We start from the raw sequence: 57,671 nt of genomic DNA, 5'->3' as shown, positions 1-57,671 counted from the left end.
AAAAACTAGCAGTTAGCTTTTCACCAACCAGGGACTCCAGGTTATCGCGTTCCACCAAGTGCGATCGCGGAATAAACCCCCGCAACCCTTGCACTTCTACCGTAACGCCCCCCTTATTGATGCCAGTGACACGGGCTTGCACTGTTTGATTCGCTTCCTGCATATCAGCCAGGTTATCCCATGCCTGCTTGATCTCCATCTGCCGCACTGAAAGCGTCACCTGACCATCTGCATCTTGCTCTCGGATAATCAGGAAATCCCGTTCTTCCTGCAACGGCAGCACAATGGATAAATCTGTTACCCGTCTCAACGACGCCTCATCAACAGGTAAAAAAGCCAAAGACTTGCCGCCAATGTCTACATAGGCACCATCACTTTCGTGGGTTTCCACTTTACCGCGCACGACTTGCCCCTTGTGAAATTGGTAGTCGTGTTGTTCGAGAGCTTTGGCAAAATCGTCCATAGAAAATGACGATTTTGCATCTTGAGAAGAGGTCGATTTGGAATTCATGACAACTTAGTTGATTGAAAAAAAGTAATTCCCAACTCGCTGATTGCTAGTGTGGGAAAAAATTATGCCGCTTGAAGTTCTTGTTCAAACAGCTGTTTTACCTGCTTCCAGGCATCGGCGGCTGTGGTGTCATTGTAACTGGCGCGATGGTCACAGAAAAACCCGTGGTCAGCTCCATCGTAGCGGAAGACACGATGGGGAATGTGGTGTTTCTCTAGCTCCACTTCAATTTGATCTACCTGTTCGGCGGGGATGCTGGCGTCCTCCATGCCGAAAAAGGCGTAAAGCGTGCCTTTGATGTCTTTTGTCCGCGTTACTGTCGGTTCGCCGCCGCCGGGAGTGTTCGTAGCAACGCCAGCACCGTAGAATGAGGCTGTGGCTTTGATATCGGGTAAAGTCGCGGCGAGGTAAGCAACGTGACCCCCAAAGCAGAAGCCGATGCAGCCAAAGATAGGTTTGACTTCGGGCAGGGTTTTGAGGTAATTAATTGCCGCCTGGATATCGCCGAGTAGTTCTGAGGCTTGGGTTTGATCCTTGTACTGTCTGCCAATTTGAATGTCTTCCGGAGTGTAGCCGGTTTCAAAACCCGGTGCTTGGCGTTGAAAGATTGCTGGCGCGATCGCTACATAGCCTTCTTTGGCAATTCGTTCTGTTACCTCCCGGATGTGGGCATTCACTCCAAAAATTTCCTGCAACACCACCATGCCTGGAAAAGGCCCCTCCCCTTCCGGCATTGCCAGGTAAGCCGCAATTTCTAGATCGCCATTGGCAATTTTGAGGTTTTTTGCCCGAATCTTGCTATCTGTCATGATAATTCTTCTCTGTCCTCTGCTGTTTTTTTAGCAGATAGTGCTACTATTTTGTCTACCAGCAAATTACCCTATTTTTTACAGGAATAAAGTATTTAAAAGTTCATGACAGTGCTGCACAAATTATCGCATTTTTTTATGAAGAAAATTTATATGAATCAAACCATAACTTTTTTATTTAAAATATTCCAATTTTTAAATAATTTGTAATACCAGCTAGTTTTATTGTGTAGTTTTGTGCGGTTATTGAAGAGTTGCTGACTGTCGAGAAAAGGGATTTTTGGTTAAATGAGTCAAGAATGATAGCTGTTTTTTGTAATCATTAAAAACTCAAAAATTATCTAAGGACTAAGGGAAGGAGTTCAACCTTGGCAGACTGGAGAGAAAAAGAAAAACCGACCGCATTATTCACTCGGCAACTTACCTTCATCGCTATCGTTACCTTAACGGCCCTCATCGTCAATAAAATCATCGAGCCGTCACCTCAAACTTCCCCTCAGCATCAGTTTGCGATAGAGGTTCGTCAGGACAAGCCGGAAGCTCAACAACTCCCCAGTGTCAAACCCGAAAATTCGCCACCGAGGGAAATAATACCGCCAGCGAGTAGCGCGATCGCTGACACGGCAGAGGCTTCTCCATCGCCAAGTGTATGGGCGATCACACCATCTATCCCAGTCCAGCAGACACTCCCCATTGTCGAACCGGAAAATCTACCGAGTGAAACAACACCTTCAGCGATCGCTCTCTCACCCGCAGCCGAAAAAACCTTCCCAGTGCCTACCGAGTATCGGGGAAAAACCATTTATCAGGTAAAGCTGAAGAATCAGAGAAAAGTCATCGCCCTCACCTTTGATGATGGCCCTTGGGGGGAAACGACATTGCAAGTGCTGGACATCCTCCAGAAAAACGGCATCAAAGCCACATTTTTTTGGGTAGGAGAGCAACTGCAAAGTTATCCAGCCGTAGCGCGACGAGTGGTTGCTGAAGGTCACGCCATTGGCAACCATACCTGGCATCACTTGTATCGTCAGATGGACGAGGCTACGGCGGCAAAGGAAATAGATGATACAGCCGCACTCATCTACAAGACAACCGGAGTCACAACCGCTTACTTCCGCCCTCCCGGCGGCAACTTGCAAAATGGGTTAGCGGCTTACGCCCAAAAGAACAACTACGCCGTGATGATGTGGTCGATTAACTCAGCGGACAGTCGCCGCCACCGCCTCACCGCGCCCAAATTGGTCAAAAACATTCTCAAGAGTGCCTTCCCCGGCTCTATTGTGCTGATGCATGATGGTGGCGGTAACCATTCGACAACCGTTCAAGCTTTACCCCAGATCGTAGAAAAACTCAAAAAGCAGGGATATCAGTTTGTCACCTTGCCGGAACTACTAAAGAGGCAAGAGACAACAGACCCTACTGATTCCGTCTCTAGCGGGGAAGCAGAAACACAGATTCCCCTTGGATTGGAGGAAATTCCGCATTCACCCGGAGAACAACCCGAAAATTATTTCCCTGGCTGAGAGCGTTTTAGACTTTTTTTGGAGTTTAGATGCTGGCTTGTAGAAGACTTGCAGCAAGTAGCGCTAAGAGCGTATGTGCTGATGCGATCGCGTCTCTACTAGATAGATCAAGTGAGAAGGAGGCAGAATCTTGAAAAACCAGGGCGATAACTCAGCTTCTGTAGCGCATTATGCTATTAAAGAATTGCCCTTCTCACGGCTTCATGAGAATCAGAGTCCTTGGAGGCTCGTAAATGGTTCAGTTTCATATTCAACCAGACAGTGAAATTCCAGCGTCAAAACAGCTATTTGACCAAATGCAGTTTGCGATCGCCTCGCGACAGTTTCCCCCAGGTCATCGATTGCCCAGCACTCGGCAGCTAGCAATGCAGACAGGTCTGCACCGGAATACCATTAGCAAGGTGTACCGGCAGCTAGAAGACACTGGATTAGTAGAATCCCAAGCTGGATCGGGAATTTATGTCAAAGCCCAAGGAAACGAGGGCGGCACTGGACATAGCGGCCCCATACACGAACAATATCCCCATGCCTACAAGCTGGTGCAGCACAGCCTGGATGAACTGCTCAACCAAGGTTGCACCCTCAACCAAGCCAGAGAACTATTTCTAGCAGAAGTTGACTGGCGCTTACGCTGTAGTGCGCGGGTGCTGGTTACGGTTCCGTCACGAGACATCGGTGCTGGGGAATTGATGGTTCAGGAACTGGAAAAATCTTTAGGGATACCCGTACAGTTGGTGCCGATGGAGGAACTCAGTAAAATACTCGATCAAACCCACTCCGGCACCGTGGTGACTAGCCGCTATTTTATTGGGGATGCGGAAGCGATCGCTGCCCCACGAGCGGTGCGCGTCATCCCCGTCGATATTTACGACTACGCTCAAGAACTCCAGCTGGTTCAACGCCTGCCTAAAGACAGCTGTATGGGTCTGGTGAGTCTCAGCTCAGGCATTCTCGGAGTTGCAGAAATTCTTATCCACAGCCTGCGCGGGGATGATTTGCTGGTGATGACAGCCCAGGTAAAAGACACCTACAAACTCAACGCGATCGTTCGCAGTGCCCAAACGATTGTTAGCGATCGCGCCAGTTTTGCCACCGTCAAAGCGGCAGTCGCCGCCGCCCGTGAAGACATTATTCGTCCTCCGGAGCTATTATGTAGCGAAAATTATATTGGCACCAAGTCAATTAACTTGCTCAAACGCGAACTCGGTTTAGGTTAACAATTTTGGATTTTAGATTTCAATGATTAGATTTCAACGATCAGACAGTCTAGCTCATCCCATTTGGCAGCATAAAGTGCCGATTCAGGTGGGATTACCCACATGCACCCTTCGGTTCAGGCTGAACTTTTGGACGATCCAGATGCTGTAGGGTCGTCATCAGAGATTCAATTTTTTCAGTGAGAAGCCCCTTCTAAAATTGGCAATTCTCTGCTGAAAAATCAGCAAGAAGCAATCGGACCAAAGATGACGATTCACACGAAACCTTCGATGGGTTTAAAAGATGCCATTGAGAAACACCTTGCTACTAAAGCTTTCCGAACCGATCCCATTCCAGACTTTCTTTTGGAAGAAATCTTTACTTTAGGGATACACACGCCATCCGGTTAAAATTTACAGTCTTGGCTTGTAAAATCACTCCACAAGCATATGTATTGCTGTCTGCTACTCTTAGGCGATGCCGTCGATGAACCAATCAAACATAATAAGGGGCGCTTTGGTATAGATCGGGTTTACTATAGCGACAGTTATGGTGATTTCCGTCTATAGACTTATGCAGAAGTTTTCAAAAAGCCCCTCCGGGTGATTGGCAGAACCTGCAATTAAGGGTATATTTACACCTCAAGAACAGCCAAGTCGGCTCCTTTTGTTTAGCGATCGCGTCCGGACGGCTAGCTGCAACTGGCAACTGTTGCGATAGTAATCGGGAACAATTTTGCTCTAACGCCTTCTTAATTTTTTTTAAATCAAAGGCGTTTTCCCCAAACCGTTGCCAAAACTGACAATTCTTAAGCCAGAATCTGTAAAGATATCCTGACAGCTAAAACAAACTTTTGTGCGGAACCGTAACTCCTGATGCTATGACTGCTGTGCCCCTTCCTCGCCAGCCATCTCCCTTACCTGACGGCGGTACCACCGCCGAAACGACGCCTGTTTTCGCGCTCAAAGAACTGGTGGCGCGTTTGCATCGAGAACAGCGCAAGATTCAAGACTTGCTCTCGTCGTTAGGGTTTGCCCTGCGTAGCTTCAATAACTTGAATCAGTTTTTGGAGTTGATTCCGTTGATGGCAACGCGGGTCACAGATGCCGATGGCGGCATTCTCATCCGGTTTTTACCGAATGGTCAGGTGCGGCTAGAACGCCTGCACTGTCAGGAAGGTCAATCTTGTCAGGATATTCGCAAGGCGCTTAACGCCGCAACCCGTCAGGCGAGTAATCCCTCGACAACAGCAGAGGGGGTCGCCACACCGCCATCATTGGATGCTCAACTGAGCCGATTTTTGGGGCCAGACATTCAGGTATTTGGCACTCCGATTCTGGTGAAAAATACAGAGCGGGGACGTCTTTATGTGTTCAGCCGCGATCCCAAATATATTTGGACAGACACCCGGCAGAAGTTGGTGCGCTTAGTTGCCGATCAAACAGCAGTTGCGATCGCAAACGATGAACTTACCGTCGAACTACGCCAAAAAGAACGCCTAGATAAAGAATTAGAAATTGGTGCCGATATCCAGCTGCGCCTACTACCGCGACAATGTCCGAATATTTATGGAGTCGAACTAGCGGCAAAGTGCCAAACGGCTAGTCGCGTCGGCGGAGATTACTATGATTTTATTCCTGCCAATTATGACCAGCTGCGCCCCCAAACAGACAGTGATTCGGAAGTGGAAACTGCCCGAAGAGGATCGGTTCCGTGGAGCCTGGTAATCGGGGATGTCATGGGCAAAGGCGTCCCAGCGGGTCTAATCATGACGATGACGCGGGGGATGCTGCGAGCCGAAGTGCTAAACAGGCACTCACCGGCGAAGATCCTGCAACATTTAAACCGGGTAATGTATGCCGATTTGGAAAACTCCCATCGGTTTGTCACCCTGTTTTATTCTGAATACGATCCGCAAACCCGGATTCTGTCTTACAGTAATGCCGCCCACCATCCTCCCTTGTTATGGCAGGCATCAACCCGTTCCATCAAGCGCTTGGATACCTGGGGAATGCTGATTGGTCTGGATGCCGATTCCCAGTATGAAGATGCCCAAGTCCAGCTGTATCCTGGGGACACGATTATTTATTACACCGATGGTTTTACCGATGCGGCAAATCAAAATGGCGATCGCTTTGACGAAGAAAAGCTGAGCCGCACCTTCCAGTGGGCTTGCCAGCATTGCAACGGCACCCAAGCGATTTTAGATTACCTATTTGAGCAGGTACAGCAATTTATCGGCCCAGCCAGCCGTAACGGAGATGATATGACGCTAGTAGTGATGCAGGTCAAAAGTTAATTGGTAATAAGTCAGGGGTCATTTCCGATACCCATGACTCATTACCCATCACTGACTCCCCCACTAGCAAAGACATCAGCTTTGTGTTAATACAATCTGAACGGATGCACGAGCAACCTTTGCCAACATCTCTATTTGTTGTGAGGAAATCAGAGTCATGGTGCTTAATGAAATGCACGAAATAATCGGTTGGTTGCCCAACTTGACCCACGGTTACGATACGGTATCGCTGTGGTTTTCGCACTCGCCGGTCAATTGGCCCGTGTTGGCGCAGCAAATCAGAGACCCAAAAGTGTTAGACCAAATACAAAATGCCTTTAACTACTTCATTAAATCAGGGCAAGTCTGGGCGCTGTTAATCGGACTGTTTTTTGGCTACCTGATTCGAGGAGTTACCGCTTAGTGGATGGCGTTTGAAGGTCTAAAAAGTTAAAGGTTGAAGGTTGAAAGTTGAATGTTTGGATACAGCTTGCTCGTCCTGCAATTTGTTAAAGAGTAAGATGCTTGCAAAGGCAAGCTAAAACCTGCTCGCCGAGCCAACTTTCAACCGGCTCGCCTTTGAATCTGTCAACTTTCCAACGTTACCAAGAAGCTCGTGACTCAACAAAAAACTTGGAGCCAACGGTTTGAATCGGCGTTGCATCCTGCGATCGCTCGCTTCAACGCTAGTATCGGCTTCGACATCGAACTCATCGAATACGACCTCACCGGCTCGATTGCCCATGCCAAAATGCTCGCTCACACCGGCATTATTTCAGAGTCGGAGGCACAACAGCTAGTCGCAGGCTTAGAACAAATCCGCCAAGAATACCGAGAAGGAAACTTCAATCCAGGGATAGATGCAGAAGACGTTCATTTTGCAGTGGAGCGTAGGCTGACAGAAATTACCGGAGATGTCGGCAAAAAACTGCACACGGCGCGATCGCGCAACGATCAAGTAGGCACTGACACCCGCCTCTACTTGCGAGATCAAATTTCCCAAATTCGCAGCCAGTTGCGCGAATTTCAGGGAGTTCTCCTCGACCTTGCCCAAAATTACATCGAAACCCTAATTCCCGGCTATACGCACCTACAACGCGCCCAACCAGTCTCTTTAGCTCACCACCTCCTCGCCTACTTTCAAATGCTAGAACGGGACTGGGAGCGGCTAGGAGAAGTCTATGGGCGCGTCAATATCTCGCCTTTGGGGAGTGGCGCACTTGCCGGAACCACTTTCCCCATCGATCGACACTACACCGCCAAACTGCTCAACTTTGATGGGGTCTATGCCAACAGTATGGATGGCGTGAGCGATCGCGATTTTGCGATTGAATTTCTCTCTAGCGCCAGCCTGATCATGGTTCACCTCAGCCGTTTATCGGAGGAAGTCATCCTTTGGTCATCTCACGAATTCGGCTTTGTCACCCTCAAAGATAGCTGCGCCACCGGCTCCAGCATCATGCCCCAAAAGAAAAACCCCGACGTGCCTGAACTCGTGCGGGGTAAAACAGGTCGTGTTTTTGGGCATCTGCAAGGAATGCTAGTGCTGATGAAAGGGCTACCTTTGGCTTACAACAAAGACTTACAAGACGACAAAGAAAGCCTATTTGACAGTGTAAAGACCGTTAAAGGCTGCCTAGAAGCAATGACCATTTTGTTTCGCGAGGGGCTAGAATTTCGTACCGCTCGCCTTGCAGAAGCCGTCGCGGAAGATTTCTCCAACGCGACCGATGTTGCTGATTACCTAGCAGCGCGGGGTGTCCCCTTCCGGGAAGCTTACAATCTCGTGGGCAAGGTTGTAAAAACTTCCCTCGCTGCCGGTAAACTTCTCAAGGATTTGAGCTTGGAAGAATGGAAGGAATTGCACCCAGCTTTTGAGCCAGACATCTATGAAGCCATCTCTCCAAGACAAGTAGTTGCCGCTCGTAACAGCTACGGCGGTACCGGATTTGAGCAAGTGAGACAAGCGATTCAAGCTGCCCAGTCTCGGCTGAGTAGTTAGGACTAAGTAATCAGGACTGAGGACCGAGTAATTAGGACTGAGTAATCAAGACTGAGGGCTGAATAGGGGATTTCTCAATTTCGCAAGAGAGTTAGTAGCTGAAGAAAAATATTTTTTTTCCTCAGTCCTCAGCCCTCAGCCCTCAGCCCTCAGCCCTCAGCACCGAGCAATGGCTAACCCATCGCGCCGCCCATTGCTCCCATTCCTCCTCCCATCTTGTCTTCATCCTCCTCGCTGGTTCTCTCTCCGGGCGATCTTTGACGCCGGAATTTAGAGAACCGACCCGTAGTTTGACGTTTACGAAACTTGCGGGCGTATGCTTGATTACGCTGCGCCTTTTCTTTCTTAGGGTTACGGCGCTTCGCCATGTTCACCTCTTTGATATACGACTAAAAAATGGTGCCTTTGGGTTTTCCCCTGCACCTGATGCTTGTTGGTGTTGCCAGTCACGCCCAAGGCTTGGAAAAGCAGGTGCTAGAATCTGCCAATCTGGCAATCTACCGCGATCGCCCTCTTTTCGAGGGTTCTCCTTCGGTCTGGCTTGGTTGATCTGCATCTGACGCCCCATCCATTTTGCACCATCCAGCACCGAAATAGCTGTCTTTTTTTGCGGAGCTTCCACCCTCTCTACGAAAGCAAAGCCCCGCACTTTGCCTGTCTTCCGGTCGCTTGGTATCGCCACACTTTTGGCTGAACCAGATGCAGAGACTTGTTTAAAGTCTTCTGGAGTAACCTGCGAAGACAGACTTTCGATGTAAATAGTCATCCAACAATATCCATCCGAACAGTTGATTCAGATGAAAGTCGAGAGAGAGAAGAGCGACCTAGAAGCGCAAAATTAAAGCGTCTCTAGCAACTTCTCAGAACCTACTCTTGTCCAAGTGAATCTAGACAGAGAGTGTGTTGCTCTTCCAGAGCATTTTTTTGGCTCTGGAAGCCTCTGCCTTCAAACCTGTGGAAGAAACACCGAAACAGGCTAGCCTAAAAACGGCGGGTCGCAGACTGACGTGACCGAACTTGCATCTGTAACGTATATCATAACAGCCTGTCAGCAGCCTACTAAAAAGCGCTGACTTGCTGCGGTTGAAAACATCCCCATGTCCCTAAAACTCAGCGATACTGCTTCTTGGCTGGGTAAAATTGCCAGCCGTAACCGCAGCAAAAAGCTAAAAAATTCCGCACCAAGCAGTTGATACGCCTTCAGCGCCGCACATGAATGCGATCGGCTCGGATGGTAACATTGAGAAGATTTATCTTCAGGTGACTGAATCTCAAAAAGCGGAAATTCTCGCAGATTTAAAATTTTAATTTGTAGAGGTGGATGAATAAGCAATTCTGGCATCCCCAGAACTATGCGGATTCAGCCCTTGGGGAAACCCTCCTTTTGCAAAGTTTTAAATTTTATCTGTCATCGGAGAACTTCCTGCTCATAAATTGACTCTAAAAGTAAAAGTTCCTTTCTGCGTTGAAGTAAAGCTTCTTTTGCCTATGCGTCGGTCATGGCGATTTATACAAACAGTGCTAGGGATTATTTTCCGCCATCCCATTATCGGCACAACTATCATCCCGATTTTGCCAGATGGTCGAATTGTGTTCATTCGACGCGGAGACACAGGTGAATGGGGTTTTCCTGGCGGTATTGTTGATTGGGGTGAGGACATTCCGACATCAGCGCGGCGGGAGTTGGCGGAAGAAACTGGACTGGAGTTAGTAAAAATTCGCCGGTTAGTGGGAGTTTATTCTTCGCCAGACCGCGATCCCAGAATTCATTCGATTTGTGTAGCGCTAGAAGCGGAAGTGCAGGGAGAAATGCAGGTTCGGGATACGCTGGAAATTATGGAAGTCAAAGCTTTCTCTGTGGCATCCTTGCCTCAAGGGAAACTCTGCCATGACCACGACCAGCAGTTGCAGGACTACTTGAACGGCTTGACAACCCTCGCATAAGCAGGATTTTCGATTTTGGATGAGTCAATCCATCGTCAATCTAAAATCTAAAATCTAAAAATCTAAAATCTAGGATGACTCTACCGTTACGCAATTCTCGAATTAAGCTGTCTCAAGGACAAATCTTCTGGCGCGAAGTTGGTCAAGGGCCAGTTTTGGTTTTTTTACACGGATCGGCTCACGATAGCAGTCAATGGCTAGCTGTCATCGATTGTTTGAGTCGGGATTACCACTGCTTTGCCCCGGATTTACTCGGCTTTGGTGACTCCGAACGCCCGGATGTTCACTACTCAATTGAGTTGGAGATGGAATGTCTTGCTGAATTGTTAGAAGCATTGAATCAGCGAGAAGTTTTTTTAATTGGTCACTCGCTGGGAGGGTGGATTGGGGCAAGTTTCGCGCTGAAATATTTGGAACAGGTGCGCGGATTAGTGCTGTTAGCTCCAATTGGGGTGGAAGCGGAGGGATTAAGAACCGAGCGATCGCGCCCCTCTCTATTTACATCTCTATTTAAGCGGCTGTCTAAGGTGGTATCCTCCGGGTGGCGATCGCTCATAGATGCGATCGCTCGTGTCTCCAACAATCGCCTGTTTCCCCGCAAGCAGACTGGGCAAAAGAAGCGGCGACAAGAACAGCCGGTGCAGTTTCCCACTACCGACAAGCTATTATTTCAACGCCGCCGCGCCGAAATTCAAGCAGAATTATTGAAAGAAAGACTGGAGTGGCTGAAAGTCCCCGTTATGATTTTGCAAGGCGATCGCGACAGTCGTTCTAGAATTGCCGAAAGTCAAGCCTACGCGGACTTAACTCCATCAGCTCAGTTGGAAATTATTAGCTTTGCGGGAAACGATCTACCCGAAGCGTTGCCAGATGTCGTGGCTCAGTATATTCGAGATTTCGTGAGTAAGCATTAGGGGCGCATAGGCTGTGCGCTTGTAGTGGAGTTAATAAAAGAACCTCACCCCCCAACCCCTCTCCGCTTGCGGAGAGGGGAGCCGGAGCCGCAGGTGGAGGCGGGGTAAGGTTTTTCTCAATTGTGGAGAATCAAGCGGATTTGATGTGAATCGCTTTATTAAGGACTAAGAACTAAGGACGACTGACCGCATTCCCATAAATATCAGATTCGGGTCGCTAATTATCTGACTGGCTATTTCAGGAAACTGGATTTGGAGATAAGCAAATAAAGTAGCGCGATCGCCTCCCGTCAAAACCACCCGACTACCTGGAAATTTCTGCCACCAAGCCTGGATAAAGTCTTTGATTCCAGCCAAGACAGTGTAGATAACGCCACTCTGAATCGCCTCCGGTGTGTTTACAGCAAAACGCGGCGGCATTTCCTGGGGCAATTCTATCGGTGGTAACGCAGCAGTTCTTTGGGTTAGAGACTGTAGCTGTAACCTTAACCCAGGCAAAATCGCCCCACCCACTAGCCGATGGTTGACATCTGCACTCGTAAATGTTATGGCAGTTCCAGCGTCAATCACTAAAGAAGGCAAGCCCCAAACTTCGCCAGCACCCAACACCGCTAAAGCCCGGTCAATACCAAGAGTGGGATAAAGTCCTTCAAGGGGCAATTGGTCTAAAGTCATGACACGGATATCTGGGTAACTTTGCCAAAGTGCTGTTTGCTCTGGAACCACCGAAGCCAGATAAATCGGCAACTTTAATTGCTGATTGTGGATTTTGGATAGTGAATTGGTCGGACTGGGTGGCAAAATTTCCCGTGGAAATTTACCCGCTGCTAAGCGCTGCGCCAGACGATTTACAGTTGCCGCTGGCAGATAGTTGCTATCCCAGGCATCCTGAAGAATTTCTTCCACAAAGTACGCCCAGTGCAGCCGCGAATTCCCGATCGTCAAAGCTAGCCAATTCATCGTTCTCTGAGCCTGGAGCTGTTCGACACTTTTAGAACTCTTAACTCACTCATAGGTTTTTTAATAAATCTTTACAAGAGACTCGTGGCAGAATGAAAGAAGAAAAAATACCTAATGGGTTGCAACAGAAGGAGACCAGAGATGGTAGCGCTCACCGACCGAACCCAAAAACGCCTCACCATGCAGACCGGCGAAATCGCCCCTGACACGACAACGATTCGCTCGCTTGACTGGGATCGCGATCGCTTCGACATTGAATTTGGGCTGCAAAACGGCACCACCTATAATTCCTTCATCATTCGGGGTGAGCAGACGGCTTTAGTGGATACCTCCCATGAAAAGTTCCGCCAGCTATATCTGGATGCATTACATGGACTCATCGACCCAAAAGAAATTGATTACCTGATTATCAGCCACACCGAGCCAGACCATAGCGGATTAGTCAAAGACATCTTGAAACTGGCTCCCCAGGTAACGGTGGTTGGGTCAAAAGTCGCAATCCAGTTTATCGAAGATTTTGTGCATCAGCCGTTTGAGCGGCGAATCGTCAAAAATGGCGACAAGTTGGATTTAGGCAACGGACACGAATTGGAATTCGTGATTGCTCCCAACTTGCACTGGCCCGACACGATTTTCACCTTCGACCACAAAACCCAAATCCTGTATACTTGCGACGCCTTTGGCTTGCACTATTGCTCGGATAGCACCTTCGATGAAGATTTAGCCGCCATCGAAGCCGATTATCGCTTTTACTACGAATGTCTGATGGCTCCGAATGCCCGTTCCGTGCTATCTGCACTGAAACGGATGGGAGAACTCCCAGAAGTTAGTACCATCGCCACTGGACACGGCCCGCTGCTACGCCACAACGTCGTGGAACTGACAGGACGTTATCGCCAGTGGAGTCAAGCTCAAACCAAGGGCGAGACGACAGTAGCGGTATTTTACGTCTCCGATTACGGGTATAGCGATCGCCTTTCCCAATCTCTCGCCAAAGGCATCACCAAAACAGGCGTCGCCGTCGAGACACTCGACCTGAAATCCGCCGATCCTCAGGAGGTGCAAGAACTGGTAGGGCGTTCATCTGGGTTAGTCATTGCCACACCCCCAGCCGCCTCTGCCGCCGCCCAAGCTGCGATTGGCACCGTTTTAGCCGCTGCTAAGGAAAAACAAGTAGTCGGGATTCTGGAGTCCTACGGAGGAGATGACGAACCCGTCGATCCGCTGGTGAGTAAATTTAGAGAGTTAGGGCTGACAGTCGCATTTCCAGCAATTCGGATTAAAGATACACCCGGAGAAGCCACCTATCAGTTGTGTGAAGAAGCGGGTACAGACTTAGGACAATTGCTCACCCGCGATCGCAACATCAAACAGATTAAATCTCTTGATGCCGATTTAGAAAAAGCGCTGGGACGCATCAGTGGTGGACTCTACATCATCACTGCCAAAAAAGGCGAAGTCAACGGTGCCATGTTAGCCTCCTGGGTGGCACAAGCCAGCTTCCAACCACTAGGATTCACAATCGCTGTCGCAAAAGACCGGGCAATTGAGTCCATGATGCAAGTAGGCGATCGCTTTGTCCTCAACGTCTTAGAAGAAGGAAATTATCAAAATTTGATGCGGCATTTTTTAAAACGATTCCCCCCTGGCGCGGATCGATTTGCCGGGATCAAATCTCAGCCTGCGGAGAATGGTTCCCCAATTCTGACGGAAGCCCTCGCATACATGGAGTGTGAAGTCTCTAGCCGCATGGAATGCAGCGATCATTGGATAGTTTACAGCACCGTTCAATCCGGTCGCGTCTCCAAACCCGACGCCCTCACAGCGGTTCACCATCGCAAGATCGGAAATTATTATTAACGCTCTTGATGCGCCAAGGTTAGCGCTCTCGGTACGCAAAGAAGCAGCTTTAACTTTGCGTATGAGAGTGTACCTTTGCGTTTAAAAAATTACCGTTTTAACTTATGATGACAGCCACAAAACCCCGCGATGTTCAGGTTCTCCCGATTGGTGCAGATACAACTGTGTTGCGATCGCGCACTTGGGACAGACTTAAGTTTGAAATCGAATATGCTCTACAACGGGGCACAACGGCGAATTCTTATGTGATTCAAGCGGATAAAACAGCGCTCATCGATCCGCCGGGAGAATCATTTACAGGCATTTTTCTGTCCGCTTTACAGCAGCGATTTGACTTAAAAAAGCTGGATTACGTGATTTTAGGACACGTCAACCCCAACCGAGTTTTTACGCTGAATGCTTTACTAAAACTGGCTCCTCAAATTACTTTTGTTTGCTCGAATCCAGGGTCAATTCTGCTGCGAAATCTTTTTGAAAACACTTTCCCAGAGACTTTACAAGAACACAATCTACAAATTGCCATAATGCGAGGGGAAGAAACCCTCGATTTAGGCAAAGGTCATCACTTACAATTTATCCCCACGCCTAGTCCCCGTTGGCCTGACGCCCTTTGCACCCACGACTCCCTAACCGAAATTTTGTATACGGATAAGCTTTTCGGGGCGCACGTCTGTGGCGATCAGGTGTTTGATGAAGGGTGGACGGTGTTTAGCGAAGATCGGCGCTACTATTACGATTGCCTGATGGCTCCCCACGCTCGGCAAGTCGAAACAGCGCTAGACAAACTGACACAGGATTTGCCAGCCAGACTCTATGCGACGGGTCATGGCCCCTTGGTGCGCTACAGTCTGATCCCGCTGACTCAAGCTTATCGGCAATGGAACCAGCAGCAAAGGGCAACTGAAACAAGCGTGGCGCTGCTCTATGCTTCAGCTTATGGGAATACGGCAACCTTGGCGCAAGCGATCGCTAGTGGTATTACCAAAGCAGGCGTTGCTGTCGAATCAATTAACTGCGAATTTGCCGAACCCTCGGAAATTCAAGAAGCTGTAGAAAAATCAGATGGGTTTATCATGGGTTCTCCTACCCTCGGCGGTCATGCTCCCACGCCGATTCAAACTGCCTTGGGCATTGTCCTATCCAACGCGAGCAAAGGCAAGCTGGCGGGTGTTTTTGGTTCTTATGGCTGGAGTGGGGAAGCGATCGATCTACTAGAAGGCAAGTTAAAAGATGCTGGATATCGCTTTGGCTTCGACCCGATTCGAGTCAAATTTAAACCCACCGAGGTGACGCTGAAATATTGCGAAGAAGCCGGGACAGACTTCGCCCAAGCGTTGAAAAAAGCTAAAAAAGCAAAAATGGCTCGACAACAGTTAAGCGTGCAACCGATTTCACCTTCGCAATCTGCCAGGATCGAACAAGCGGTGGGGCATCTGGTTGGCTCTCTTTCCGTTGTAACAACGAAACAAGGCGAACTCAGCGGGGCGATGTTGGCTTCTTGGGTGTCTCAGGCAACTTTTAATCCCCCCGGTTTAACCATTGCTGTCGCCAAGGATCGAGCGATTGAATCGCTGATGCATTCTGGCGGAAAATTTGTTTTAAATATTTTGGGAGAAGGCAAGCACATCGGCTTGATGAAGCATTTTCTCAAACCTTTTGGTCCCGGTGAAGACCGATTTGCGGGTGTCGCTACGCAAGACGCCCAAAATGGTTGTCCGATTCTCACCGATGCCCTTGCTTATCTGGAATGTACTGCCCGCAACCGGATGGAATGTGGCGATCACTGGTTGGTCTACGCTGTGGTGGAAAATGGCAAGGTGTTACAGCAGGAAGGCGTCACCGCCGTTCATCACCGAAAATCGGGTAGCCATTATTAAATAACGCCCAGTGCATAACGCCCAGTGCAACTTTTTCTGAGCAACCGATTTATCAGAAGTTTGGAGAGGGAAATCTCACTCGAATGAGTGGGGAAGACATCCCGAAAGTTGCACAACGTTTTAACTAATAATTAATTGGGCATTGCTATTGTGCTGTAAGTTGTTAGCGTGGAAGATAGCGATCGCTATCTTTGGATCTGCTGGCTCAGTATTTTTTCAAAGTAAAGGAGACAACATAGCGGGCGCTGACGGCTTCCGCCAAGTGCGATCGCTAAAGCTTACTGCTAGAGCCGAAAGGCTTGAAGGGTTGAAATGGCGCTATTTGAGACTGCTCAAAACAACTTTCGACACAGGCTAACTCGTGCGATCGCGTTGCCGTTGATTTTGATGCTAGTGCTCTCCGGCATCTTATTTTTGCAGCTCAACCACCTACTTTCGGTGACGCGGTGGGTTGACCACACCGATCGAGTCATTGCCCAAGCAAACTATACTCAGAGACTGCTGTTAGATATGGAAAGCGGGATACGCGGGTATCTCGTCACCGGCAATCCGAGTTTTCTAGCGCCTTACCAAGCGTCAAGTTTGTTAATCGATCCTGCCTTTAATGACTTGCGTTCTTTAATTTCGGACAACCCGCGTCAAATTCAGCGCCTCAAAGAGTTGCGGGCAATTTATGAACAGTGGAATCGATATGCCCCCTCCCAGATCGCTCGCAAGCAGCGCAATAGCAATTATGAATTCTCTGTGTTTAACACTCGTAGACAGCTGATGGATGCGATGCGGGTTCAGCTTGCCTCGTTCATCAGAACCGAGGAGGTGCTGCGGGATGTTCGCACTGACAACGCTCAAAAAACAACCTATCTGACGATTGGTAGCACTCTCGGCTTAACGGTTGGGTTGGGAAGCCTGCTGGCATTGTTCACCAGCCGTCAGTTGATGGGAGTGGCAAAAACCTACAAACACGCCCTCGCGATCGCCCAAGAGCAAACAAACGCGCTGCGTCGATCTGCTCAGCGGTTGGAAGCATTGCATGAGATCGACCAGGCGATTCTGGCAGCACATTCACGGGCAGCACTTGTTCGCGCGGCATTGTCGCGGATGCGGCGCTTAGTGCCCTGCCAGCAATCTTTTGTGGTGTTGTTTAACTTTGAAACTGGCGTTGCCCAGGTGATAGCCGGAAGTGTCAACGGAGATTTGTGGTTCAAAGAAGGCGCTACGCTTCCCATTGACGATTTTGTGCCTGGATTTGTCTTAGGGCAACAGAGAATTTATTCTCTAGAGAACGCGGCACTCAATCGTTGTCCGCCTGCCATGAAGCGAATGGGGGAAGGGCAAAGCAGCTGCATGACTGTACCCCTGCGGGTCGAAGAAAATCTGCTCGGCGAACTGATTCTAAGTGCCACGGAACCGGCAACGTTTAATCCGGAACACCAAGAGATTGCCACTGAGGTTGCCAACCAACTTGCGATCGCAATGCAGCAAGCTGAGTTACGAGAACAGCTCGAACAGAACAATGCACAACTAGAGCAGCGCGTTAGCGATCGCACTGTCCAATTGCAGGAAGCAAATGCTGAATTAGAAGCGTTTGCCTATTCCGTTTCCCACGACCTCCGTGCGCCATTGCGTGCTATGCAGGGTTTCAGTCACGCTTTGTTAGAAGACTATAGCGACTCCTTAGATACCATCGGGCAAGATTATGCCCAGCGCATTATTACGGCTTCTCAGCGCATGGATACCTTAATCCAGGATCTGCTCGACTATAGTCGCCTCAGCCGCACGGAGATCCGTCTCCAGCCGATTTCCCTAGAAACGTTGGTGCTGGAAGTTCTTGCTCAACTAGAGCCAGAAGTGCGGCAAAAACAAGTCCAAGTGACAGTAGAACCACCGCTGCCTCAAATCGTTGGGCATCGCACCACCTTGATTCAAGTCTTGACAAATTTGCTAAATAATGCAATAAAATTTATCGCTCCTGGAGTCCAACCGCAGGTGCGAGTATGGGCAGAAGTTAGGGAGAGAGGGGAAGCCGAGGAACAGGGTATTGTAGAGACAAGGGTAGAGACCAGAGCGATCGCGTCTACAGCCGAAGAGCCAGAGAGTAATCAACCTTCAGCAACTTCCCAATTTTGGGTACGCTTGTGGATAGAAGACAACGGCATCGGCATTGCTCCAGAACATCAACAACGCATTTTTCGCGTCTTCGAGCGCCTACACGGAATTGAAAGTTACCCCGGCACTGGCATTGGGTTGGCAATTGTGCGGAAAGGGTTAGAACGCATGGGAGGTCATGCCGGAGTCGAGTCGCAAGCTGGTGAGGGAAGCAGATTTTGGATAGACCTGCCCAAGGCTAGAGACGAATGTTGAACGCGTCTAACTATACTATTTTGCTGGTGGAAGACGACTCCAATGACATTTTCCTGATCCAGCGAGCTTTTCGGAAAGCTAACCTGCTTAACCCATTGCAAGTGGTGGAAAATGGGGAGGCAGCCGTGTTTTACCTTGCGGGCGAACCGCCTTACACCGATCGCGATCGCTACCCCCTACCCGTTTTGATCCTGCTAGACCTGAAACTCCCTCGCAAGTCGGGTCTTGAGGTGCTGGAATGGTTACGGCAGCAGCCAGACCTGAAGCGCCTGCCGGTTGTTGTTCTAACTTCCTCCGAGGAAAATCGCGACATCAACCAAGCCTATGACCTGGGAGCCAACTCTTACTTGGTTAAACCAGTTGCTTTTGAAGCGTTGCTGGATATGGTGAAAACACTGAATTCATATTGGCTCATTTTCAACCAGAAGCCAAAATTAGAGGAGAGTTGAAAGTTGGAAAGACTTTGAAAGCTGAAAGCTTAAATCTTCAACCCTTTCAACCTTCCAACTAAATAGCGGATATGAGCCAGACCTTACGTATTTTACTGATCGATGACAACCCTGATGATCGCCTCCTAGCAGCTCGTCAGCTCAGCCGAGCCTTTTCCGATCTCCAAATTCAGGAGATAGCAGAAATCAATGCCTTGAACCAGGCACTTGCGGCAGATGGCTTCGATGCCGTTGTCACTGACTATCAACTGCGCTGGAGTGATGGTCTAACGGTTCTGCGTGCCGTTAAAGATCGGTATCCCGACTGCCCCGTGGTGATGTTTACCAATACAGGCAGCGAAGAGATTGCTGTAGAAGCGATGAAGGCGGGGCTGTCCGACTACGTTCTGAAGTTGCCCAAATATTACAACCGTCTGCCTGCTGCGGTGCAGTTAGCCTTAGAACGAGCCGAAACTCAGCGAAGAGCCGCTCGTCTGGAAGCGCATCGGCAAGCTTTGAGCGAGGTATCGCGAGCTTTTGCTGAGAAAATTCCGGAATTTCAAGCAGTTCTAGAACTGGTCAGTCAGCAAATAGCGCAGCGACTGGGAAATCTGTGCGTAGTTCGCATCCTATCAGATGATGGAAAGTACCTCAACCCGGTAGCAATTTATCATCCAAACCCAGAAGCCCTCGCCTGTTTGCAAGAAACCCTCGCCACGGAGGCACACCGCGTTGATGAGGGTTTGACGGGTCGGGTCTTTAAAACAGGCGAGACGCTACTGATTCCAGTCGTGTCGCCAGAGGAGATACAACCTTTGAGCGAGTCCAAGTATTTGCCCTACCTAGAGCGCTTTGGGATGTACAGCATTTTGATCGCACCCTTAGAGGTACGAGGTCGGCGGATTGGGACTTTATTCGTTTCGCGCGATCGCCCCGGATACTCCTATACTCGTGATGACCAATTCTTTCTGCAAGACCTCGCGGATCGGGCTGCTTTGGCAATTGACAATGCCCGACTCTACCGGGAAGCTCAGGAAGCCAACCACCTCAAGGACGAGTTCCTGGCAACCCTGTCTCACGAACTCCGCACCCCCCTGAACTCTATCCTCGGATGGGCAACGCTACTCCGCAATCAGAAGCTAACTCCCACTGTTATCAGTCGTGCCCTTGAGAGTATCGAACGCAACGCCAAGGCGCAGGTAAAACTCACCGATGAAATTCTAGATGTCTCGCGGATTATTCGGGGCAAGCTACACCTGAATATTCGCTCGATCGAGCTGATACCTATCATTGATGAAGCGATTAATATCTTGCGTCCGGCAGCGGATGCCAAGGGGATTCGAGTCAAGGCGGTACTAGACCGCTCAGTCGGCTTGGTCGCTGCCGATCCAGATCGCTTGCAGCAAGTCGTTTGGAATCTACTCTCCAACGCCATCAAGTTCACATCAGAAGGCGGGCAAATTGAGGTGCGGCTGGAGAGGGTTGAGGGAAAACTCGAAGAAAAAGTTGAAGTGCAACCCACGAACTCTCCACCTAATAACCCGCAACCTTCAACTTTCTTTGCCCAAATCCAAATTAGCGACACAGGCATGGGCATTAGCCCCGACTTTCTGCCCTATGCGTTTGACCGCTTTCGTCAAGCTGACGCGAGTACCACGCGATCGCATGGAGGATTAGGACTTGGATTAGCGATTGTGCGTCACTTGGTGGAATTGCACGGTGGCACCGTTCATGCTGCTAGTCTCGGAATCGGGCAGGGAGCAACGTTTACAGTGCTTCTACCACTTTTTGATAAAAGTCGAGAAACCGAGGGGCAGGAGCGCCGGGGGGCAGAGGAGCCGGGGAGCGGGGAAGCTAAGGAGAAGGTAGCACAAGCACCTCAACTCCTGAGCGGATTGCAGGTTCTAGTTGTGGATGATGATACGGATACACGCGAATTGATCGCCCTCGTGCTTGAAGAGTCTGGGGCAAAAGTGAAAGCGATCGCATCCGTAGCCGAGGCGTTAGAAGTCCTTCGTAGCTGGCAGCCCGATTTGCTGGTGAGTGATATTGGAATGCCAGAGGAAGATGGCTACGCCCTCATCGGCAAGATGAGAACTCTGGAAGAAAAAACCGGAAAACAAATTCCAGCCCTAGCGCTGACCGCCTACGCTAGGGAGGAAGATAAAAACCGCGCCCTGAAGGCAGGGTTTCAAATGTATCAGTCTAAGCCCGTCGAGCCTGATGATTTAGTGGCGGCGGTGGCACTTCTGGCTGGGTGTGCAGGTTAAGTCTAGCTAAGGCGCTTTTCTAGATATTGACCGATCATTTGCTGTTCTCCGGCACGGGAGATGATCGTTTGCCGGGTGCGGTAGCTTCGACCAATCAGTTTTAATTCTTCTTCAAATGAAGAATCTCTGTACTCTGTCCGCAAGCACAAAGTTTTGGGATTGGGGAAATAATACTCAGCCGTGACGGGTTTCGGAGTGGCAAAGCCGCGATCGCGATAGAGTGTGGTTCCTAATGCGCCAAATAGTGTCGAACCTTTCGACTCTTTGCGGTTTGTGACTGAGTTTGTGCTGTTCCACTCTACATAGGAACCACAAATCAGCGCTGCTGGATCTTCCAGCTGGTGTAACTCTGCCAAATGTAGCAATTCCGAGCTTCCCTGTTCCAGAAACCGGACGGTAATCAGACTCACCATCTCCTTGGTTTCTCCATCCGGCAGCGTATAGTAGCGTCTTTCAGAGTGCCATTTGCCCTCTGATTCCTGAAAAAACGCTGCAATTAAAGATTCTTCATTGGTTTGGGCAAGTTGTCTTAGTGTTGTCACCAGTACCAGTCCTCATATGAATTGAAAATAAAGTTCTTGCAAGCGTCAATTTTTGCTTGGTAGCTATGGGACTTATCACCCTTTTATTTGACCTTTATGCAAGCAATCTGATGAACGGTTGTGCAAGTCGCGGTTTCTAGTGACACCCGATCTGGGTACAGTTGAGCGCCACTATATCGGGTCAGCTATCTGGCACTTAGCTGACGTACCACCTTGGCTAGAGTGGTAAGCCTGCCAAAATGCAAGTTACTGTTAACAATCTTAATAATAATAGATGATAGCTAAAAATACTTACTAGCGGCTCTGTCATCCGGAAGAATCTTAGAACCGTCTATCCCATAAGGGCACGACGAAAGGTGGAAAAGCTTTCGAGAGAGATGATCGCGGTTTTCAGTTGAGTGTAATACTTGGAACCTCACCCCCAAATCCTCTCCGTGAACGGAGAGGGGCGAAGAGGGAACCCCTCCTCGTGAACGGGGAGGGGCTGGGGTGGGGTTAAAATGTACGGCATCCAATCGAGAATAGCTATCTAGCAATCTATATTTGAGTTGTGAGCCAAGCGATCGCGGACATTCGCCTCAGATGTCGCCCACTGGACGATCGCTTGGGTTAAGCCGTCTAACGTGTATTCCGGGGCTTCTACATCCACTCGCCCCAGTAGAGAAAGACAGGTTTTAGAAGTTTGAGGGCCAATCGAGGCGATACAAACACCTTGTAAGGGCAATTTATCGATTTCACCCACTAATTGACCAAAAAATTGCACGGTTTTAGAACTTGCAAAAGTAATCACATCTACTGCTTGTCGTTGGAGGGCATCTAAGGCGGCGGGTGCGATCGCTTTCGGACACTGAGATTGATAAGCCGCCACTTCGATTACTTCTGCACCTTGGGCGGTTAATTCCTTAACTAAGACTTCTCTTCCACCCGTTTCCACTCTAGGAAAGAGAATTTTCTTGCCTCCTAACGATTCTGGAAAGTATTCAACTAGCGAATCTGCAACAAAATCTGGGGGAATAAAATCAGGTTGTAAGCCTTGCTGCCTGAGACTCTGGGCGGTTTTCTTCCCGACAACGGCAATTTTGACCCCGGCTAAGGCACGGGCATCTTGATTTTGCGCTTCCAGCCGTTCAAAAAAGTAATCAACCCCGTTGCTGGAAGTGAGAATTAACCAGCCGAAATCGGATAAATGCGCGATCGCATTATCCAATTCTTCCCAACTGGAAGGAGGAGTAATTTCCAGCGTCGGCATCTCAATCACCGTTGCGCCTTCTTCTTGGAGACGCACGCAAAACTCACCCGATTGTCCTGCGGCGCGTGTCACCAGGATAGTTTTCCCAGCTAGCGGTTGGGAAGAGTTTTGAGTCGTTAGAGACGAGGTTTTCTGAGAACTGTGGCTTCCCATAGGTATGTCTGATAAACTCACCCCTGCGGATTGGGTTGAAGATGCTGATGATTGTACGGGCGGATTTAGGCGTCGATCTGAGACGACTGGTGCATCTGGCGATCGCAAGTATTCTCTCAAACCGACGACTTCCCCGATGGTAATGACGCTGGGAGAGAGAGATTCACCCCTAGTTTGCTCAACGATAGTGCCCAGCGTAGCTGTCCAGACTTGTTGTTGAGGCGTTCCCGCCCAACGAATCGCAGCGACGGGAGTAGAAAGCGATCGCCCATATCGATGCAACTGATAGACAATTTCACCGAGATTGCGCCCACCCATCAAGATTACCAGCGTTTCCATCCGCGCCAGCGCTTCCCAGTCCAAAACCTCTGGCTCATGGGCAGTAATCACCGTAAAACCTCGGCTCATCACCGGATCTGTTAGCGGAATCCCCGCCAGCAACGGTGCTGCCAGTGCTGAAGAAATCCCCGGTACGACTTCAAAAGGACAGCCAGCGGCAATTAATGCCTGAATTTCGGAAGTAGAACGCCCGAAAATAAACGGATCGCCACTTTTTAGCCGCACGACTTGCTTTCCCTGCTGACAGTGTTCTACCAGCAGTTGGTTAATTTCAGCTTGCGGTGTGCTGGGTTGTCCACCGCGTTTGCCCACATCCAACTTCAGGCAACTGTCTGGCACCAACTCCAACAACTGGGCATCTACGAGGGCATCGTAGACTAACACCTGTACCTCAACGAGTAGATGTTGCGCCCTGACGGTGAGGTAAGCAACATCTCCCGGCCCTGCCCCCACCAGATATACTTTTCCGGTACGCTCAGTCATGATTTGGCTGCGCTCAAATGAATTTGAAGCTTATTTCGGGGTGTCCATTTCCTGGATGAGTTGATCGAGTTGTTGTTGCTCGGTTGTACCCGCTTTATATAAGTTTCTAGCTTTTTGAAGAATTGCGATCGCTTCCTCGATTTTGTCTTGTTTAATCAGCGTGTCTCCCAACCTTAAATAAGCATCGACATTTTTGGGCGATCGCTCAATCAATTCCCGATATATCGGCGTTGCCTCGTCAATCTTATCTTGCGCCATTAGCGCATTTCCCAACAGCAATCGCGCCATGTCATTGGTGCGGTGCCGCTCAATCACTTGGCGAAAAGCTGCCTCTGCACCCGCATAATCTTTTTCTTTATAAAGTGTCACTCCTTTTTTAAAAAAGTTTGAAGCGACGAATGTCTTCCCCAAGAAAAAACCCAGGAGAGTCAGACTAATCCCGACAACAGCGACAGCCAGAAAATAAGTTAGTTGAGATGTTTCTGTTTCCACCCTTGGTAGCCCTCCGGCACTTGTGGCACCCCTTTACTTAAGCTTACCCTGACGAGGGTTTTAACCTTTCTTATGCTAAAAGACAGGCAGCGGGGAAAATCAGATATTCTAAGAAAAAGAGTTTCCAAATAAATTGGTAAAAAGATGCGATCGCGCTCTTATCCTGCAAATCTACACTTCTACTTCGCCACCACAGCAACAAGAGTGCGAATACATGAGTAATTATCAAAAATGTGGAATTAACCGCACTTAGGGATAATATCCCAGCCACAATCATGCCCAGGTAGCAGGCCGTAATCACCCAAAGAGAGAGATTAAAGACGGCTGGCTTACCGAGTTGAATCGTAAATGTGTTGATGTTGTACTGCTTATCGCCCTCCATGTCGGGGATGTCTTTAAAGATAGCGATCGCAAACGTAAATACCAACACAAACATCGTCAGCGCCCAGACTGATGCCGGAATCGCTTGACTTTTTTGCAATACCCAATTGAAGTGCAAAAACAGCCCTAAATTGACAATGACTCCGCGCACGGTGAAAATGCACAGCGCTGCCCAAAAGGGAAATCGTTTTAACCGAATTGGTGGCAGAGAATAGGCTGTACCAATGGCTAAACTAACCCCCACCGTGAACAGTAAATATCGTCCCAGAAGCAGCGCCAACAGCAACGCCACACTTCCACTAATGGCGACTATAATTTGAGCTTGCGCCCTAGAAAATTCACCAGCAGCGATGGGCAAATGGGGTTTGTTAATTTTGTCAATTTCCACATCTTCGAGCTGATTTAGCCCGACAATGTAGACATTTCCGCCCAGACAGGCAATCCATGCACCCAAAAACTGTTCGACGCTGGTGACGCCCCCGGAAGCTGTTGCAAGCGCGATCGCGTACAACGCCGTCACGCTCAGGCTGGTGCCAATAATCGTATGAGGGCGGGAGAACTTCCATAAGGCGTAGAGCCAGGAACCAGTACGCCGCACCGGGTGGGACTCAGAAGGACTGGTTTTGGGAAGGGAAGACTTTTCAGGAGAAATCTGGCTCATGCGTGCCTGAATGAATACTCAGGCTTGATTTTAAGCAATTTTTGTTCCCAAACGTTATTTCTTAGTCCCACAGAGCAATCCGAATCGAATCAATCCTTGCTCATAGCCCCGGCTCATTAATCCCAGTGAAAGCGCAGCTTGAATCGTTGTCCAGCCGGAGAAAAGCAAACCCAGAACGGCTCTGGGATCGAGCGTCGAATCAATCACAATATCCCAAAATGGTGCAACAGCTTTTGACCAATCTGCCGTGCGAATATTCTCGAAGGAAACTTTGCGAGCTAGCGTTTCATATTCTGGCAGCGAAATCACGTAAGGCAAAGCATACACGCGGTAAATTTCCGCCAGATGTTTCCGCTCATCATCTGTCAGTTGCCCATCTGCGCCCCCAACAGGACGATGACACCACGTTGCCATGAGAAAAGTTCCCCCCGGCTTTAGTACCCGGTAGCACTCCTGCAAGAACTTCTGCTTATTGGGCATATGTTCGCCACTTTCGAGCGACCATACAAAGTCAAAGGAATCGTCAGCGAAGGGCATATTCAGGGCGTCTGCCACCTGGAACGATGTGCGATCGCTTAATCCAGCAATGGCTGCCCGTTCTTTGGCTCTAGTCGCCTGGACGGGACTCAGGGTGATTCCCGTTGCTGCTGCGTTAAATTTTTGCGCCAAGTAAAGAGAACTGCCGCCAATCCCGCAGCCGACATCGAGGATATTGGCGGGGGAGGGTTTTAAACCCCCCTCTAGCGGCACCTCAGCCCACTTGAGCAATTCTTCAATTAAGTCAATTTGCGCTTGCCGCCGGTCTTTTTTCAGAGTACCATCAGCGCCATAGTATCCGTGGTGCATATGTTCGCCCCAAATCCGTTCCCACAGACCGGAGGAAGCGTCGTAGAACTGCTGAATTTGCTGATAAAGAGTTGAAGTCATGAAATTTTCAGGCGGTGTTGCTGAAAATTAGCCTACCAGAACTCGGAAAGCAGTAAGCTCTAAAAAGACTTTTCCTGATAGACCCCTAGACCATGACTGTTGCCCGAACTATTTGCTTGGGATTTCTTGCCCTCGTCACTTTGGGAACGATTTTACTGATGCTGCCGTTTTCAACCAGTGACGGCAGTTGGAGCAATCCGATAATCGCGCTATTTACTGCCACGTCTGCGGTCTGCGTAACTGGTTTATCGGTGGTCGATGTGGGGAAATTTTATTCGTTTTGGGGACAATTGTTCCTTGTCTTGCTGGTTCAGGTAGGCGGATTGGGCTACATGACGGCAACGACGTGCCTGTTGCTGTTGCTAGGACGCAAGTTTGGACTACGAGACAAGATAGCGATTCAACAATCGCTCGACAAGCCAGGATTAGCTGGTGTGGTGGACTTGGTACGCTCAATCATTGCCACGACGCTGATTATTGAAATTACTGGCATCTTTTTACTGATGCTGGTGTTTGTACCCGACTACGGGTTGGATCGCGGTCTTTGGCTATCGATTTTTCATAGTGTGAATGCTTTTAATAATGCAGGCTTTGGCTTGTTTTCAGATAATTTGATGCAATATGTGCGATCGCCTTTGCTCAACCTGATTGTCACTGCCTTGATTATTTTGGGTGGGATTGGCTATGAAGTGATTATGGAAGCGTATTTATGGACGCGCGATCGCTTATCCAAAAGTCAAGCTTGTGTAGTCTTTTCTCTCAATTTTAAGATTGCTACCACGACCACTCTCTTTCTCCTCATCCTGGGAACAATTCTCTTTTTGTTTACAGAATTCAACAATCCACAAACCTTTGGCCCACTTAGTTTCCCCGAGAAGCTTATGGCGGCTTGGTTTCAATCGGTAACACCTCGAACGGCTGGTTTTAATACCATTGATATCGGGAAATTGACCGAAGCGTCTCTTTTTATTACCGTTGCCTTAATGTTTATTGGGACAAATCCTGGCAGTACCGGCGGCGGAATTAAAACCACGACAACAAGGGTCTTACTGAGTTCTACTTTTTCAGCATTACAAGGGAAGGAAGAAGTAGTTTCTTACCAGCGCCAAATCCCGAAGGCGCTAATTGTGAAAGCGACTGGGGTGACAGTTGGTTCGCTTCTGGTGGTCATTGGTTCCACCACTTTAATTGCGATAAGCGATCCACAATTGGCGTTTATCCAAATTTTATTGGAGGTTGTTTCAGCCTTCGCTACTGTTGGACTTTCTACTGGGATTACAGCGAGCATTTCAGTTTTCGCCAAACTGGTATTGATTGCCACCATGTACATCGGTCGGGTGGGAGTTTTGCTCCTGATGTCAGCGATTCTGGGAAATCCCAGTCCCAGCATTATCCGCTATCCGGAGGAGAATTTGTTGGTCGGATAGCGATCGCATTCCCGATGCTTGATAAGCTAGAACCTGAGTAATCTTTAAGCTTTTTGTCAGTTGTTTGTGACCCAATTGCAGCTTGTAGATTAAAAGGTTGAAAGTTAAAAGGTCGGTTTAAACCGACAATTGTTTTCGACGAATGATCCCTAACTCAATGAGTCAGTTCGGAGTTTATTTGTGAACTTATCATCTTTAAACTTTTTTCGCAGTCTCAGCACTAATACCAAGAATCAATTCGCAGTCATTGGGTTAGGTCGTTTTGGTCGTGGCGTCTGCTCGACCTTACACCATCTGGGCTACGAAGTGCTGGGTATTGACGCCGAGGAAAAGAGAGTCGCCCAAGTTTTGACCGATCAAATCGCTTCCCATGCCTTGCAGCTGGACTCGACTGAACCCGCTGCGCTTAAAGAGGGAGGAATTTTTGATTTTGATACGGTCATTGTGGCGATTGGGAATTATCTCGAAGCTAGCGTGGTAACGACCCTGAATCTGAAGGAAGGCGGGGTGACTCATGTGGTAGCAAAAGCATCCTCGGAAATCCATATGAAACTCCTGACAAAAGTCGGGGCAGATCATGTGGTATTTCCAGAGCATGAAATGGGGTGTACGTTAGCGCGATCGCTGACTAAACCAGCTATTTTAGATCGATTCGATCTGGACGTTGATAACAGTATTGTAGAAATTATTATTCCAGACGATTTTCACGGCAAAACCATCTCTGAACTACAACTTCGCAGCCGCTATGGTTTAAATCTGCTAGCAGTCAGTCACAATGGCAAGTTTGAAATTAATCCCAATCCCAACCATCGACTCTATAAGGGAGCCGCAATGGTTGTGATTGGTTCAAACAAGGACATTAATCGCCTACCCATTTAAAAATTCAAAATTCAAAAGCTCGTTTTTGAATTTTGAATTTTCATTCACGAAGCCCCTAACTGCTGTAGATACTGGTTGATCTGGTCAATTTTGTCTGCATTCCCCTGCTGATTGAATAGCGTTTTAGCTTGGAAAAGAAAGGGGATTGCCTCTTCGCGTCGTCCAGTTTGTTGCAGCGTTACTCCCAAGTTAAAAAAGGCATCTGCTAGGGTGGAATTGAGGACAATCGCTTCTTGGTAATTGGCGATCGCTTCCGCTAGCAGACCTTGCCGTTGCAAAGCTACGCCCAGATTATAGAGAGTCACGGCATCATTTGGGTTGAGGCGCTTGGCTTCCCTCAATGCCGCAGCTGCATCTTTGACCTGGTTCTCCTTTAACAGCATTGCTCCCAATTGTTGATAAGCGTCGCCATCATTGGGATTGAGACGCACCGCCTGCTTGAATCGATTAGCTGCCGCTTTGGAGTTGCCTTGCTGGACAAAAATTAAACCCATCTGGTACTGAGCCTCTGCCAAGTTCGGATTCTTAGAAGCCGCTGCATTCAGGGCGTTAATTGCTTGTGTCGGCTGATTTTGCTGCGCGTAAAGTAACCCCAGTTGATATTGAGCATCGGCAAGCGTTGGGTCAAGTTCAACTGCTTTTTGAAACTGAGCCATCGCGGCTTCATTTTGATTTTGGTTGACTAACAGCAGTCCCAGATTATAGTAAGCGACTGCATATTTCGGGTCATTCTGAATCGCCTGCTGATAGGCAGCGATCGCTTCTTGTGTTTGACCTTTTGCCTCCATCGCCAAGCCCACATTATAGTAAGCATCTGCCAACTTGGGATTTAAACTTAGCGCTCGTTCATACGCAGTCAGTGCGGCGTCGGGTTGCCCTTGCTTATATAAAGCAACTCCCAAATTGTAGTAAGCTTCTCCCAAATTGGGGTCGAGACGAAGCGCTTGCAGGTACTCATTCGTTGCCTTCTCAAGCTGTCCTTGCTCGGCTAGAGAATTCCCCAACAGATAATAAGCCATCGCAATGCTGGAATCGAATTCAAGCGCTTTGCGAAGAGCTAGCTCTGCCCCCCGATAGTCTCCGCGATTATACCGCGTCACCCCTTGTTGGAAGTAAGTCGCTGCCTCAAAATCTTGAGTGTATAGACCTTCGACCATCTGCTTAGTGAGTACGGGCGACTCAAAAGAGGTTGTCTTTTGTCGCCCAGTCCGCGATTCACCGGCAAAGGCAGTACTGGCAGTCGTCAAACCAAGACCGATCAAAGCAGCCGCAAGGAGATAAATTCGTTTGTGGTTTTTAAGCATATCTAGAACCCCGCACCACTCGCTATTTAGGAAAAAGGTAATTGGGAAGGTAATTAGTTGTCAGTTGCAATTTACCACTGACCAGCGATGATTGACATTCCTCATTACCTTAACTTGTCCCATCGTCATCTGATTGTGGCTTCCGGCAAGATTAGCATCGCGTCCCCAAAAGAATAGAAGCGATACCGATGCTTTGTTGCCACTTGGTACAATTCCAGCAACCGCTGACGCCCGATTAAAGCACCCACTAACATCAGCAAACTCGAACGGGGTAAGTGGAAATTGGTAATTAACCCCTCCACTACCCGCCACTGGTAGCCGGGATAGATAAATAACTCCGTCTTGCCCCTAAAGGGGTGTAATTCCCCATTCATAGCAGCTGACTCAAGCGATCGCACCACCGTTGTCCCCACGGCAATAATCCGACCCCCCCTCGCCTTGGTTTCCCGAATTTGTTCCACCGTAGACTGGGGGACTTCTACCCACTCCCCATGCATTTTGTGGGTGGTAATATCCTCTACTTCCACTGGGCGAAACGTCCCGACCCCGACGTGCAGCGTCACCGAAGCCTGCTGAATGCCTCGTTCTTGCAAGCGCTGGAGTAACTCTGGGGTAAAGTGTAGCCCAGCCGTGGGAGCAGCGATCGCTCCTTGAGCCTGGGCATACACAGTTTGGTACTGTTCCGCCTGGGATTGGGAATCTGTAATGTAAGGAGGTAGCGGCACTTGACCGTATTCCTCCAACAAATCTTCAAACCGACTCCCGGCTGGAACATCAAACTGCAACACCCGCCCCCCCGTCGCCTCATCCCTAGACAAAATCGTCGCACTCAATTGATTCGGGCTTGAGGCTGGGTTCAATTTTTCCTCAGCCCCTAGTTTCTGTGGTTCAAAGAATATCTGCGCCCCCGGTTGCAGACGTCGCCCTGGTTTCACCAAAGCTAGCCAGCAGTTGTTCTGCTGTTCCTCCAGCAGCAACACCTCCACGGGGGCACCCGTAGATTTACGACCCCGGAGGCGGGCAGGGATGACACGAGTATTATTTAATACCAGTAAATCTCCGGACTGGAGGAAGTCGGGTAAATCCCGAAAAATGGCGTGGCTGGGATGATCTGGGGATACCACCAGCAAACGCGCACTATCCCTTGGCACAGATGGATTCTGGGCAATCAGTTCTGCCGGGAGTTCATAGTCATAACTGGCGATTAACCGATCGATATCTATATCATCCCCGCTGGGTGCTTCAGCTTGAAACCGTAAGGATTCGGGGCTGTCTATCTTTAATCTTCTTGCCCCACTAACGGCTTTTGACTCTCCCAACCGGGGATCGCTGATGTGACTGTCTTCGTTAAATTCTGTCATGCCGTTAGTTTACTGATAAGGAATCGATCAATTTAACTTTGCAGATTGGGTAAATACCCCCAGATAAGAACGGGGGCTTCTCCCCTATCGCAGACTATCTTACTCATGGAGAATGAGAGTTATAGAACCAGCACGACCTAGACACTAAGAACTTCTCATGGAATACGTCTACTTTCTGGCCAATGCCAGCCTGACACTACGGGTGGTTGAGTATTTACACACAATGCCCCAGTTGCCCGTTCGTTTAATGACGGTGATTCATCAGATTGATGGCTGGGTGATCAAGGTCAAAATGAGTAACCATCTAAACGCGCAGCAAGATGGTGACTTCCGGGCGTTCATGAACGAACTGGGTATTCCCTACGAACCGGCTATTCGCCTCCAGATGGCGCTTTGGAGTCTGGAAACTGGACAGTCCCCCATCGATGTGATGCGTCGCTACCAAGTCGCTGTGGTTTCTCATGGTAGTCCCGATCGGAGCGATATTGAAGCCTTTCGCCAGCAGTTCACAAAAGGGCTGGGATATTGCCCGGAAACTCTAGCTTAATTAACTTAACGGCTCATCGAAAGCGGACTGAATATAGTCTTGTAGACTCAACTGATATTCTCCCACAGCTAAATTTCTAGGTTCTGGTAAAGAAATCAAAGGGAGCTTTTCAGGTTCTGGTAGCAGAACAGTATTGGTCTTAGGACGCTGACATCTGACCAAAGCGACATCAAACCGGCAAGGAAGATTTACTAAATCTGGGCGCTCTGCCAAAAAAATCTCTGCTGTGCGCCAGAGTTTAGCTTGCTTTTGCGGTGTAATCGCTAGCATTCCATCCGCATCCCAATTTCCCCGGCTGCGAGTTTTGACCTCGACAAAGATTAAGCAAGAGGACAGGGTAATGGGGCAATGGGGAACGGGTGATGGGTAATGGGTAGTGGGAAACTCTTCCTCCCGCTGTCTTCCTGTCTTTCTGTCTCCCCCTCCCTTACCTTCATCTGGGCGTTGTCGCGCAATTATATCAATTTCTCCCCAGCGGCAACGCCACCGGCGCTCAAGAATTTCCCAGGCTTGGGAAATCAACCATTGAGCAACTAGGTCTTCTCCTAAAACACCGATATCGGGATAATGAGATAGACGACGGTTTTCCATCAAATGGAACCAGCATGAAGTGTAGGCTAGATAATCGGATTTCGACAATTTTACTCGGTTTATTGCTTGTGGCGATCGCCATTGCCTCTTTTGGCGCGATCGCATCTCCCGCCTGGGCGAACGACTACAACAAAGAATTTTTGATTGGTGTAGATTTCTCCGGCAAAGAGCTGACCGACTCCAGCTTTACTAAAGCCAATCTCCGCAGTAGTAACCTGAGTCATACGAATTTGCGGGGTGTCAGTTTTTTTGGGGCTAATCTGGAAAGCGTCAATTTAGAAGGAGCCGATCTCAGAAACGCAACTCTGGACACAGCCCGCTTGACCAAAGCGAACTTAAAGAACGCGGTTTTGGAAGGGGCGTTTGCCTTTAACACTAAGTTTGAAGGTGCGATTATTGATGGAGCTGATTTTACAGATGTGCTGCTTCGTCGGGATGTGCAACAACAGTTGTGTAAAATAGCGTCCGGTACCAATCCCACTACTGGGCGCGAAACCCGCGAAACTTTGTTTTGCCCCTAATCCTTTTTGAGCGCTCTGAGGAGGTTCTCGATGAGCGTGCAATACAAATCCTCTCCGGGGCATTACCATGCCCCGGAGAGTGTTATCTATACAACTGAGAATTGCGATATTTCTCAATGAATTGAGAACGGCAATATAAGGATTCTGTCTTAACTGCCAGAAAAAACAGAATCCTTATCTGGTAAGGTTTCCAGATTTGCCTCTAACCAAAAGGGCTAATTAACCGTAGTGTTGATGGGTGCATCAGCGATTGTAGCCGCAGATTGGCGTAAACGATCGCCGTAAAGAGCTAGCGCATTGCCGCTAAGCAATAGTTCAAGATGCTCCCGGTCATAATCGGTAACAGTCGCAGCATCCTTGACACAGTCATGGAGTACCCCATCCCAGTGCCCATAATCCCCAGAGAAGCAAGCCAGATGTTTGCCAATTTCTCCCATCGCAATGTGAAGATAAGCAGGGCCTGGATCGTCTGATTCAAAGGAAGTAAAGATTTGACCCCGCTCAAAGTATTCCAACGGATCTCGATGGCGGAGATCGTAATGCTCATAAAGACTTGCATCCTCAATCTGAGATGGGTCATGCTGAGCATTCCACAGGAGATCGAAGAGATTTTTTGCCTGACTAATCAGATTGATATTGTTGTGAGTGCCTCTTTCCTGAATCATCAGCTTGGTGAATTCCATCAGGGAAGGACGATAGGGATGCTTGGGGTCAAAGTCACGGATGCGTTTTTCCCAATGCTCGTGGAAAGCATGGGCAAGATCCGGCACCCAACCACAACCGCCTTCTAAAAAGCCAACCCGCAGGGAGGGGAATTGCTCAAACGCCCCATCAAAAACCATTCTGGCTAAAGCCAATTGTTGCTGGTTCCGCTGCACAAAAATGTGCGTCAAGACAAAGGTTTCCACATGATCGGAAATCCCCCCCACCATGTAAGATCCCGGCCCTCCGTGAATGCCCAGACCAATATCCAAATCGGCGGCTGCTTGCAAGATCGGGCGGAAGTCAGGATGGCTAATCGCTTTACAGGTACGGATATCGGGGAAAGCTTGGGGCGCTTTCGGATGGGGAATCGGGAGGTTTGGGGCAACGGCGACGCTAATCATGCCCAGTTCGTTGACGCAACGGTGCATTTCCGCAACCGCAGCATCTACATCCTGTAGAGGCAATACACCAATCGGTTTGAGCCGGTTATCGTAACCCCGACAGTCGTCGGCAATGTAGTTGTTGTAGGCACGGCACAGCGCGATCGCAAAGTCCTTATCCAATAAGCTGGAAAAAACTAAGTTGAGCGTGCCGTAAATTACCTGGATATCAATGCCTTCTTTATCCATGTGTTCAATCCGCACGCGATTGAACATTGCCCCCAAGGTTGTATCTGGATGCAGGTTGCGAAAGCCACCTTTCCCCAGTCCCTGAGGCTGCGGGAACATCCGCATAAAGTCGTTTTTACCCGTTGCCGGATTAAAGTCTACGATTCTCGCCCGTTGGTCGCCCAGACTATCAATCGCTAAACCGATGCGATCGCGATACTCTGGCTCTAGATAATCCCGCATTACTAAAGGATTTTCTATTTTATGGGCATCTGCATCAATTACCAGTAGACCTTGATACATGAACACTCCTTAATAATTTGCTCAATCGTTACCTGCAAATAAATTCCAGGTTTTCAGGGCGTCGGATAGAAGCCTGCCCCGATGAAGACACAATGTTTTTAATTGAATACTCGCCTTGCGGCTGAAATTTAATTCAACGCTTTCTGCTTGCGATGCAAGTATGTCCAAACTTGGCGCAGTCCAAACCAGTTCTCAAAAGACCACATGAGGGAAACCAGGATGGTAATGCCGGGGTACTTGACAAAAGCCGGGTGATTCTTCTCGAAGACAGCATGACCGCCCAAAGCGAATACTTGGGTGAGGACTAAACACACGAGCGTTAACCGCCAATCATAAAACAGAAAGACCACAGCGGCGATCGCTAGCATATTAGTCAAGTGGTGCAGAAACTGGTTGATGGGATGCTGATGACTCGCAACAAAGTGGGCTTTAGCCTCCTGGAAGTAGCTCAAAGTAATTCTCCTGCGGTTGAAACCCGAATTTGTCAAACTCAAAGCGTTGTAGGAACGATATCACTAAGTCTCTTGCGAAAGGGAGAGAAATTAGAATTTTTTTAGGTTGCTTTAACCCAGTTTGGACATTTTACCCTTGGGATGGCAGCGAGGAGAATGTCACCGAGTCAGCCTTAAACCAAAGCCCTAAACTAAAGTTTGGACTAAAAGCTGAAACCCGTTTTAACGGGTTCAACGGCTTACCCAGTAAGCTTTAGCTTACTTTAGCTTTAAGCCGGAAATTTATTTCCCGGCTACCTGCGTCAATCCCATTCCAGCTAGGACACGCCTACCGCCACCGGAGTTGCAAATAACCCCGTGATTGACTCAGTTCCTCTTCGCCCAGCCATTCTACCGGCTTGTAAGTGCCAAAAACCCGATCCCACCAATCCACCCCCAAACCAAAATTGTGATGCCACATTCCATATTTGTGATGCACGTAGTGAACTGGCATTTTCATCCAGAAGCACTTGGTTGGGTTTTCGTGCTGTAGCTGATGGGCATAGGCTGAAAATGCAGCATAGAATAAGCCACCAAGGAACCAACCGATTCCAGCCTCCCACGAGTAGAAAAACATCAAACACATTACTAGCAAACTGCCTCTAACATAGTCTCGAAACTCCCACAACACCCCCTGTCCTTCGTTACGACGGTGATGATCTCGATGACGTTCGCCAATCCGAGGCGAGACGTGCATCAAGCGATGTAGCCAATATTCCACTAGACTTGCCAAGACAAACGCCACACAAAAAAAAGCCATTCCTACAGAAAGTTTTGCTAATAAGGTCATAAACTCCCATTCCTCACACTTTTTCTGTATATCAACACACCTGAAGCCTTGTTTATTCGATTTGATTAGCTAGGACGGTTATATCCTATGGGAAATCTTACTAATTTTTTGTTTTCTATTGCTGCTGCCGAGAGCGATCGCGAAATTCAAAAAAGTATAAGGTAAGGCAAATATAATTCCACAAGCTGCACGCCATCGACTCCAAGAGAACACGGCTCGTGATGTAGGATATATCCTCCAGAAACGATTGACTGCACACACCATTTCATCGCCCAATCCGATGACTTCATGCCACCAACCGGCAGGAATATAAAGTGTTTCACCTTGCTCAAGGATTACTTCGCATTTATGCTGGAGTGCCTGCTTGAATTTTGGCATTGTTTTAAAGTCAGGGTTTTCCAGATCCACCTGACTAAACCAAGAACGCAATTTCAAGCCGTGTCGCAAATGAATATACACCGGAAATGGATAGAGATTGTAGGTCTCTGAGGGTGGAAAAAACACTATTTTTTTGGCACCATGCAGTTGCATCAGCGTGCCGTCCACTGAGTCATAATGTAAGCCTGAGCGATGACCTCCCGGAGCTACATAAATGTTCAGTTCGCTCGCAGGTTTCGTTAAACCTAGCCGAGAGCCAATGATTTTCAAAGACTGGGTATCAGCAAGCGGGGTATTTTTGAGGGGACATTTTCCTAGGTTAATGTCATTTTCATGAGCCTTATGGTTACGCAACATCTCTGCATATTCTGTGAATTGCATACTTTGCAGATTTACGCCACTGCCGATGCTTTTCCATTTGCGCTTTTCCTGCTTTTCCCTTTCCCGCCCTGGATTTCGGAAGATTAACTCTTGGCTGCCAAACTTTTCACATAAATAGTCTAAATTCCAGTCACCTTCACTTTCCAATAAGCCCGTAATGATAACAGGAGTTCCGGTTTTTTGATATTTTTCAAAAAATGTTTCTGGCGTTATCGATGAAATATCCACTCGTTCGATTGGCTTGACCCGCTTTTCCAAGTCTAATTTTATGACATTTTCCGATTTGGTTTCCATACCCATCTCCTCACCTATTTTGAGTCAATAATAGTTGGATATATAATCCTAATCCATTTATGAAAGCTTAGATATCTCTTTTCTCTCTTCCTTAGCGCTCTTGGCGTCTAAGCGCTATCGCTAACGCGAGGCTAACGCCAACGCGCAGGCTTCGCCAACGCAGTTCATAAAATTTACAACTCCTATAGAACTGCTATAACTGTCCCCAAAAAGCTTCGTTTTCATCGCTCATCAGTCCTTAATAAAGACATTATGAATAATAACTACTAGCGAAGTTTAGCATTTAGTTTGGAGAAAAAGAAAAAATCTGCTTTAATCGACATCTAGTTATTCTTGCTAATGGATCTAATGCACTAATGGCAAATCTATTGCTACCAGTTTTGACAACGATTGCTGAACGTGCCAGGGCGAATTTTGTGAAAAAAACTCGCCGGACTTCTGCTGTACAGGAGCAGTTATTAAAGGAGCTATTGCAGACTCATAAACATACCGAATTAGGTCGCAAATATGGACTGAGAGATATCAGAACAATCGAGCAATTTCAACAACAGATTCCGATTCTGCCTTACAGCAGCTATGAACCCTATACTGAACGCATTGCCCAAGGTGAAAAAAATATTTTAACGCCAGATCCGGTCGTTTATCTCAATACGACCAGTGGCTCGACGGGAAATCAGAAATTAATCCCGGTGACTCAGCGATTTCAGAACTCGTTGGGATGGGCGAATCTGACTTGCATCGGCTTTTTAGGTGAGGCGCTGCGTTCGCAAGATCGAAAATTTGGCAAACTGTTAGTCACCAACACCGCCCAAATAACGGGACGCACCAGTGGCGGGATTGAATATGGGCCGGGAGGTACAGGCGTCCTCCGCATGGGCAAATTTCTCTACGAACAACTCTTTGCCCATCCTTACGAAACCCTACAAGCAGCGGATAGTATCACCCGCCATTATCTTTGCTTCTTATTTGCCCTGCGCGATCGCTCGATGCGCGGAATCGGAGCCAATTTTCCCATGCTCATCCTGCGAATCTGCAACTATTTAGAGCGCTACGCGGAAGATTTGATCCGAGACATCGAAACCGGAACCATTGCCAGTTGGTTAACACTCGAACCAGAACTTCGAGCCAAATTGGAACGGCAATGGTCAGCAAATCCAAGTCGCGCCGCTCAATTGCGGGAAATCTTAAAATCAGAGGGACGGCTTACCCCGAAACTAGCATGGCCTGAGCTATCTTTTACCGCCACCGCGCGGGGAGGAACCTCAGATTTTTACTTTGAGCGATTTCCCAGCTACTTTGACGACATCCCTAGCTTTGGGGCTGTTTTCGCCTCCGCTGAAGGCACCTTTAGTATTTACCACGACCTCAACAACGATGGCAGCATCTTAGCCATTGAAGCAGGCTTTTTTGAATTTATCCCGCAAGACCAGTGGGAAGTAGAGCATCCCAAAACCTTACTCGCCACGGAAGTGAAGGCGGGAGAACTTTACCGGATTCTGATGACCAACTATAGCGGCTTCTACCGTTACGATATTGGTGATGTTGTCGAAGTTCTAGGCTTTTACGAGCAGGCTCCTCTGATTGTATTCCGTCACCGTCGAGGCGGGATTTTGTCTTCCACGACGGAGAAGACGACCGAATTTCATGCCACTCAGGTGATGCAAAGCCTGCAACAAGAATTTGGCTTGCCATTAGAGGATTTTTGTATCACTTTGTCCGAAAATGAGTTCCCCGCCCATTATCTCGTGAATATTGAACTCGTTAGCGGTCCTATTTTGAGCGATAGCCTTGCTTTTTTAGCCAGCTTTGACCGTAAACTCAAGGAAACTAACGTTTACTATCAATCCAAACGCAAGGATCAGGTGCCTCCTCCCCGACTGCGAATTCTGGCTCCTGGCAGCTTTGCCAAAGTTCGCCAACGTCAAGTAGAAAGGGGAATTCCGGATTCTCAACTAAAATTTCCCCATATTAGCGAAGATCGGAATTTTCTAGCTGGACTGGAAGTGGAGCAAGAGGTTAGACTTCCAGAGGATCGCGATTAAATTTGTCTTTGCTACCAAAGAAAAGCAGCAATCCTGCCACCATCGAGACACTCGCTGCCCCATAAAAGACCCCTGGCAAGCCGCCATAATTGATCGCTGGCCCTAGGAGAATCGGGGAGAGGAACTGTCCGAGGAAACCGGCACCCGTTCCGATTGCCAGCACGCTAGACCGGAGTTGTGAGGGGGCGAGATCGGCTAAAGCGCTATAGAGGTTGGGTAGCACAATCCCAAATCCCACCCCGAAGAGTACCGCTGTTATCAAAATCCAGAGGAGTTGGGACAGCAGTGGGATGGTTGCCAAGGTTAATGCCATCAGGGCAAATCCGGTTGCGGTGGCTCGATTTAAACCCAGTCGCTTGGCGAGTCCCTTCGCAGCAAAAGCGGAGACAGCAGCTGCCCCAACTGCCCGCGATGCCAGGACAATCCCATTGAGAGATGCTCCTGCCCCTATCGTTGCCTTGAGGTAAAGGGGTGCGTAAATAACGACGGCATACATTGCCACTGAGGCTAAGCAAAGGGTCAGTAACAACTGCAAGGCGTGGGGCTGTCCGATGATTTTACCCAGCTTTTGGTTTGAATCCGTGGCGCGTTCTTTAACCCGAAGCTTCGGTGGCTTTTCTTTCAAAATTAAAGCAACCAAAAACGCTAGCGGCAACCCTAGCCCATACAGATAAAAAGCATATTGCCAGTGAGTGGCACCAACCCAGCCCCCTAAAAGCGGAAAAGCAATACCAGTCAGAGTTAGGGTACTGGTTGCGTAACCTAAAGCTTGCGATCGCGCTTCGCCTTCATACATATTTCCCAGCAAGCCCAGACTTGCCGCTGCAATCCCCCCACTGGCGACACCCAGCAACCCCCGCATCACTAACAGCGGTGTCAGCGTTTGGATGAAAGCTCCTGCTGTACCTAACACTGCGTAGAGAATTAGGGAAGGAATTAGCACCCGCAACCGACCAACTCGATCTGCCAAAATCCCTAGCAGTGGGCTAAATAGGGCAATTGTCAGGCAGTGTAGGCTCACCAAGTTACCGGCAAACGCAGGATCGAGGTGAAGTTGTTGTACCATTTCTGGCAAAATTGGCGCAATGACTCCCCCCGTCATGGTCGTCAGGGAGCCTGCTGCCAGCAGCACTAACAGTCTGCGATCGCCCAACATAAGCCAGAAACCTGCAATTTTTGGTCATCATAACCTAGATAGGTGGAAATCAACTTATTTTGGGCTGTTCTGGGTGATGGGTGATTCATCATTTGAAAAATCCCAAAAGACAAAACAAATTGATATTGACTTATCGGCGACTAGGAAGCTAAATATTGTCACAGAAACAGGCAACAGAGGCACAATTCATGGAACTGGCTACAACGCTAACCAGCCAGACCGTTCAGAATGCTGTTCGAGAGGTGGGCATCAATGGGAATCACTGGTATCCGGTGGGGTGGGCAGACCAACTGAAGCCCGGTGATATCATGCCTGTCGTCATTTGGCAGCAAGCGATCGCAATTTTTCGCGATACTCAAGGGAATCTCCATGCCTTAGAGGATGCTTGCCCTCACAAAGGCATCGCACTGCACAAGGGCACCGTCCAAGGGTGTAACTTGGCGTGTGCTTATCATGGCTGGGAATTTGACGGTGAAGGTCATTGTGTCAGCATTCCCTATCTTCCCGACACCCAAAAACTTCCCCGCGCCCAAGCCCGCAGTTATCCAGTGCAAGAAAAATATAATCTTATCTGGATCTTCCCTGGCGATCGCGCTCTCGCCACCACCTGTCAGCCGCCGGATATCCCTGAATTTGACGAGCCAGATTGGTTAATGGTGCCAGTGAGTGCCCACTTCCAGGCACATTTTTCCATCTGCAATGAGAACACGATGGATGTTTTTCATGGGTTTCTGCACCAAAAATTGCAGGGTTGGTTCGATCCGGTACTAACAAGTCTGCGGGAGACAGACGCAGCAGTCTGCGCCGAATACAATGTTTCCTACAAAGGTCGCATGGCTCAGTTTCTCGGATTGAGCGATCGCGCTGACCAAGTCACCACCTTACCGATCTCGATTCAGTATCGATACCCTCATTTTTATACCGTTCTCCAAGGAGTTTCCGCCCTATACTTGATGCGATTGCCCGTTGGCTTAACTGAGAGCCGCTCTTTTGCCTTTTTCTTTTTCAAAGTCCGCTTGCCAAAATGGGTACTCAACCCGCTCAAGCCTTTGTTGCAAATCCTGCTCCCGCGCTTTGTGTTGTTGAAATTTCTCGCTCAAGACATCGAGATGATCGAAAGCGAGCAGCGAACCTATTTAGCCAATCCCCAGCGACGTTATGTAGAAATAAATCCAGCGATTATTGCTATCCAGCGGCTAATTGTCCGGCAACATGAGAAATTTGTGCAAAAATCTAGTCAATCGCAAAATCATCAGGGGAATTCAGAAAAGTCTATTTCTCTCTCGTGAGGCGATTGCAAGAGAGCCATCTGAACTAACCCAAGAAAATTCACTCGGATGAAGGCAATCTTAGCAGCGGCGTATCCTCTAGCCCTTTCTCAGTCCTGCGGTCAAGTGAGCTGGAGCAATATATTCATAAACACTATGAGGTCTTATTCCTTTGGGCGTTTCGTCAGACCTGGATAGCAGAAACCGAGTCTGGCAAATATTACTGTTGAGCCAGAGGCGATCGCCGATCTGGTAAAAGCTGAGAGGAGTCAACTTGTGCAAATTGTCAAAGAATATGTCCAGCATTGGTACGAGAGCGGACTTGACCCCGATGAATATATCTGTCATCAGAAGCAGGGGAATACAGTCGAGATTGAAGACGCGGCGACGGGTGAGCGTCAAACCGTTCTCAGCTTCTGCACCAATGATGTTTTAGGGTTAGTTCACGAAGAAGCCGTTAAGCAAGGTGCCATTGATGCCATCCTGAAATACGGAACGTCAAACAGCTCCTGCTCCGTCTTGAGCGGTCGAATCGATCTGCATCGACAGCTAGAGGACGAGATTTCAGCCTTTAAGCATCTGCCCCATACCCAGCTATTTCTGAATGCTTGGATGGCGATGCAAGCCTTAATGGATGCCTTCTGCCACTTGGCAATTCCCGTGCCGGGATTTCAGAACACTCGCGAAACTTTAATTCTCACCGATGTCCTCAATCATGGCTGCATTGTCTCAGCCGTGGTCAATGCCGGGACTCGTTCCGGAAAAGTGTTTGGCAATAGCCCCCGCACCCGTGTAAAAGCTTACCGCCATTGTAATGTGGAGGATTTAGCGCGAAAACTGCATCGATATGCCCGACCTGGCGATCGCATTCTGGTTGTATCCGATGCCGTATTCTCAATGGATGGGGATATCGCGCCGCTGCTCGACATGATCGGTGTCCTGCAAAAATACGAGGGCAGTGTGCTGGTAATGGATGAAGCTCATGCCAGCGGTGCCATTGGAGCCACGGGAAGAGGGATCTACGAGCATTTTGGCATTTTGCCCAGTTATGCGATTGAGCGGGGCGTCGTGCCGCTGATTATGACGACTTTCTCTAAGTTTGCCGCCTCAGCCGGAGCCGCCATTAGCAGCCACGTCGCAGAGTTAAAACCGCTGTTGAATGTTTCTCCCACCTCAATTGGAACCATTTCTTTACCGCCCCCAACCACGGCGGCTGCCTTAGAAAGCATCCGTATCGTTCGCCAACAGCCAGAACGAGTCCAAAAGCTACAGGAAAATACCCGATACTTGCGATCGCGCTTAGCTGAAAATGATTTTGCCGCAATTGGCGAGACCAACGTTGTCCCAGTCATTTTACCGTCGGAGATTAATCCCAAGGTCTTTGGCAGACAACTTTTGCAAGAGCGCGGTCTTTGGGTCTCTCCGATTTGGTTTATTGCCAAACCCCGCCTCCGCATTACCGTCAACGCTCTCCACACTCACGAGGAAATGGATCGTTTGGTGGCAGGAATGGTAGCCGTTCGGGACTTATTGTATAAACCAACGATTAGTGCATAGCAATACCAGGCTTAACCTGAGATTGCCCTATGACTAGCCGTTTGCTTAACCCCTTTTTTGGAGTGCGTGATGCGTGTACTGCTCCTCTATCCACAATTTCCCAAATCGTTCTGGTCTTTTGACAAAGCGCTAGAACTAATCGGACGGAAGGTATCGCTTCCTCCGCTGGGAATGATTACAGTCGCAGCGATTCTGCCCCAAACTTGGGAGTTCCGCTTAATAGACCGCAATGTTCGATGTGAGACTGAAGCAGACTGGGCTTGGGCAGACCTCGTCATCATCTCCGGGATGATTGTCCAGAAACCCGATATGCTACACCTGATCCGCGAAGCGAAGCAGCGCGGCAAATTGGTGGCAGTCGGTGGTCCTTACGTTACCTCAGTTCCAACTGCGGCACAGGAAGCCGGAGTAGACTTTCTGGTTTTAGACGAAGGCGAGATTACCCTGCCGCTCCTAGTCGAGGCTTTAGAGCGGGGTGAAACACAGGGGGTATTCCGTTCTAATGGCGAAAAGCCCGATGTCACGAACACACCCATTCCCAGATTCGACCTGCTGGATCTAACTGCCTACAACGATATGTCGGTGCAGTTTTCGCGGGGTTGCCCGTTCCAGTGCGAGTTCTGCGACATCATTGTTCTCTATGGGCGCAAGCCACGCACGAAAACCCCCGCGCAACTGCTCGCTGAGTTACAAGCTCTGTATGATTTAGGCTGGCGGCGCTCTATTTTTGTGGTTGATGACAACTTCATCGGCAACAAGCGCAACGTCAAGCTCTTGCTGCGCGAACTCGGTCCCTGGATGGCAGCTCGCGGCTACCCCTTCCGCCTTTCGACGGAAGCCTCGGTAGACTTAGCACAGGATGAGGAATTGCTGGATTTGATGGTCGCTGCCAACTTCAGTGCAGTGTTTTTGGGCATCGAAACACCGGACACAGAGAGCCTGGCGATGACTCAGAAATTCCAAAATACGCGCAATTCCCTGATGGAATCGGTTCAGAAAATTAATCGGGTGGGTTTGCGCGTAATGGCTGGTTTCATCATTGGCTTTGATGGTGAAAAGGCTGGGGCAGGTCGGCGGATCATTGATTTTGTGGAAGCGACAGCAATTCCTCAAGCACTGTTCAGTATGCTTCAGGCTTTGCCGAATACAGCTCTGTGGCATCGACTTCAAAAAGAGGGTCGTTTGCTGGAGGGGAGTGAAGAGGCAAATATCCATCAGACAACACTGACCAATTTTATCCCCAGCCGTCCTTTAGAAGAATTGGCTCGTGAATACGTCAGTTGCTTCTGGGAACTGTATGAACCATCTCGCTATCTAGCACGAGTCTATCGGCACTTTATACAGATGAAGCCGACTCCTCACAAGAAGAAGTTCCGAATGCCGGGATTCAGTGATATCAAGGCATTATTTATTATTTGTTGGCGACAAGGACTGAAACGCAATACCCGTTTCCAGTTCTGGCGTCAGATGTTCTCCATCATTCAACACAATCCGGGTGTATTTGAGTCTTATTTGATTAATTGCGCCCATATTGAGCACTTCATCGAGTACCGTCAAATTGTGCGCGACGAAATCGAAGCTCAGCTTACCGAATATCTAGCGAACAAGGGAACAGAAACTCCTCAAGAAAAGGTTCTGGCAATTTGAGCCATTCAATGGATTGACTTTACCAATGAATTTGGAGAGTTAAACAAAAGTTGTTTTATGAAACACTTTTACAACTATAAAAATGGTGGAAAATCAAACAACAAAGGTTCAAATTCGAGCGGTAACAACTCCGGAAGAGACCAAAATGTTTTTGGATGTTCCGGAGCGAGTTTATGCGAACGACCCTCACTGGGTAGCGCCAATTCGCAGCAGTATTGCCAAGCAGTTCACTCCTAGTAATCCGTTCCTTCAGTATGGGAAACTACAACAGTTTATTGCTATCTCTGAGGGAGCAAACAGTTCTCAGGCAGTAGGACGCATTGTTGCCGCAGTCAATCATCGGTTGATTGAACGAGAAGGACAAAATGTTGGGTTGTTCGGTTTTTTTGAGTGCGTTCAAGATTTTGCGATCGCGCAATCCTTATTTGAGACTGCCTGCAACTGGTTGCGGGAGCAAGGCATGACGGTTGTTCGGGGTCCAATCGACCTCTCAACTCACAATAATTGTTTATTTTTAGTAGACGGATTTGACTCGCCACCAATGGTGATGATGCCCTATAATCCGTCCTACTATCCAGAGTTTATAGAGAAAGATGGCTGGCATAAAGCTAAGGATGCTTACGCCTATAATTTTTCTTTAGATAAACCCTTATCAGCAGAATTTGAGAAAGCTTATCGGATTGCTTGTAAATCAGGTGTTACCTTTCGTCCGTTAAGAACAAAAGGAGAAGGATTTGAGCAAGATTGCATCAGCCTTTATCATCTTTTTAACCGCGCTTTCGCTAATAACTGGAGTTCAACCCCGCGCAGCCAGGAAGAATTTTTAGAAGAAGCGAAAGAACTACAGACTTTAGTAGATCCGGATGTCTTTCCAATTGCCGAATATAGCGGGGAAATGATTGGGTTTTGGATGGGATTACCCGACTACAATATTCCTCTAAAACACGTCAATGGAAAGTTAAATTGGCTGGGAATTCTTAAGTTCCTTTGGTATCGCCGTCAAATTGATCGAGGACGAGTAATTGCCATTTGTTCGCTGCCGGAATATCGCCGAAAAATGGTGCCTCTCGCCTTGATTTATTTGGGAATGCAAGGGGGAATTCAAAAAGGTAAACCCTATAAGCAAGCGGAACTTTCCTGGGTCTATGAAGATAATTTTCCCTCCCGCAAGCTAATTGAAGCAGCGGGGGGCAAGATTTATAAAACTTACCGCATTTACGAAAAAGCATTATGAAGGCGCTAGTTACTGGAGCCAGCGGATTTACAGGTTCTCACTTAGTGCGGGCTTTAGAGCAGCAGGGCGACTTGGTGGTGGGGCTAGTCCGAAAATCGAGCAATCTAGCGCGTCTTTCTAATTGCAACGTGCAGTTGGTTTACGGAGATATCACCGACCGGAATGCCATGCGTTCGGCAATGACTGGGGTAGATATAGTTTTTCACACGGCTGCCTATGTAGAACTGGGCATCGTTGATGAGGCAGAAATGGAGCGGGTGAATGTGGAAGGAACCCGCTGCGTGTTAGAAACTGCTCAAGCCGCTGGCGTTTCTAAAGTCGTCTATTGCAGCACCATTGGCGTGTTTGGCGATACGGGGGGCAAACTTGTAAATGAAACTTTTAAGCGGACACAGACTAACTTTTCCTCTGCCTACGATCGCACCAAATACCAAGCGCAAGAATGGGTGGATCGATTTGCGGCGCAAGGGCTTCCGGTTGTGAGTCTTCTGCCTTCTGGGATTTTTGGGGCGGACGATCCCCATTTTGGCCCCGTGATGCAACAATTTCTCAAAGGACGGCTAAAGGTGTGGGCAGGAGGCGATCGCATTACCGGCATTGTCCATGTGGACGACTTAGCTGCGGCGATGATTCTAGCAGCAGCAAAAAGCAAACCTGGAGAACACTACATTATTTCTGCTGGTGAGCTGACTACCCGCGAAATGTTCGAGATTTTCAGTCAGGAAACCAATATTCCTGTCCCCGCCGAAGCTCCTAAGCCGGTCGTGAGATTTTTGGGAAATTTACTCGATCCAGTCGGACGCCTTTTCAAATGGCAGCCACCCCTCAGTCGGGAGCGCGTTCACTACATTTACGACCGCTGCGTCCGGGTAGATGCCACCAAAGCCTTTCAGGAACTAGGTTGGCATCCCCGCTCAGTATCAGAAACCTTGCGTGAGATTGTCCAAACCATGCAAGCAGCATCGTGAATGTTGCCCGATTTACACTATTCTTTCTTGAGAACTCCATCTTCCAGATAAGCGACTCGGTCGGCGACATCGACAATCCGAGGATCGTGCGTCACCATCAGCACCGTGCAGCCGCCTTCCTTCGCTAGCTGACGCAATAACTCAATTACGGTATGCCCACTATGGGAGTCTAAGGCAGCGGTTGGCTCATCTGCCATAATCAATTGGGGATTGCCTGCTAAAGCCCGCGCGATCGCTACCCGCTGTTTTTGTCCTCCAGACAAATCACCCGGCTTCTGGTTCGCTTTATCCCCCAATCCCACCTGTTCCAACAACACTCTTGCTTGCTGTCGGGCGACCCTATCCCGAATGCCTTTAACATTCAGCACGATTTCAATATTTTCAGATGCTGTTAGTGCTGGAAACAAGTTGAAACCCTGAAAAATAAAGCCAATATTGTGTAGTCGGAACCGTGCTAGCTTTGCCCTAGACATTCCTGTAATCTCGTCTCCGAGTAAGTACACCTTTCCAGCAGAGGGTGTCAGCAGTCCAGCTAAGATTGACAGCAGGGTGGTTTTTCCCGATCCAGACGGCCCCATCAAGAGTTGGATATCGCCCCTACAGATTTCTAAGTCAATCCCTTTAAGAACTTGATAAGACTGTTGCCCTGAAGGGAATGCCATCTCTACCCCTTTGGCAACAATCGCTCCCATTTGACGATTATTAAATTCTCTTGCGGTAGAATCATCCTGGATTCGGCTCTTTTTAAACACAGTAGAGTTAATTTGAGAAGCACTTATCCGTTTAAGTCTTTAGCCTAACTTTTGGTCAAACTTGCAAGTAATCGTAAATCTTTTCTTATGGTTTCACTAGCTCGGAAGCACTTGCTCGAAGACATTCCTCGTTTACTTGTGGCTCAGGCAGGGATTATGTTTGCCGTTAGCCTGGTAACAATTCAAACGGGTATCTTCAATGGCTTTAGTCGCTCCGCTGCTAAATTAATTGACAATTCTCAAGCCGATATTTGGGTGGCATCCAAGAGTATGGTGTACCTTGACTTGACGTTGCCCATCCCCCAGGCGCACGTCGTTCTGGCTCAAGAGGTGGCAGGCGTAGAGCGAGCCGAAGCACTCATTGCCAGGGGTTCCGTATGGCGTCACGCTTCAAATGAGATTGCTCCAGTCAGAGTCATCGGATTTGACCCAAATGGACAATTGTTTGTACCAACAAATATCACCCAAGGAAGCGTGAGCGCTCTAAAAGAACCTTACACCGTAATGGTGGATGTAACGAATCTGGATGCCTTAAAGGTACGAAAGATCGGTGATGTCGCTGAAGTAGGTACTTTACCAGCTCGGTTAGTTGGCTTCACCCAAAGAAATCGCTCAATTGCATCAAATGCTTATATGTTTACCTCATTGGAGAGTGCCAATGCTTACTTAAATTCCGGTCAGACTTCTAATTTGTCTTGCCGATTGCAATCAGGATCGAGGGGAATCCAATGTACTAACACTTATGAGAAGCTCGATCCCACTGCTACTTCTGTACCCAAACCGTTAGCCGCATCAGACCCCATCACTTATGTGTTGATTCAAGCCAAGCCGGGTCAGGATTTAGAGGCACTTAAGCAGAAGTTAGAAGCCACTTTACCAGATACCCGTGCGTACACTCACGCCGAAATGATTGAAATGACTCAGACTTACTGGCAAAAGCGAACTGGAATTGGGTTCCTTCTGGGTCTTGGTGCAGCGGTGGGTATCATTGTTGGGGCGATCGTTGTCGGTCAGATCCTCTACTCGTCAGTATCCGATCACATCAAGGAATTTGGCACTCTCAAAGCGATGGGCGCGTCCGATTGGGTTATCTACTGTGCAATCATCGAACAGGCGCTGTGGATGGCAATTCTAGGCTATATTCCCAGCATGGTTCTTTGCTTAGGAGTGGTAGCCTGGACATTTTCCAGTCAGGGAATCATCATTTTAATCACTCCGGCAACTGCGATCGCTGCCTTGGGAATCACGGTTGTCATGTGCGTCGGTTCTGCCATCTTTGCCATTCAAAAAGTCACTCGCGTTGATCCCGCGATCGTCTTCAAGGCGTAATTCCTAGAACCGTTAACCTGACAATACCAACTACGCCGTCTGTTGCCGTCCTCGCTTCGCAAGCTTAATTAACGATAAAAATACGAAAATTGCAGTTGCCCATCTAACTCTTTGATCCGCTGTTTTGCTTTATAAAATTCTTGGCAGTAATATTCTCTTTTTTTAGGGTCGATAGAGGTGTCGGGGTTTTTCCATAAATCCAAAAAGCGGCGGGCGATGTTTTCACACATTACCCGTTCCATACAAGCGGCAGCTGATTTAATCAATTCAGGAGAAAGAATATCTTGCTGTGTATTCTCGTCGAGATGAAACAGTGGAGATACCTGAGCCAAATCGTCAGGAAATTCAATCAACAAGTTTTGTAGGGAAGATATCAGTTCTGGCGCTTCTATTCTAGATGCCTCAGAATGCCTTTGTATATCTAAAATTTTTAGCCATAAAAATCGGTAGTGGGGAAGGCTAAAGAACAAATCTCGTTCTTCTAACACATCAATAACTGCCTGCCGATATTCGGGGCAATGGACGTAAAAGCGCAGGAGTAAAGCTTCTGATCGTTCTAAAAGACTGCGTTCCGAAGAACCCGGTACAGATGACTGTTGGAGTTTATTATTGCTACCAGTACGGCGCGGCTGGAAACGTTTATTCTGATTAGGCTTGGTTTGCTTGAGAAGATTGTTAATTAGCAGCGGCACCTGTAGGGAATTATCTTGATTGAGGAGTTCTTCCCAGTGACGAACAACTTTATTGAGAAGATTATCTGATAGCAACCCTACCCGCCGAGAATCCCCCTGACTCAGGATTTCCGCACAGTGATTGATGTAATAAGTAATTTGATCGTCGTTGGTGAGGTTGTTGAGTAACTTCACCAACTCTCCCGTAACTTGCTGAAATTGATCTGCTTGTTTGAGGCTTTTTCCGACTAAGATTTGCTGAATCTGCCAATCAAGCCACAGCGGGGCATTGAGCAGCAGTTCCCGATAGGTTTGAGTGCCGCCTTTGCGGATAAATTCATCAGCATCTTTCCCATCTGGAAGGTTGAGAATTCGGAGATTAACTTGTCCTTGGTAAGCGAGATTGGCAATTTCTCCAATCGCTCGTTGAGTTGCTTTTGTCCCCGCGGCGTCGGCGTCGAAGTTAAAGATAATCTGCTTGGATTCGGTGTACCGCAGCAACAAGCGCACCTGTTCTATGCTGAGGGCGGTGCCAAGAGAAGCGACGACGTTAGAAATGCCTGCTGCATGGAGAGCGATCGCATCAAAATATCCCTCTACCACGACGGCTTGATCCTGCTTGCCAATCGCGTCGCGAGCTTTATCCAACGCAAATAAAGTTTTGCCTTTATGAAATAACTCAGTTTCGGGGGAGTTGAGATACTTGGGTTGCTCATCCCCCAAGGTTCTGCCACCAAAGGCAATGACGCGCCCTTGGCTGTCGTGGATCGGAATCATCAAGCGATCGCGGAATCGATCTACATAACCGCTGCCCGTCTTCCGAGGAACAATCAACCCCGCTTGTTCTACCAACTGCACCGGGTGGTGTTTCTGTTCCACCAAGTAGCGATAGAGGGTTTCCCAACCCGCTGGTGCATAGCCTAGATGAAATTGTTGGATGGTTTCTTCCGAGAGTTGCCGCTTCGCGCGTAAATACTCTAAAGCCACCTCTCCTTGAGCTTGCCGGAGGGCGTGCTGATAAAAGCTTGCAGTCACTGCCAAAATCTCATGCAGCTGCTCTCGCAGCGTAATTTGGCGCTGCAATTCCTGTCGCTGTTCTGGTTCCAGCATCTGCACCGGAACTTGGTAGCGCCGCGCCAAATCCAGCACGACTTCGCCCAGAGAACGCTTAGAATGTTCCTTCAGGAAGGTAATTACATTTCCCCCAGCTTGACAGCCAAAGCAGTAATACATCTGCTTGCTGGAACTGACACTAAAACTAGGGCTTTTTTCCTCATGAAAAGGGCACAAACCCACAAAATCTTTGCCCTGCTTCCGCAATAGGACGTATTCCGAGATGACATCTACAATGTCAGCCCGTTGCTTTACTTCCTCAATCGTGTCTGGATGCAGTCGGGGAATTTGCACAGCTTAGTTTTTTGTATTGAGAGAACCAATTGTGATTGGTGTTTTTTTCTAAACAAAGACAAAGGGGTCTTCCTAGTAATGTTCTAAGCTGGTACTAAGATAACTCTTGGCACCCATTCATCTTGCTAAAACTGAATCGCTAATCATCATTGTATTGGGATTACACTCAGGGTTGCACGCTACCAAAATTCTCAATCAACCTAGCGATATAGAGGATAAACCGGGCAGTGCTTAACTTTTTTCCTAGACGCCAAAGCGCGATCGCCAAAGCTGCCGCTACATTGGAAGCTTATGGGGTTAAACCAGCAGTACGGCAGCATCTGACGGCATTTTTGCAGGAAAGCGACAGCCGAGAACTCTACCATGCTAACCCCCGTCGAATTGCCGAACGATTGCACTTAAGCGAACGGGAGGCGCTGCGAGTGTTAGTCACCGCGTTGAAAGAAGGCATCCTATCTCTCAACTGGGACATTCAATGTCCCATGTGTCGGGGCATCGACTTCAATCCGAAAAGTCTGTACGATCTGCGGACAAACCATACCTGCCCAAGGTGTCACACTGTCCACGCCACTGATGCTGATGAGCAGGTGCGGATTACGTTTAGTATTGATGAACGATTGCGCCGCTTGGGAAGGGAAGCAGACGATCCGAATTTCCGCGCTAAAGTCGATGCTCAATATGGGGTAGTTTCCGGACACCAGATGCTGACGCTGCAAACTTTCCGCGACTTTTTTCCCCGCGAGACGATTCCGCCTAATGAGAGTTTAACGATTCGGCGGGTAGCAATTTTATTTTCGGATCTGGCTGGTTCGACGGCACTCTACGCAAGGCGAGGAGATTCGCGGGCTTATCATCTGGTACGCCGACACTTCGATCTGCTGTTTCAGGTAGTAGATTCCCACAATGGTGTGGTTGTCAAGACGATTGGGGATGCGGTGATGGCAGCATTCACTGCGCCTGCTGATGCGACGAGAAGCGCGATCGCCATGCACCAGCAGATGGAAGCTTTGAATCAACAGTTGCAACTAACAGCAGAAGATCGGCTCATCCTCAAAATTGGCATTGATGTCGGCCCTTGTATTAGTGTCACCCTAAACGAGCGGCTTGACTACTTCGGCACGACGGTGAATACAGCAGCACGGGTGCAGGCGACAAGCCAAGGAAACGACATTGCTTGTACCGAAACTGTACTCATGGACGCTGACGCTGCCAGTGCTGTCAAGGATTGCCCCCGGCTGGGTAACGCGATGAGTCTTAAAGGATTGGATACACCGATTCTGGTTTATCGGATTGAGTTAATGAAGGCAATTTGCAGCAAAGCAAGTGATGTCTGAACTTTTCTCTCTCCGAACTCAAAGGAGTAGCGGGAGCAATTTTTACATTGACGATGTCAATGTATTTTTCTTATAAATTTAATTTTTCTGTTAACTCGCTTTCCGGAAATATTATTTTTTTTTTAGCCTTGCATTCTTCGATAGCCATCTTTAAAAAAAACGGCTAAGATTTATTAGAGCAAAAGCAAAACAACTGATTTTTAACAGTTCCTCACGCTCTGGACGCGAATTTTTTGGACGATGAACATAAAGATTGCGATGCTTACAAAGTTTTATACTTTTAGTTGCAAATTGTGATTATTTAACACTGATAGACCCAGTTGATGTAAGATGTGGAACTTGCTAAGAAAGTCTCTGGAAAATCAGCAGCTTTAAACTGAAGATAATCACGGCGTACCGACAACTGAGTAGAATTCCTCTGGGTTAACTTCCCTGAAGCCAACGGGTGAATCTAAGAAAACTTCCCTTCCTTTACTGAGTCTTCTAAACCTTGATAAATGCGTAATTATCCGGTGGGCAGATAGGTCACTCAGTATGTTATTCAGTTAAGTTTGAAGTAAAAAATTCATAACTCACGACGAAAACCATGAAAGCAGCTAATAGCCGTCAACCTTCCTCCGTTGCCTCCAAAATCCTCAAGTTGGTCGGAGTGATCCTAATTGTGTCCTCACTGGTTGACTATGCGGTTTTTCTAATTCCGCCAAATAGACCTAGTGGCGTGGACGATCCACAGTGGCGGCTGAACTTCCTACAGTGGCAACAGGGCGTTACAGGGCAGCTAATTGACAGAGGTGTGATTCCAATGGTAGGTCTGGCGCTGCTGTTCGCTGGATATTGGATTGACAATAACTCTGGAGTAGCTCGAAAAGGGTGGGAAGATATAGTAAGAATCGGAGCGTTGATACTCTCTGTTATTTTAGGTTTGAGCTTCCTGCTGCCAGTTCCCTTACTGAACATCAATAGCCTGCGTCTGCTGAACCAGGAAGCGCTCGCCCGAATTAACCAAAGAGCCACTCAAGTTGAAACTCAAATCGCCAGCCAGTCAGCCCAAGTTACCGCCTTGCTTGAAGATAGTAAGAAGCTTGCGGAACTAGATCAGGCGCTCAAGAGCGGTCAAGTTCAAGGGGAGCAACAGGCGAGATTGCAAGCACTCAAAGATCAACTACAAAAGTTAAAGCAAGACCCAAAAGCTTTGAACGCACAAGTCGATGCAGCTAAAACCCAAGTTCGAGGCGGCAAACTAGAAGCCCAAAAACAAGCTCAAGGCGAGTTATTGAAGACGAGTATCCGGAATGGTCTGAGCAGTTTACTCTTAGCGATTGGCTACCTTAGCATTGCGGCACTGGGGTTGACAGGTTCGGGAGGAAGCCGTCGGAAAGCTCAGGCGCGGTAAGAAATCGCGAGTTGTGAGGGGTTAGGGGTTCAGTTGCCGAAAAAACTGTAGGCTTTCCCCTCGGCGAAGTGGTGGCGAAGCTGCTGCCTGTTAAGTAGGCTAGGATGAAGGCTGCAATTTCCATCCTTCATCCGGCAAAGAAAGCATCCCCGAACAGACTTCTACTCTTTGAAGTCATAACGCCCCAAGGAACCCAACGCGATCGGGATTTCCCTTTTTGAAGTGCATCTCAAAGCAGGGATTGGTTATTTCCTCTCACGAACGGCATCGCATGTTTTCAATTTACATCCTGACCTATAACGAAGAAATTGATATTGCCGCTTGTATTGAGTCGGCAATGCTATCGGATGATGTGATTGTGGTGGATTCGTACAGTAGCGATCGCACCCTCGAAATCGCCAGTCGCTACGATGTGCGCGTTGTGAAGCATCGGTTTGAAAGTCACGGACGACAAAGAACCTGGATGCTTCAAGAAGTCCCCGCCAAACACGAATGGATTTATATCCTCGAAGCTGATGAGCGGATGACAAAAGAGCTGTTTCAGGAATGCCTGGAAGCAATTAAAACGACTGAATATGTCGGCTACTATGCAGCAGAGCGCGTCATGTTCATGGGCAGTTGGATTCGCCGCAGCACCCAATATCCCCGCTACCAGATGCGTCTGTTAAAACCGGGCAAAGTCTGGTTTAGCGACTACGGTCATACCGAACGGGAAGTTTGCGAAGGAGCTACCAGCTTCTTGAAAGAAACCTATCCCCACTACACCTGTAGTAAGGGATTGAGTCGCTGGATCGACAAGCACAACCGCTACTCTACAGACGAAGCCGTTGAAACCCTGCGCCAGTTAGACAAAGGAAGTGTCAACTGGCGAGAATTATTCTTGGGTCGTTCGGAAGTAGAAAAACGCCGCGCCCTCAAAGATTTGTCTTTAAGGCTGCCCTTCCGTCCGCTCGTGCGCTTCGTATATATGTATTTCTTTCTGGGTGGCTTTCTGGACGGGCGAGGAGGATTTGCCTGGTGTACTTTGCAGGCATTCTATGAATATCTCATCTTACTCAAGGTCTGGGAGCTTAAGCATCTTCCCCAGTCCCCGCTGGATGACCCAAGTCAGCCAATTCCTCCAGACGATACGAATGTGGATGCGACGACAGTCAGTTCCTCTCCTCGATAAAGGTAACGGACTTGTAAATGCTAAAGTGTAAAGTGTGATACTAGATCCCTGGGGAGTTGCAACAATTCTTCACAAGTCTTACAAATAAAGATAGAAAAGAAACAATTCCAGAATCAAACCTACGCTGTTGCGGCAGGTAAGTCATGCATGAAGGAGCAGCAATCTTTTAGAGAATGCCCGGTTCCAATTTTGCAGGCGTGTCTTCTGGGGTTGATTGACGAACTTTTTCAGCCAACACTCACCGAGTGAGATTGGTATCCCGATATAAAGAAAGCACCGCCAGTTGTAAGGAGATTGGGCAATCTGTGATCCAACGCTTCAAGCAGGACTTAAAGAATGACCTGATTGCAGGTCTCCTGGTTGTCATTCCTTTGGCTACCACAATCTGGCTGACAATTACAATTGCCAGCTGGGTGATCAACTTTTTGACCCGCATTCCAAAGCAGGTAAATCCCTTCGATGGCCTGCATCCCATCCTGGTGAATGTCCTAAATCTGCTGGTGGGACTGGCAGTTCCATTGCTGTGTATTATGCTGATTGGCTTAATGGCACGCAATATTGCCGGACGGTGGCTTCTAGATTTTGGGGAGCGACTGTTGCAAGCGATTCCATTAGCCGGATCGGTTTATAAAACGCTCAAACAGTTACTAGAAACGATTCTAAGGGATACAAACGGCAAGTTTCGCCGCGTCGTTTTGGTAGAGTATCCTCGTCGAGGAGTCTGGGCGATCGCTTTTGTTACAGGTGTGATGAGCAGCGAAATTCAATGTCAGATGACTCGTCCCATGCTCAGCGTTTTTATTCCAACCACGCCCAACCCAACCACTGGCTGGTATGCGGTTGTCCCGGAAGAAGAAGTGCTGAACCTCTCCATGTCGATTGAAGATGCCTTCAAGGTCGTGGTTTCGGGAGGAATTGTCAGTCCCAATCCCTTACCCTTAGTGCCGGTTCCAACTGGTAGCGATCGCCAACTAGAACCCCTGGTTTCTGAAGGAAGATGGCAGGTTTTACCTACAGAGGAAGATTAAAAAATCACGAGGGAATGAGTAATCGGTAATCGGTAATCGGTAATTGTTAGTAGTTATTAGTCCTTAGTCCTTGGTTCGTTACTACTGGCTAATGACCAATGACGAATGAGCTTTTGACCAACGACCGATTACCGATTACCCATTCCCGATTACCCATTAGAATTTGTCATGCAAAACCGCCAACCCCGCCGAATTGCCCGTGAATTAGCTCTCCTCAGCCTTAGCCAGCTTAGTGGGACTGTAGAACGACTGGCGACCCAGCAAATATCCAGCTTAGTCACTGCTGCCATCCGCGCCCTCAGCTCTGAAGTTCAAGAGACTTTAGAAGTTGCCGCAGCAGAAGTTCAACGCTCCAGCGAGCGCTTGCTCAGTAGCGAAACCCGCGCCTCGGATGTTCAGAGTGCAAAGGCGATGATCAACGAAGCCATTGAGCTAACTCAGGCAGCCATCAACCGTGTGGGAACTGCGCTAGAACTGCCAGAATTTATTCAACTGTCAAACCAGCAGGAAGTTCGCGCCTACGCCTTAGAAATTATTACCAAAGTCAACGCCAAGCGGGAAGAGATCGATCAACAGCTCGACGAAGCAATGGTGAATTGGCAGTTAAACCGCCTGCCTCGGATTGACCGAGATATCTTGCGGGTGGCAGTGGTAGAAATTATGTATATTGGCGTGCCAGACAGAGTTGCCGTCAATGAAGCGATAGAGTTAGCTAAACGGTACAGTGATGAAGAAGGGCATCGGTTTATTCAAGGCGTCCTGCGCCGAGTTACTGACCAGCTTAAGGCTCAATCGCCCACGACGTAGAAAAGTTCTCTATAGTTAGTAGCAGTAATAGCTCCTGAATTGCTGCTGAGTTTTGTAGGTGCAATGGTTTTTAATTGGTTCCGTCGTCAGTTTAGCGATAAAACAAGTGATTCCCAAGTTGAACGGGAAAAAACCGATGTAGAGACGCCAGATATTGCGTCTCTACAACCGGAAGCCGAAACCCAAACGTCAGAATCAACAACAGAGGCTCAGTCACAGCAGGTTGCTGAAGACCTGCTCAGCTACGCTAAGGCAGCCTACAAAAATATTCAGCAAAAACAGCAACAATCCCAGGTGGAAACGGCTCCAGCGGTAACTGAGTCACCCGCCACTTCGGCAGCGGAACCCAGCAAATTAGAGACTGTTGCAGAAACGACAGAAGTAGAAACGGCAGAAGTCAACGTGGAGGCTGAAACGGCTCAATCAGTTGAAGCACCCGCGACAACGACGGTTGAAGCTGAGGCACCGGAAACTTCTGAAACTCCGACACTGGCAGAAGCATCCCCGGTAGAAACAGCCCAAGAAACAGAAGCAGAACCGACTCAAACGCCTGAACCTGTAGTCGAGGCAGAAGCACCGACAACAGATGAGTTTGGGGAGCCAGAAGTCGCGACAGCGATCGCCCAAACCGGGATTGATTTAGAAGCCGCCCCCCCAGAATTAGAGGCAGAGGAACCAGAGGTCAAGACAGCGATCGCCGAAACCGGCGTCGATTTAGAAGCTGTACCCTCAGAGGCATCACCAGAGCCAGCAGCGACTGAATCCCAGACAGATGAGACTGCCACTACCCCGGTGCCTTTCTGGGCACGGGAAGACCGACAGGCGCGGCTAGAACGCCTCAAGGCAACAGCGATAGAGACGCAAGAACCAGAACCTGTCAGGGCACCCGTGCAGCCAGCCGCGGCAACCGTAGAGACTGGATCGATACCCGGGCTTACCTTCGATGAGGGCTTCATGTGGTCAGCGCAAGTGCTGGCAGCTCAAGGGCGTCGGGTGGAGGATGTTTCAATTGAAGAAATTACTTGGCTGAAGCGGCTGCGGCAAGGCTTGGATAAAACTCGTCGCAGCTTGATCAACCGACTGAAGGCAATTGTCGGTCAAGGGCCGTTGAATCAAGACGCGGTGATGGAGATTGAGGCGCTGCTGTTGCAGGCAGATGCTGGCGT

General features: G+C 48.6%; 51 protein-coding genes (2 of these 51 cut by a window edge). 30 read left to right on the top strand and 21 right to left on the bottom strand.

Annotated features, from left to right (window positions below; translation table 11 throughout):
- Both NC994_RS13655 and NC994_RS13650 read right to left on the bottom strand, forming a co-directional pair.
- Positions 1-511 carry the 5' portion of a S1 RNA-binding domain-containing protein gene (locus NC994_RS13655; RefSeq protein WP_190434169.1) on the bottom strand. The gene continues 392 nt to the left of window position 1, outside the view, so 511 of the gene's 903 nt are visible here — the first part of the coding sequence; the start codon lies at positions 509-511; the stop codon falls past the left edge of the window.
- A 62-nt stretch (positions 512-573) separates the two neighbouring features.
- Positions 574-1,320 (bottom strand): dienelactone hydrolase family protein, encoded by a 747-nt coding sequence (locus NC994_RS13650; RefSeq protein WP_190434167.1) that lies wholly within the window; start codon positions 1,318-1,320, stop codon positions 574-576.
- 368 nt (positions 1,321-1,688) lie between these two features.
- Here NC994_RS13650 and NC994_RS13645 point away from each other — a divergent pair, with 368 nt between their 5' ends.
- From NC994_RS13645 to argH, 6 genes are all read left to right on the top strand, one after another.
- Positions 1,689-2,843 carry a polysaccharide deacetylase family protein gene (locus NC994_RS13645; RefSeq protein WP_199299542.1) on the top strand — a complete coding sequence of 385 codons (1,155 nt, stop codon included), beginning with the start codon at positions 1,689-1,691 and terminating at the stop codon, positions 2,841-2,843.
- A 233-nt stretch (positions 2,844-3,076) separates the two neighbouring features.
- Positions 3,077-4,060: a GntR family transcriptional regulator gene (locus tag NC994_RS13640; protein WP_190414628.1), complete on the top strand. Its 984-nt coding sequence runs from the start codon at positions 3,077-3,079 to the stop codon at positions 4,058-4,060.
- A 246-nt stretch (positions 4,061-4,306) separates the two neighbouring features.
- Positions 4,307-4,450 carry a hypothetical protein gene (locus tag NC994_RS13635; protein WP_190434165.1) on the top strand — a complete coding sequence of 48 codons (144 nt, stop codon included), beginning with the start codon at positions 4,307-4,309 and terminating at the stop codon, positions 4,448-4,450.
- Positions 4,451-4,920: 470 nt separating this feature from the next.
- Positions 4,921-6,339: a PP2C family protein-serine/threonine phosphatase gene (locus NC994_RS13630; protein ID WP_190434163.1), complete on the top strand. Its 1,419-nt coding sequence runs from the start codon at positions 4,921-4,923 to the stop codon at positions 6,337-6,339.
- A gap of 157 nt (positions 6,340-6,496) precedes the next feature.
- Positions 6,497-6,742 (top strand): hypothetical protein, encoded by a 246-nt coding sequence (locus NC994_RS13625; protein WP_199299541.1) that lies wholly within the window; start codon positions 6,497-6,499, stop codon positions 6,740-6,742.
- Between the two features lie 192 nt (positions 6,743-6,934).
- Positions 6,935-8,320, top strand: a complete 1,386-nt coding sequence (gene argH / locus NC994_RS13620) for an argininosuccinate lyase (RefSeq protein ID WP_190434161.1) — start codon at positions 6,935-6,937, stop codon at positions 8,318-8,320.
- A 173-nt stretch (positions 8,321-8,493) separates the two neighbouring features.
- Here argH and NC994_RS13615 read toward each other — a convergent pair whose 3' ends face one another.
- The 3 genes from NC994_RS13615 to NC994_RS13605 all read right to left on the bottom strand — a co-directional run bounded on the left by NC994_RS13615 (position 8,494) and on the right by NC994_RS13605 (position 9,662).
- Entirely contained in the window at positions 8,494-8,688 is a 195-nt protein-coding gene (locus NC994_RS13615) for a hypothetical protein (protein WP_190426225.1), read from the bottom strand.
- Positions 8,689-8,690: 2 nt separating this feature from the next.
- Complete coding sequence (locus NC994_RS13610; RefSeq protein ID WP_190434159.1) at positions 8,691-9,086, bottom strand: hypothetical protein; 396 nt, start codon at positions 9,084-9,086, stop codon at positions 8,691-8,693.
- Positions 9,087-9,368: 282 nt separating this feature from the next.
- Positions 9,369-9,662, bottom strand: coding sequence for a hypothetical protein (locus NC994_RS13605; RefSeq protein ID WP_190434158.1), 294 nt, complete (start codon positions 9,660-9,662; stop codon positions 9,369-9,371).
- A gap of 146 nt (positions 9,663-9,808) precedes the next feature.
- On the opposite strand from NC994_RS13605, the gene NC994_RS13600 reads away from it, so the two are divergent.
- Entirely contained in the window at positions 9,809-10,264 is a 456-nt protein-coding gene (locus tag NC994_RS13600) for an NUDIX hydrolase (protein WP_190434156.1), read from the top strand.
- 74 nt (positions 10,265-10,338) lie between these two features.
- Complete coding sequence (locus tag NC994_RS13595) at positions 10,339-11,178, top strand: alpha/beta hydrolase (protein WP_190434155.1); 840 nt, start codon at positions 10,339-10,341, stop codon at positions 11,176-11,178.
- 165 nt (positions 11,179-11,343) lie between these two features.
- Here the strand turns inward: NC994_RS13595 and NC994_RS13590 are convergent, their stop codons facing one another.
- Entirely contained in the window at positions 11,344-12,138 is a 795-nt protein-coding gene (locus tag NC994_RS13590) for a pantothenate kinase (RefSeq protein WP_190434153.1), read from the bottom strand.
- 141 nt (positions 12,139-12,279) lie between these two features.
- On the opposite strand from NC994_RS13590, the gene NC994_RS13585 reads away from it, so the two are divergent.
- The 5 genes from NC994_RS13585 (at position 12,280) to NC994_RS13565 (ending at position 20,934) form a co-directional block, all read left to right on the top strand.
- Positions 12,280-13,998 (top strand): diflavin flavoprotein, encoded by a 1,719-nt coding sequence (locus NC994_RS13585; RefSeq protein ID WP_190434152.1) that lies wholly within the window; start codon positions 12,280-12,282, stop codon positions 13,996-13,998.
- A gap of 107 nt (positions 13,999-14,105) precedes the next feature.
- Positions 14,106-15,875 (top strand): diflavin flavoprotein, encoded by a 1,770-nt coding sequence (locus NC994_RS13580; protein WP_190434204.1) that lies wholly within the window; start codon positions 14,106-14,108, stop codon positions 15,873-15,875.
- 312 nt (positions 15,876-16,187) lie between these two features.
- Entirely contained in the window at positions 16,188-18,236 is a 2,049-nt protein-coding gene (locus NC994_RS13575) for a CHASE3 domain-containing protein (protein WP_190434150.1), read from the top strand.
- The gene (locus tag NC994_RS13570) at positions 18,230-18,685 is read left to right on the top strand and encodes a response regulator (RefSeq protein WP_190414639.1); all 456 of its coding nucleotides are present in this window, start codon (positions 18,230-18,232) and stop codon (positions 18,683-18,685) included. The genes NC994_RS13575 and NC994_RS13570 overlap by 7 nt, the downstream gene beginning before the upstream one ends.
- 71 nt (positions 18,686-18,756) lie before the next feature.
- Positions 18,757-20,934: a response regulator gene (locus NC994_RS13565; RefSeq protein WP_190434148.1), complete on the top strand. Its 2,178-nt coding sequence runs from the start codon at positions 18,757-18,759 to the stop codon at positions 20,932-20,934.
- Positions 20,935-20,936: 2 nt separating this feature from the next.
- On the opposite strand, the gene NC994_RS13560 is transcribed toward NC994_RS13565, so the two are convergent.
- From NC994_RS13560 to NC994_RS13540, 5 genes are all read right to left on the bottom strand, one after another.
- Positions 20,937-21,476, bottom strand: coding sequence for a phycobiliprotein lyase (locus tag NC994_RS13560; protein WP_190427680.1), 540 nt, complete (start codon positions 21,474-21,476; stop codon positions 20,937-20,939).
- 529 nt (positions 21,477-22,005) lie between these two features.
- Positions 22,006-23,700, bottom strand: a complete 1,695-nt coding sequence (cobA, locus tag NC994_RS13555; protein ID WP_190434146.1) for a uroporphyrinogen-III C-methyltransferase — start codon at positions 23,698-23,700, stop codon at positions 22,006-22,008.
- Between the two features lie 30 nt (positions 23,701-23,730).
- Positions 23,731-24,192 carry a tetratricopeptide repeat protein gene (locus tag NC994_RS13550; RefSeq protein WP_190434144.1) on the bottom strand — a complete coding sequence of 154 codons (462 nt, stop codon included), beginning with the start codon at positions 24,190-24,192 and terminating at the stop codon, positions 23,731-23,733.
- A gap of 70 nt (positions 24,193-24,262) precedes the next feature.
- Positions 24,263-25,234 carry a homogentisate phytyltransferase gene (locus tag NC994_RS13545; protein ID WP_190434142.1) on the bottom strand — a complete coding sequence of 324 codons (972 nt, stop codon included), beginning with the start codon at positions 25,232-25,234 and terminating at the stop codon, positions 24,263-24,265.
- A gap of 54 nt (positions 25,235-25,288) precedes the next feature.
- Positions 25,289-26,161, bottom strand: a complete 873-nt coding sequence (locus NC994_RS13540; protein WP_190434140.1) for a methyltransferase domain-containing protein — start codon at positions 26,159-26,161, stop codon at positions 25,289-25,291.
- Between the two features lie 92 nt (positions 26,162-26,253).
- Here NC994_RS13540 and NC994_RS13535 point away from each other — a divergent pair, with 92 nt between their 5' ends.
- A complete protein-coding gene (locus NC994_RS13535) occupies positions 26,254-27,588 on the top strand; it encodes a TrkH family potassium uptake protein (RefSeq protein ID WP_190414646.1) in 1,335 nt (444 codons plus the stop codon).
- 180 nt (positions 27,589-27,768) lie between these two features.
- On the top strand, positions 27,769-28,467 hold the full coding sequence (locus NC994_RS13530) for an NAD-binding protein (protein ID WP_190414647.1): 699 nt from the start codon (positions 27,769-27,771) through the stop codon (positions 28,465-28,467).
- Between the two features lie 44 nt (positions 28,468-28,511).
- Here the strand turns inward: NC994_RS13530 and NC994_RS13525 are convergent, their stop codons facing one another.
- On the bottom strand, positions 28,512-29,771 hold the full coding sequence (locus tag NC994_RS13525; RefSeq protein ID WP_190434137.1) for a tetratricopeptide repeat protein: 1,260 nt from the start codon (positions 29,769-29,771) through the stop codon (positions 28,512-28,514).
- 125 nt (positions 29,772-29,896) lie between these two features.
- On the bottom strand, positions 29,897-31,132 hold the full coding sequence (gene queA / locus NC994_RS13520) for a tRNA preQ1(34) S-adenosylmethionine ribosyltransferase-isomerase QueA (RefSeq protein WP_190434135.1): 1,236 nt from the start codon (positions 31,130-31,132) through the stop codon (positions 29,897-29,899).
- A 157-nt stretch (positions 31,133-31,289) separates the two neighbouring features.
- Here queA and NC994_RS13515 point away from each other — a divergent pair, with 157 nt between their 5' ends.
- Positions 31,290-31,679, top strand: coding sequence for a hypothetical protein (locus NC994_RS13515; RefSeq protein WP_190414650.1), 390 nt, complete (start codon positions 31,290-31,292; stop codon positions 31,677-31,679).
- On the opposite strand, the gene NC994_RS13510 is transcribed toward NC994_RS13515, so the two are convergent.
- A complete protein-coding gene (locus tag NC994_RS13510; RefSeq protein WP_190414651.1) occupies positions 31,680-32,270 on the bottom strand; it encodes a YraN family protein in 591 nt (196 codons plus the stop codon).
- Positions 32,271-32,284: 14 nt separating this feature from the next.
- On the opposite strand from NC994_RS13510, the gene NC994_RS13505 reads away from it, so the two are divergent.
- Complete coding sequence (locus NC994_RS13505; RefSeq protein WP_190414652.1) at positions 32,285-32,791, top strand: pentapeptide repeat-containing protein; 507 nt, start codon at positions 32,285-32,287, stop codon at positions 32,789-32,791.
- Positions 32,792-33,006: 215 nt separating this feature from the next.
- On the opposite strand, the gene NC994_RS13500 is transcribed toward NC994_RS13505, so the two are convergent.
- The 4 genes from NC994_RS13500 to NC994_RS13485 form a co-directional block, all read right to left on the bottom strand.
- Positions 33,007-34,407 carry an amidohydrolase family protein gene (locus NC994_RS13500; protein ID WP_190434133.1) on the bottom strand — a complete coding sequence of 467 codons (1,401 nt, stop codon included), beginning with the start codon at positions 34,405-34,407 and terminating at the stop codon, positions 33,007-33,009.
- A gap of 128 nt (positions 34,408-34,535) precedes the next feature.
- On the bottom strand, positions 34,536-34,859 hold the full coding sequence (locus tag NC994_RS13495) for an Mpo1-like protein (protein ID WP_190434130.1): 324 nt from the start codon (positions 34,857-34,859) through the stop codon (positions 34,536-34,538).
- A 328-nt stretch (positions 34,860-35,187) separates the two neighbouring features.
- Positions 35,188-35,688, bottom strand: coding sequence for a sterol desaturase family protein (locus tag NC994_RS13490; RefSeq protein ID WP_190414655.1), 501 nt, complete (start codon positions 35,686-35,688; stop codon positions 35,188-35,190).
- Positions 35,689-35,766: 78 nt separating this feature from the next.
- Entirely contained in the window at positions 35,767-36,747 is a 981-nt protein-coding gene (locus tag NC994_RS13485; RefSeq protein ID WP_199299540.1) for a cupin-like domain-containing protein, read from the bottom strand.
- Between the two features lie 350 nt (positions 36,748-37,097).
- Here NC994_RS13485 and NC994_RS13480 point away from each other — a divergent pair, with 350 nt between their 5' ends.
- Positions 37,098-38,783 carry a GH3 auxin-responsive promoter family protein gene (locus NC994_RS13480; protein WP_190434129.1) on the top strand — a complete coding sequence of 562 codons (1,686 nt, stop codon included), beginning with the start codon at positions 37,098-37,100 and terminating at the stop codon, positions 38,781-38,783.
- On the opposite strand, the gene NC994_RS13475 is transcribed toward NC994_RS13480, so the two are convergent.
- Positions 38,758-39,939: an MFS transporter gene (locus NC994_RS13475; protein ID WP_190434127.1), complete on the bottom strand. Its 1,182-nt coding sequence runs from the start codon at positions 39,937-39,939 to the stop codon at positions 38,758-38,760. The two genes, NC994_RS13480 and NC994_RS13475, sit on opposite strands and share 26 nt — an antisense overlap.
- A 188-nt stretch (positions 39,940-40,127) precedes the next feature.
- Here NC994_RS13475 and NC994_RS13470 point away from each other — a divergent pair, with 188 nt between their 5' ends.
- From NC994_RS13470 to NC994_RS13450, 5 genes are all read left to right on the top strand, one after another.
- Positions 40,128-41,228: an aromatic ring-hydroxylating dioxygenase subunit alpha gene (locus NC994_RS13470; protein ID WP_190434200.1), complete on the top strand. Its 1,101-nt coding sequence runs from the start codon at positions 40,128-40,130 to the stop codon at positions 41,226-41,228.
- 255 nt (positions 41,229-41,483) lie between these two features.
- Entirely contained in the window at positions 41,484-42,764 is a 1,281-nt protein-coding gene (locus tag NC994_RS13465) for an aminotransferase class I/II-fold pyridoxal phosphate-dependent enzyme (RefSeq protein ID WP_190414659.1), read from the top strand.
- Positions 42,765-42,833: 69 nt separating this feature from the next.
- On the top strand, positions 42,834-44,411 hold the full coding sequence (locus NC994_RS13460) for a B12-binding domain-containing radical SAM protein (protein ID WP_190434125.1): 1,578 nt from the start codon (positions 42,834-42,836) through the stop codon (positions 44,409-44,411).
- Positions 44,412-44,493: 82 nt separating this feature from the next.
- The gene (locus NC994_RS13455; RefSeq protein WP_190434123.1) at positions 44,494-45,645 is read left to right on the top strand and encodes a hypothetical protein; all 1,152 of its coding nucleotides are present in this window, start codon (positions 44,494-44,496) and stop codon (positions 45,643-45,645) included.
- A complete protein-coding gene (locus NC994_RS13450) occupies positions 45,642-46,613 on the top strand; it encodes an NAD-dependent epimerase/dehydratase family protein (RefSeq protein ID WP_190434121.1) in 972 nt (323 codons plus the stop codon). The genes NC994_RS13455 and NC994_RS13450 overlap by 4 nt, the downstream gene beginning before the upstream one ends.
- A 17-nt stretch (positions 46,614-46,630) precedes the next feature.
- On the opposite strand, the gene NC994_RS13445 is transcribed toward NC994_RS13450, so the two are convergent.
- Positions 46,631-47,305 (bottom strand): ABC transporter ATP-binding protein, encoded by a 675-nt coding sequence (locus NC994_RS13445; protein ID WP_190434198.1) that lies wholly within the window; start codon positions 47,303-47,305, stop codon positions 46,631-46,633.
- A gap of 147 nt (positions 47,306-47,452) precedes the next feature.
- On the opposite strand from NC994_RS13445, the gene NC994_RS13440 reads away from it, so the two are divergent.
- Positions 47,453-48,694: an FtsX-like permease family protein gene (locus NC994_RS13440; protein WP_190434119.1), complete on the top strand. Its 1,242-nt coding sequence runs from the start codon at positions 47,453-47,455 to the stop codon at positions 48,692-48,694.
- A 68-nt stretch (positions 48,695-48,762) separates the two neighbouring features.
- Here the strand turns inward: NC994_RS13440 and dnaG are convergent, their stop codons facing one another.
- The gene (gene dnaG / locus NC994_RS13435) at positions 48,763-50,772 is read right to left on the bottom strand and encodes a DNA primase (RefSeq protein ID WP_190434117.1); all 2,010 of its coding nucleotides are present in this window, start codon (positions 50,770-50,772) and stop codon (positions 48,763-48,765) included.
- Positions 50,773-50,999: 227 nt separating this feature from the next.
- Here dnaG and NC994_RS13430 point away from each other — a divergent pair, with 227 nt between their 5' ends.
- The 6 genes from NC994_RS13430 to ftsY all read left to right on the top strand — a co-directional run.
- A complete protein-coding gene (locus NC994_RS13430) occupies positions 51,000-52,106 on the top strand; it encodes an adenylate/guanylate cyclase domain-containing protein (RefSeq protein ID WP_190434116.1) in 1,107 nt (368 codons plus the stop codon).
- A 586-nt stretch (positions 52,107-52,692) separates the two neighbouring features.
- Entirely contained in the window at positions 52,693-53,499 is an 807-nt protein-coding gene (locus NC994_RS13425) for an HpsJ family protein (RefSeq protein WP_206753522.1), read from the top strand.
- Between the two features lie 271 nt (positions 53,500-53,770).
- Complete coding sequence (locus NC994_RS13420) at positions 53,771-54,670, top strand: glycosyltransferase family 2 protein (protein ID WP_190434114.1); 900 nt, start codon at positions 53,771-53,773, stop codon at positions 54,668-54,670.
- 305 nt (positions 54,671-54,975) lie between these two features.
- The gene (locus NC994_RS13415) at positions 54,976-55,698 is read left to right on the top strand and encodes a DUF502 domain-containing protein (RefSeq protein WP_190414695.1); all 723 of its coding nucleotides are present in this window, start codon (positions 54,976-54,978) and stop codon (positions 55,696-55,698) included.
- Between the two features lie 168 nt (positions 55,699-55,866).
- Entirely contained in the window at positions 55,867-56,505 is a 639-nt protein-coding gene (gene nusB / locus NC994_RS13410) for a transcription antitermination factor NusB (protein ID WP_190434112.1), read from the top strand.
- 63 nt (positions 56,506-56,568) lie between these two features.
- A protein-coding gene (gene ftsY / locus NC994_RS13405; RefSeq protein WP_190434110.1) for a signal recognition particle-docking protein FtsY crosses the window boundary here: on the top strand, positions 56,569-57,671 show its 5' portion. 778 nt of this gene lie beyond the right edge of the window; the window shows 1,103 of its 1,881 coding nt (coding positions 1-1,103); it begins with the start codon at positions 56,569-56,571; the stop codon falls past the right edge of the window.

Origin of the sequence: Trichocoleus sp. AS-A1, assembly GCF_039962015.1 — a bacterium.
GTDB lineage: Bacteria > Cyanobacteriota > Cyanobacteriia > Cyanobacteriales > FACHB-T130 > FACHB-T130.
This window is presented reverse-complemented; position numbering and strand designations above follow the sequence as displayed.

What these genes read in the sequence shown, in the direction of transcription:
- NC994_RS13650 (WP_190434167.1), bottom strand. Translation starts at nt 1,320, where the DNA reads ATGACAGATAGCAAGATTCGGGCAAAAAACCTCAAAATTGCCAATGGC.
- NC994_RS13640 (WP_190414628.1), top strand. Translation starts at nt 3,077, where the DNA reads ATGGTTCAGTTTCATATTCAACCAGACAGTGAAATTCCAGCGTCAAAA.
- NC994_RS13635 (WP_190434165.1), top strand. Translation starts at nt 4,307, where the DNA reads ATGACGATTCACACGAAACCTTCGATGGGTTTAAAAGATGCCATTGAG.
- NC994_RS13630 (WP_190434163.1), top strand. Translation starts at nt 4,921, where the DNA reads ATGACTGCTGTGCCCCTTCCTCGCCAGCCATCTCCCTTACCTGACGGC.
- NC994_RS13625 (WP_199299541.1), top strand. Translation starts at nt 6,497, where the DNA reads ATGGTGCTTAATGAAATGCACGAAATAATCGGTTGGTTGCCCAACTTG.
- NC994_RS13615 (WP_190426225.1), bottom strand. Translation starts at nt 8,688, where the DNA reads ATGGCGAAGCGCCGTAACCCTAAGAAAGAAAAGGCGCAGCGTAATCAA.
- NC994_RS13610 (WP_190434159.1), bottom strand. Translation starts at nt 9,086, where the DNA reads ATGACTATTTACATCGAAAGTCTGTCTTCGCAGGTTACTCCAGAAGAC.
- NC994_RS13605 (WP_190434158.1), bottom strand. Translation starts at nt 9,662, where the DNA reads ATGCCAGAATTGCTTATTCATCCACCTCTACAAATTAAAATTTTAAAT.
- NC994_RS13600 (WP_190434156.1), top strand. Translation starts at nt 9,809, where the DNA reads ATGCGTCGGTCATGGCGATTTATACAAACAGTGCTAGGGATTATTTTC.
- NC994_RS13595 (WP_190434155.1), top strand. Translation starts at nt 10,339, where the DNA reads ATGACTCTACCGTTACGCAATTCTCGAATTAAGCTGTCTCAAGGACAA.
- NC994_RS13590 (WP_190434153.1), bottom strand. Translation starts at nt 12,138, where the DNA reads ATGAATTGGCTAGCTTTGACGATCGGGAATTCGCGGCTGCACTGGGCG.
- NC994_RS13585 (WP_190434152.1), top strand. Translation starts at nt 12,280, where the DNA reads ATGGTAGCGCTCACCGACCGAACCCAAAAACGCCTCACCATGCAGACC.
- NC994_RS13580 (WP_190434204.1), top strand. Translation starts at nt 14,106, where the DNA reads ATGACAGCCACAAAACCCCGCGATGTTCAGGTTCTCCCGATTGGTGCA.
- NC994_RS13575 (WP_190434150.1), top strand. Translation starts at nt 16,188, where the DNA reads ATGGCGCTATTTGAGACTGCTCAAAACAACTTTCGACACAGGCTAACT.
- NC994_RS13570 (WP_190414639.1), top strand. Translation starts at nt 18,230, where the DNA reads ATGTTGAACGCGTCTAACTATACTATTTTGCTGGTGGAAGACGACTCC.
- NC994_RS13565 (WP_190434148.1), top strand. Translation starts at nt 18,757, where the DNA reads ATGAGCCAGACCTTACGTATTTTACTGATCGATGACAACCCTGATGAT.
- cobA (WP_190434146.1), bottom strand. Translation starts at nt 23,700, where the DNA reads ATGACTGAGCGTACCGGAAAAGTATATCTGGTGGGGGCAGGGCCGGGA.
- NC994_RS13545 (WP_190434142.1), bottom strand. Translation starts at nt 25,234, where the DNA reads ATGAGCCAGATTTCTCCTGAAAAGTCTTCCCTTCCCAAAACCAGTCCT.
- NC994_RS13540 (WP_190434140.1), bottom strand. Translation starts at nt 26,161, where the DNA reads ATGACTTCAACTCTTTATCAGCAAATTCAGCAGTTCTACGACGCTTCC.
- NC994_RS13535 (WP_190414646.1), top strand. Translation starts at nt 26,254, where the DNA reads ATGACTGTTGCCCGAACTATTTGCTTGGGATTTCTTGCCCTCGTCACT.
- NC994_RS13525 (WP_190434137.1), bottom strand. Translation starts at nt 29,771, where the DNA reads ATGCTTAAAAACCACAAACGAATTTATCTCCTTGCGGCTGCTTTGATC.
- queA (WP_190434135.1), bottom strand. Translation starts at nt 31,132, where the DNA reads ATGACAGAATTTAACGAAGACAGTCACATCAGCGATCCCCGGTTGGGA.
- NC994_RS13515 (WP_190414650.1), top strand. Translation starts at nt 31,290, where the DNA reads ATGGAATACGTCTACTTTCTGGCCAATGCCAGCCTGACACTACGGGTG.
- NC994_RS13510 (WP_190414651.1), bottom strand. Translation starts at nt 32,270, where the DNA reads ATGGAAAACCGTCGTCTATCTCATTATCCCGATATCGGTGTTTTAGGA.
- NC994_RS13505 (WP_190414652.1), top strand. Translation starts at nt 32,285, where the DNA reads ATGAAGTGTAGGCTAGATAATCGGATTTCGACAATTTTACTCGGTTTA.
- NC994_RS13500 (WP_190434133.1), bottom strand. Translation starts at nt 34,407, where the DNA reads ATGTATCAAGGTCTACTGGTAATTGATGCAGATGCCCATAAAATAGAA.
- NC994_RS13490 (WP_190414655.1), bottom strand. Translation starts at nt 35,688, where the DNA reads ATGACCTTATTAGCAAAACTTTCTGTAGGAATGGCTTTTTTTTGTGTG.
- NC994_RS13485 (WP_199299540.1), bottom strand. Translation starts at nt 36,747, where the DNA reads ATGGGTATGGAAACCAAATCGGAAAATGTCATAAAATTAGACTTGGAA.
- NC994_RS13480 (WP_190434129.1), top strand. Translation starts at nt 37,098, where the DNA reads ATGGCAAATCTATTGCTACCAGTTTTGACAACGATTGCTGAACGTGCC.
- NC994_RS13475 (WP_190434127.1), bottom strand. Translation starts at nt 39,939, where the DNA reads ATGTTGGGCGATCGCAGACTGTTAGTGCTGCTGGCAGCAGGCTCCCTG.
- NC994_RS13470 (WP_190434200.1), top strand. Translation starts at nt 40,128, where the DNA reads ATGGAACTGGCTACAACGCTAACCAGCCAGACCGTTCAGAATGCTGTT.
- NC994_RS13460 (WP_190434125.1), top strand. Translation starts at nt 42,834, where the DNA reads ATGCGTGTACTGCTCCTCTATCCACAATTTCCCAAATCGTTCTGGTCT.
- NC994_RS13455 (WP_190434123.1), top strand. Translation starts at nt 44,494, where the DNA reads ATGGTGGAAAATCAAACAACAAAGGTTCAAATTCGAGCGGTAACAACT.
- NC994_RS13450 (WP_190434121.1), top strand. Translation starts at nt 45,642, where the DNA reads ATGAAGGCGCTAGTTACTGGAGCCAGCGGATTTACAGGTTCTCACTTA.
- NC994_RS13445 (WP_190434198.1), bottom strand. Translation starts at nt 47,305, where the DNA reads ATGGGAGCGATTGTTGCCAAAGGGGTAGAGATGGCATTCCCTTCAGGG.
- NC994_RS13440 (WP_190434119.1), top strand. Translation starts at nt 47,453, where the DNA reads ATGGTTTCACTAGCTCGGAAGCACTTGCTCGAAGACATTCCTCGTTTA.
- NC994_RS13425 (WP_206753522.1), top strand. Translation starts at nt 52,693, where the DNA reads ATGAAAGCAGCTAATAGCCGTCAACCTTCCTCCGTTGCCTCCAAAATC.
- NC994_RS13420 (WP_190434114.1), top strand. Translation starts at nt 53,771, where the DNA reads ATGTTTTCAATTTACATCCTGACCTATAACGAAGAAATTGATATTGCC.
- nusB (WP_190434112.1), top strand. Translation starts at nt 55,867, where the DNA reads ATGCAAAACCGCCAACCCCGCCGAATTGCCCGTGAATTAGCTCTCCTC.